Source organism: Thalassobacterium sedimentorum (genome assembly GCF_031127905.1).
Lineage (GTDB): Bacteria > Verrucomicrobiota > Verrucomicrobiia > Opitutales > Coraliomargaritaceae > Thalassobacterium > Thalassobacterium sedimentorum.
On record NZ_JARXIC010000014.1, the window covers coordinates 1 to 57,671 of the forward strand.

44 protein-coding genes and 1 pseudogene (1 of these 45 running past the window's edge) are annotated in these 57,671 nt (G+C 49.1%); 28 read left to right on the forward strand and 17 right to left on the reverse strand.

Annotation, left to right across the window (positions count from 1 at the left end):
- The 8 genes and pseudogenes from QEH59_RS09870 to QEH59_RS09900 all read right to left on the reverse strand — a co-directional run.
- On the reverse strand, positions 1-1,106 hold a 1,106-nt coding region (locus tag QEH59_RS09870), incomplete at its 3' end, for a hypothetical protein (RefSeq protein WP_308985203.1).
- A gap of 22 nt (positions 1,107-1,128) precedes the next feature.
- Positions 1,129-2,319, reverse strand: coding sequence for a hypothetical protein (locus tag QEH59_RS09875; RefSeq protein ID WP_308985204.1), 1,191 nt, complete (start codon positions 2,317-2,319; stop codon positions 1,129-1,131).
- 1 nt (position 2,320) lies between these two features.
- Complete coding sequence (locus QEH59_RS09880) at positions 2,321-2,713, reverse strand: hypothetical protein (protein ID WP_308985205.1); 393 nt, start codon at positions 2,711-2,713, stop codon at positions 2,321-2,323.
- Complete coding sequence (locus tag QEH59_RS18985) at positions 2,604-3,164, reverse strand: vWA domain-containing protein (protein WP_425609240.1); 561 nt, start codon at positions 3,162-3,164, stop codon at positions 2,604-2,606. The genes QEH59_RS09880 and QEH59_RS18985 overlap by 110 nt, the downstream gene beginning before the upstream one ends.
- Complete coding sequence (locus QEH59_RS09885) at positions 3,106-3,573, reverse strand: BatA domain-containing protein (protein ID WP_308985206.1); 468 nt, start codon at positions 3,571-3,573, stop codon at positions 3,106-3,108. The genes QEH59_RS18985 and QEH59_RS09885 overlap by 59 nt, the downstream gene beginning before the upstream one ends.
- On the reverse strand, positions 3,527-3,940 hold the full coding sequence (locus tag QEH59_RS09890) for a hypothetical protein (RefSeq protein WP_308985207.1): 414 nt from the start codon (positions 3,938-3,940) through the stop codon (positions 3,527-3,529). Before QEH59_RS09890 ends, QEH59_RS09885 begins: the two co-directional genes overlap by 47 nt.
- Positions 3,941-3,950: 10 nt before the next feature.
- Positions 3,951-4,559, reverse strand: coding sequence for a DUF58 domain-containing protein (locus QEH59_RS09895; RefSeq protein WP_308985208.1), 609 nt, complete (start codon positions 4,557-4,559; stop codon positions 3,951-3,953).
- A gap of 20 nt (positions 4,560-4,579) precedes the next feature.
- Positions 4,580-4,849: pseudogene (locus tag QEH59_RS09900) on the reverse strand (AAA family ATPase); the annotation flags it as partial.
- A gap of 199 nt (positions 4,850-5,048) precedes the next feature.
- On the opposite strand from QEH59_RS09900, the gene QEH59_RS09905 reads away from it, so the two are divergent.
- A complete protein-coding gene (locus QEH59_RS09905; RefSeq protein ID WP_308985210.1) occupies positions 5,049-5,948 on the forward strand; it encodes a helix-turn-helix transcriptional regulator in 900 nt (299 codons plus the stop codon).
- Positions 5,949-6,040: 92 nt separating this feature from the next.
- On the opposite strand, the gene QEH59_RS09910 is transcribed toward QEH59_RS09905, so the two are convergent.
- A complete protein-coding gene (locus QEH59_RS09910; protein ID WP_308985211.1) occupies positions 6,041-8,860 on the reverse strand; it encodes a GNAT family N-acetyltransferase in 2,820 nt (939 codons plus the stop codon).
- A 199-nt stretch (positions 8,861-9,059) separates the two neighbouring features.
- On the opposite strand from QEH59_RS09910, the gene QEH59_RS09915 reads away from it, so the two are divergent.
- Both QEH59_RS09915 and QEH59_RS09920 read left to right on the forward strand, forming a co-directional pair.
- Entirely contained in the window at positions 9,060-9,389 is a 330-nt protein-coding gene (locus tag QEH59_RS09915; RefSeq protein WP_308985212.1) for a hypothetical protein, read from the forward strand.
- Positions 9,390-9,490: 101 nt separating this feature from the next.
- Entirely contained in the window at positions 9,491-10,873 is a 1,383-nt protein-coding gene (locus tag QEH59_RS09920) for an IS1380 family transposase (RefSeq protein ID WP_425609241.1), read from the forward strand.
- Between the two features lie 270 nt (positions 10,874-11,143).
- Here QEH59_RS09920 and QEH59_RS09925 read toward each other — a convergent pair whose 3' ends face one another.
- Positions 11,144-12,127, reverse strand: a complete 984-nt coding sequence (locus QEH59_RS09925) for a sialidase family protein (protein WP_308985213.1) — start codon at positions 12,125-12,127, stop codon at positions 11,144-11,146.
- A gap of 188 nt (positions 12,128-12,315) precedes the next feature.
- Positions 12,316-13,044: a helix-turn-helix domain-containing protein gene (locus tag QEH59_RS09930; protein ID WP_308985214.1), complete on the reverse strand. Its 729-nt coding sequence runs from the start codon at positions 13,042-13,044 to the stop codon at positions 12,316-12,318.
- 183 nt (positions 13,045-13,227) lie between these two features.
- Here QEH59_RS09930 and QEH59_RS09935 point away from each other — a divergent pair, with 183 nt between their 5' ends.
- The 12 genes from QEH59_RS09935 (at position 13,228) to QEH59_RS09990 (ending at position 30,084) form a co-directional block, all read left to right on the forward strand.
- On the forward strand, positions 13,228-14,031 hold the full coding sequence (locus QEH59_RS09935; protein WP_308985215.1) for a hypothetical protein: 804 nt from the start codon (positions 13,228-13,230) through the stop codon (positions 14,029-14,031).
- A gap of 78 nt (positions 14,032-14,109) precedes the next feature.
- On the forward strand, positions 14,110-14,829 hold the full coding sequence (locus QEH59_RS09940; protein ID WP_308985216.1) for a prepilin-type N-terminal cleavage/methylation domain-containing protein: 720 nt from the start codon (positions 14,110-14,112) through the stop codon (positions 14,827-14,829).
- A 57-nt stretch (positions 14,830-14,886) separates the two neighbouring features.
- Positions 14,887-16,095, forward strand: a complete 1,209-nt coding sequence (locus QEH59_RS09945) for an alpha/beta hydrolase family protein (protein WP_308985217.1) — start codon at positions 14,887-14,889, stop codon at positions 16,093-16,095.
- A 6-nt stretch (positions 16,096-16,101) separates the two neighbouring features.
- Positions 16,102-18,981, forward strand: coding sequence for a hypothetical protein (locus QEH59_RS09950; RefSeq protein WP_308985218.1), 2,880 nt, complete (start codon positions 16,102-16,104; stop codon positions 18,979-18,981).
- Between the two features lie 42 nt (positions 18,982-19,023).
- Complete coding sequence (locus QEH59_RS09955) at positions 19,024-21,729, forward strand: family 78 glycoside hydrolase catalytic domain (protein WP_308985219.1); 2,706 nt, start codon at positions 19,024-19,026, stop codon at positions 21,727-21,729.
- Positions 21,730-21,733: 4 nt separating this feature from the next.
- Positions 21,734-22,729 (forward strand): sugar phosphate isomerase/epimerase family protein, encoded by a 996-nt coding sequence (locus tag QEH59_RS09960; protein WP_308985220.1) that lies wholly within the window; start codon positions 21,734-21,736, stop codon positions 22,727-22,729.
- 7 nt (positions 22,730-22,736) lie between these two features.
- On the forward strand, positions 22,737-23,450 hold the full coding sequence (locus tag QEH59_RS09965) for an SGNH/GDSL hydrolase family protein (RefSeq protein ID WP_308985221.1): 714 nt from the start codon (positions 22,737-22,739) through the stop codon (positions 23,448-23,450).
- A 95-nt stretch (positions 23,451-23,545) separates the two neighbouring features.
- Positions 23,546-25,549: a sodium:solute symporter family protein gene (locus QEH59_RS09970; RefSeq protein ID WP_308985222.1), complete on the forward strand. Its 2,004-nt coding sequence runs from the start codon at positions 23,546-23,548 to the stop codon at positions 25,547-25,549.
- Positions 25,550-26,007: 458 nt separating this feature from the next.
- Entirely contained in the window at positions 26,008-26,961 is a 954-nt protein-coding gene (locus QEH59_RS09975) for a hypothetical protein (RefSeq protein ID WP_308985223.1), read from the forward strand.
- Positions 26,958-28,742, forward strand: coding sequence for a hypothetical protein (locus QEH59_RS09980; RefSeq protein WP_308985224.1), 1,785 nt, complete (start codon positions 26,958-26,960; stop codon positions 28,740-28,742). Before QEH59_RS09975 ends, QEH59_RS09980 begins: the two co-directional genes overlap by 4 nt.
- The gene (locus QEH59_RS09985) at positions 28,721-29,227 is read left to right on the forward strand and encodes a hypothetical protein (RefSeq protein WP_308985225.1); all 507 of its coding nucleotides are present in this window, start codon (positions 28,721-28,723) and stop codon (positions 29,225-29,227) included. Before QEH59_RS09980 ends, QEH59_RS09985 begins: the two co-directional genes overlap by 22 nt.
- A gap of 83 nt (positions 29,228-29,310) precedes the next feature.
- Entirely contained in the window at positions 29,311-30,084 is a 774-nt protein-coding gene (locus QEH59_RS09990; RefSeq protein WP_308985226.1) for a hypothetical protein, read from the forward strand.
- Between the two features lie 167 nt (positions 30,085-30,251).
- Here the strand turns inward: QEH59_RS09990 and QEH59_RS09995 are convergent, their stop codons facing one another.
- Entirely contained in the window at positions 30,252-31,094 is an 843-nt protein-coding gene (locus tag QEH59_RS09995) for a helix-turn-helix transcriptional regulator (RefSeq protein WP_308985227.1), read from the reverse strand.
- Between the two features lie 134 nt (positions 31,095-31,228).
- On the opposite strand from QEH59_RS09995, the gene QEH59_RS10000 reads away from it, so the two are divergent.
- Positions 31,229-34,186 (forward strand): alpha-mannosidase, encoded by a 2,958-nt coding sequence (locus QEH59_RS10000; protein ID WP_308985228.1) that lies wholly within the window; start codon positions 31,229-31,231, stop codon positions 34,184-34,186.
- Positions 34,187-34,354: 168 nt separating this feature from the next.
- On the opposite strand, the gene QEH59_RS10005 is transcribed toward QEH59_RS10000, so the two are convergent.
- From QEH59_RS10005 to QEH59_RS10015, 3 genes are read right to left on the reverse strand one after another with little or no spacing between them, the layout of a single operon-like run.
- Positions 34,355-36,703, reverse strand: a complete 2,349-nt coding sequence (locus QEH59_RS10005) for a glycoside hydrolase family 31 protein (RefSeq protein ID WP_308985229.1) — start codon at positions 36,701-36,703, stop codon at positions 34,355-34,357.
- Between the two features lie 53 nt (positions 36,704-36,756).
- A complete protein-coding gene (locus QEH59_RS10010; RefSeq protein ID WP_308985230.1) occupies positions 36,757-38,403 on the reverse strand; it encodes an amylo-alpha-1,6-glucosidase in 1,647 nt (548 codons plus the stop codon).
- Complete coding sequence (locus tag QEH59_RS10015; protein ID WP_308985231.1) at positions 38,400-39,887, reverse strand: glycoside hydrolase family 5 protein; 1,488 nt, start codon at positions 39,885-39,887, stop codon at positions 38,400-38,402. The genes QEH59_RS10010 and QEH59_RS10015 overlap by 4 nt, the downstream gene beginning before the upstream one ends.
- 181 nt (positions 39,888-40,068) lie before the next feature.
- Here QEH59_RS10015 and QEH59_RS10020 point away from each other — a divergent pair, with 181 nt between their 5' ends.
- From QEH59_RS10020 to QEH59_RS10040, 5 genes are all read left to right on the forward strand, one after another.
- Complete coding sequence (locus QEH59_RS10020) at positions 40,069-41,079, forward strand: LacI family DNA-binding transcriptional regulator (protein ID WP_308985232.1); 1,011 nt, start codon at positions 40,069-40,071, stop codon at positions 41,077-41,079.
- 48 nt (positions 41,080-41,127) lie between these two features.
- Positions 41,128-41,886, forward strand: a complete 759-nt coding sequence (locus QEH59_RS10025) for a discoidin domain-containing protein (RefSeq protein ID WP_308985233.1) — start codon at positions 41,128-41,130, stop codon at positions 41,884-41,886.
- A gap of 103 nt (positions 41,887-41,989) precedes the next feature.
- The gene (locus QEH59_RS10030) at positions 41,990-42,706 is read left to right on the forward strand and encodes a prepilin-type N-terminal cleavage/methylation domain-containing protein (RefSeq protein ID WP_308985234.1); all 717 of its coding nucleotides are present in this window, start codon (positions 41,990-41,992) and stop codon (positions 42,704-42,706) included.
- Between the two features lie 77 nt (positions 42,707-42,783).
- Positions 42,784-45,318, forward strand: a complete 2,535-nt coding sequence (locus QEH59_RS10035) for a cellulase family glycosylhydrolase (RefSeq protein WP_308985235.1) — start codon at positions 42,784-42,786, stop codon at positions 45,316-45,318.
- 126 nt (positions 45,319-45,444) lie between these two features.
- Complete coding sequence (locus tag QEH59_RS10040) at positions 45,445-49,077, forward strand: discoidin domain-containing protein (protein ID WP_308985236.1); 3,633 nt, start codon at positions 45,445-45,447, stop codon at positions 49,075-49,077.
- Positions 49,078-49,157: 80 nt separating this feature from the next.
- Here QEH59_RS10040 and QEH59_RS10045 read toward each other — a convergent pair whose 3' ends face one another.
- Positions 49,158-50,033 (reverse strand): AraC family transcriptional regulator, encoded by an 876-nt coding sequence (locus QEH59_RS10045; RefSeq protein ID WP_308985237.1) that lies wholly within the window; start codon positions 50,031-50,033, stop codon positions 49,158-49,160.
- 164 nt (positions 50,034-50,197) lie between these two features.
- Here QEH59_RS10045 and QEH59_RS10050 point away from each other — a divergent pair, with 164 nt between their 5' ends.
- The 3 genes from QEH59_RS10050 (at position 50,198) to QEH59_RS10060 (ending at position 52,698) form a co-directional block, all read left to right on the forward strand.
- Positions 50,198-50,980, forward strand: coding sequence for a PIG-L deacetylase family protein (locus QEH59_RS10050; protein WP_308985238.1), 783 nt, complete (start codon positions 50,198-50,200; stop codon positions 50,978-50,980).
- A 20-nt stretch (positions 50,981-51,000) separates the two neighbouring features.
- Positions 51,001-51,936 (forward strand): sugar phosphate isomerase family, encoded by a 936-nt coding sequence (locus tag QEH59_RS10055; protein WP_308985239.1) that lies wholly within the window; start codon positions 51,001-51,003, stop codon positions 51,934-51,936.
- A gap of 96 nt (positions 51,937-52,032) precedes the next feature.
- A complete protein-coding gene (locus QEH59_RS10060; protein ID WP_308985240.1) occupies positions 52,033-52,698 on the forward strand; it encodes an SGNH/GDSL hydrolase family protein in 666 nt (221 codons plus the stop codon).
- On the opposite strand, the gene QEH59_RS10065 is transcribed toward QEH59_RS10060, so the two are convergent.
- Positions 52,646-53,614 carry a LacI family DNA-binding transcriptional regulator gene (locus QEH59_RS10065; RefSeq protein ID WP_308985241.1) on the reverse strand — a complete coding sequence of 323 codons (969 nt, stop codon included), beginning with the start codon at positions 53,612-53,614 and terminating at the stop codon, positions 52,646-52,648. The genes QEH59_RS10060 and QEH59_RS10065 overlap by 53 nt on opposite strands.
- 62 nt (positions 53,615-53,676) lie before the next feature.
- Between QEH59_RS10065 and QEH59_RS10070 the strand changes: the two genes are divergently transcribed.
- From QEH59_RS10070 to QEH59_RS10085, 4 genes are all read left to right on the forward strand, one after another.
- Positions 53,677-55,068 (forward strand): hypothetical protein, encoded by a 1,392-nt coding sequence (locus QEH59_RS10070; RefSeq protein WP_308985242.1) that lies wholly within the window; start codon positions 53,677-53,679, stop codon positions 55,066-55,068.
- 96 nt (positions 55,069-55,164) lie between these two features.
- Positions 55,165-56,034: a hypothetical protein gene (locus QEH59_RS10075; protein WP_308985243.1), complete on the forward strand. Its 870-nt coding sequence runs from the start codon at positions 55,165-55,167 to the stop codon at positions 56,032-56,034.
- A 52-nt stretch (positions 56,035-56,086) separates the two neighbouring features.
- Positions 56,087-57,523, forward strand: a complete 1,437-nt coding sequence (locus QEH59_RS10080; RefSeq protein WP_308985244.1) for a right-handed parallel beta-helix repeat-containing protein — start codon at positions 56,087-56,089, stop codon at positions 57,521-57,523.
- A 31-nt stretch (positions 57,524-57,554) separates the two neighbouring features.
- On the forward strand, positions 57,555-57,671 hold the 5' portion of the coding sequence (locus QEH59_RS10085) for a prepilin-type N-terminal cleavage/methylation domain-containing protein (protein ID WP_308985245.1). Its footprint extends 600 nt past the window's final position; 117 of the gene's 717 nt are visible here — the first part of the coding sequence; it begins with the start codon at positions 57,555-57,557; its stop codon lies off the right edge, out of view.

The following is a 57,671-nucleotide window of genomic DNA, read 5'->3' on the forward strand; positions in this document are numbered from 1 at the left end:
TCGCCAATGTTAATTGCGAATGTTTGGGGGGCTGCAACTGCGGTAATGGCGATCGAATAGGTTCCGGTTTGATCACTGCTGGAATCGCCCACTTGCAGTGTATAGGTCCCTGTTTCGGGGAGCTCAATCATCGCTAGGTCACTCGTATGGAAGGGCTTGGTTCCAAGTGTATCACCCGAGGGGGCGATGAGTGTATAATCAATATTAGCGATTCCAGAGTAGCTGATTTTATCGATAAAAATCTTTTGTCCCGCGATGCCAGCAAATGTATACATGTCGTAGGCTCCAGGCGTTTCTATCGTGCCGGCTCCTGTCGCTTCAACAGGCGTAATGGTATCGCCAATTGTAATTTCGAATGTCTGGGGGGCAGGGATGATGCTCAGGTTAATGGCGTAGTTTCCACTGCCGTCCGCTCCAATGTCGCCCACTAATAGCAAATATTCTCCCTCATGGGCTAAGCTGACGGGGCCCATCTCTGAATGTCCGAATCGACTTGACTTTAAGCTTTGCCCGTAGGGATTTATTAGTTGGTAACGGTGTGAGCTTAGTTCGTTATCATATGAGACGACATCGACGAAGACTCCAGTGTCTGCGGTGGCATTGAAGGTATAAATATCGGCGTGATGCGAAGATTCAATGTTACCGGCGCCGGCAGCGGGCACATCGTTTGCGATGGAGGTATCCAGTGGTGGTAGTGCAAAGACGTCGACACGGCTCGCGTCGCTCAGATCGAGCGGATGCAGGAAATTCAGGGCCTTGAGTTCGATTCGATCCTGTATGCCATCGCGATCAGCATCCCCTGTATAAGTGGCTAAATCTGATTCACTGACGCGAAAAAATCCCTTCGGTTGCCCGGAGGGGGCGTATTCTTTGAGTCGTTGAGGCACACCTGCTTGCGCAATCGCCAATGCGACTGTGTGGCTCGTTACCTCTGGCAAGGCATCGTTATCGAAGCGATGCAGTGTCAATATTGCGTCGTCATCGCTGTGAGCGAGCACTTCAAAACGCGCGTCGCTGAAATACGTCTCTGAGATTTGGAGCGATTGCGCGGATGCGGTGGCAACGATGCCGAGCAATAAAGAGAGTGAAGGGAAGTAACCATTCATCTTTGAACGGTAAGCATATCGACTAATGATGTAAATAAGCAAAGCAGATGCCAAGCAAGTGTATAAAGGCCTGCCATTGTTCGTCAGGGGCTTGGCTGAGTTTGAAAATACGGTATGCTTCTTTGATTTGACGGTAGCGGGCGTCGTTTGCGCGACGATGGCGTTCACGCACGATGGGAAATAAAATAATGAAGCCGCAGGGCCCCAGTAGTAGCAGTGGCCAAAATCCGTGTGTTAACAGACCATAGAATATATTCAATAATTCATGCATGAGTTTGGGATGTGAATTATGCCTGACGCCCTCGGGGTTTTTCGTGAGTGGTACGCCAGCATTCTCGTAATCATTGAGTGCAGGAAAGGCTTTGACGGTAGTACTGAGTACGCGTATCTGGGTACGAAAGAGAGTGCTGTCTGGTTGCCAGATTGCGTGCGGTGGATCATTGACTAGAAAGCGTTCGCGTAAGTTGGGCTGGAGCTGGAGAGCTGGTAAGCTGAGTAGGCTGTGTGGAACCAGGCTTTCGACCTTGATTTCCAGTGTCATTAGGTCGCCGATTTTGACTTCGGTGGGGTGAAGTGAGACAGACAGTTCGAGCGGTGCAAAGAGCCCACTAAAAATGCTATCCTGAGGAGTGGGCGGCAGGGCCTTGACTTCGATTTCGAGTGGACTGGACTTTGTGTGGAGAATTTGGATGGCTTGTTCGGGATCGATCGGCTCAAACAAGCGATTATTAAAGTAAGCTGCATAACGGGCCAATTCATTTTGGCTTTTTCTGGCAAACGCAGTTTTTAATTCAACCGCTGCTAGTTTCGTGATGCCTACGTGATTGAAACGTAGATAGAGGGGTAACTGAATCGTGCCTAGTGCAGCCTTGTCAGAGGCATCCAGATGGCGAGTGGCGATCGCGCGGCGTCCTCCGATTGGTAAGCCGATCTGTTGTGCTTCAGGCGCAGTGCTACGTGGGATAACTGCTTCGATCTTTGGATCAAAGAAAAACGCAGGGTTTATTTGCAATGCGCTCAGGCGGTTGGCGGGTAAGTCTGCCCACCAGTTGAGTTCTACCCGTAGAGGTTCACCAACATATACATGATTCTTGTCAGGAACTATACTGAGCGGTAGTCTAGGGGACGTTTGCAGCTCCTGCTGTGAATTGCTTTCCTGTGCCGATAGTAAACTTAAAGGAAGGGAGAGTCCGATTATTATCCAAGCGCGCATCTTAATAATCTTTCTCTATTTTTGCCGCGCCGGCGGAGGCGCGTTGCTGTTGGCGGAACTGTAGGTTAGTTTGTTCTTCAAGTAGAATGTCTTCAGTCGAGTAATTCGGGACTGGGAGTTCTTGCATGGTCGATCCGGCGGCGAAATCGCCTTCCATCGCAGTTGAAGTATTTACGCTTTCTTGCTCATTCTCTGTCTCTTCGTAATATTCCTCTTCGTTCGATTCCCATTGTTCTGATGCTTCTCCGGAAGAATCAGCCTGCTCGGTTAATAGATCGAGTCTCTCAGTGAGTTTGTTTTCTGCGATACGGCCGTTGGATCGTGCCTCTTGCCAAGTATTTAAATTCATGAAGAATTCTTGAGCTTGTTGTTGGGCTGTCTCGACTACTTGCATGAGTGAGAGTGCTTCTCTTGCCGTGAGACTCGAGATAGCTGGTGACGCCTACATCATTCTTAATAGGAATGGGAGACGTTTCTTGAGGATCTCCTAAGCCGATGAGTAGTGCGTCCACTGTGTGGCTTTCGATTAATTCTAGCACGCGAGGGATTTGCGATCCGTGATCGCCGCCGTCGGTGAGGACGATTAAATCTTGTACTGTTTTGCGATCTGTGACGAAGACTTGGTCGATCGCTTTTTCTATGGCTGCTTGTAGGGTGGTACCGCCAAAATCGACGCTACGAGGGTGCGCTTGCTCTAACATGAAACGAACAAAGCCATAATCATTGGTGAGTGGACAAAGAATGGATGCACTACCTGCATAGAGGACTAGTCCGACTCTTTGATGACTAAATGTGTCTAAAGCATTGCGAATGCCTTGTTTGGCGACTTCTAAACGTGATGGTATGCTGTCTTCGGCGCAGCATACTGCGCGATACGTCCAGAGCTAAGACCACATCGCGTCCATTGTGTGTGGTGATGTCGCTACGTGGTGAATGGCCCGGGCGAGCGAGTGCCAGCACTATTAGACAAAACGCACTCAGGCGCAAATAGTCGCGTAGTTGACGATGAGTGGGGAGGCTACCTCCCATTGCTGCGATGACTTTGACTCGTTGTTTGCGTGCACGAGAGAGTAGCCAGGCCAAGGGAAATACCAAGGTTAGGTACCATAAATAATGCGGTGACTGGAAAATAAATGAACTCATGGCACAATGCGCACCAGAATTATTTTCACCATCGGTAAGTAGAATGATGACCTTGCTTTGGATGTCATTCTCGGCGGAGGCATGCGATTGGTAGCGGGGCGTAGCTTTCATCGTCCTGAGGGTAGGGGACGACCTCGAGTGTCAAGTCGGATAGTTTATCGACCGAGCTTCCATTGCTTCGTTGAATGTGTGCTTGAATGCCTTGGATGTGAATCTTGCCTGAGCGGACCGCTTGTAGCTGCCAAATGGATTCTTGTATATACTGTCCGTCAGTTAAGGTGACGTTGCCGCGCTCTTTGGCGACGAGTAACAGATCTTCATGTTGTGGGATTTGCAGTTCAAACTTAGCATAATCGGCGACAATCATCGTGGTGCGCAGCTCGATTAGATCGCCTGGATGGCAGCGTTCGACACTGAGTGTCATTTCGATACCTGCTCGCGCCAACTGTGCGAATAACAGGAATATAATCGTAAACATGCGAAGCATATTAACCGCCTGTGTTGTGATTGACGCGGCTTTGACGCATACTAAAATAGCGAGTCAAGGAGACGACGCAATCGTCTCCGGGTTGTATTTCGAGTCGGGGAATGCCTGAGTCTTCCATATTCTTTTGCACTTGTTGACGGTGCGAGTCGGCCGATGAGTTGTTATCTGCTAGCTCGATCACACGTTGACGTCCCGATTCCGCGTCTTCCACTCGGACCAAACCACGTAGGCCCGAAATCACTTTGGGGCTGTCTAGTACGTGGATCGCGTTGACGTCGTGGCGACTGGCCAGCGAGCGCAGTTCGTCCTGGTAATCAGTTCCTAAGAAATCTGACAACAAAAAGACAACTGAATGCCTACGGGCCATATGGGCAAAGCGATTCAAAACAGGAGTGAATTGAGTTTGTTTGCCTGTTGGCTCGAAGTGGAGCAAGTGATGCAGGAGCTGTAGCACGTGCTGACGACTTTTGCCCGGTGGGATGACGTGCTCGATGTGATCAGTAAACAGAAGTAAACCGACGCGATCTTGGTTTTTTGTTGCCGCCAAAGTCAATAACGCGGCCAGTTCCGTGACCAGATCACGTTTTTTGCCTGCGTGGCTGTGACGCATCGATGCGGAGAGATCGATTAATAGACAAGTGTTCCAGTGAGATCGCCAGGCAATAAGTCGGGGGTGAATTGTATTCGGCTAAACTTTGCATGTATTGAGTTTGCTAAGCTGTTTACTGTAAGTGTCTTGGCTACGCCTGGGGGGCCTTCTAGTAACACGTGTCCGTTGCAGAGGAGTGCTAACAATAGTCGATCGATGAGATGTTCTTGTCCGACTACGATTTGTCCAATTTGCTGACGTACCGTCGTGAGCGCCTGAGATGTATTTTCAATTTTTCGGTGTTGTGCCATAGGAGTTTTTGTGGAGAGAATCAGTGTCAAATAAAGAACGAATGCGATGGCTAAGCAATATGGGAGTTCAGTTTAGGGGATTCGAGGAAATATAGTAATGAAAGGTTTATAGGATATATTTAAAATGCGAGAATTCGGTTGTTTTTTAGTCTATCTATTTTAAACTGTAAATACTCGCAAAAATTGATATTTTGCGTACGTGGCAGATTACACTTATACGCAGGGACAACGCTGGGGGCATCTGGAAGTCTCGCCAGATGTTCGTTTCTTTATGAATCATGAGCAGGCGCAGGCAGAGCATGCTGCGCACTCGCACAATTATCTGGAGCTCGCCTTTATATTGGGTGGTCGTGCACGACATCACACAGTTCGGGGAGAGAGCATCTGTCGCAGTGGAGACTTGATTGTTATTCCGAAAGGAGCCTGGCATGGCTATTCGGATTGTCACGAGTTGGAGTTAGTGAACTGTTTGTTTTCGCCGCATCTCTTGTGTCAGGAATTGGCCTGGCTGGACGATGATCCAGACCTGGCTGTCCTACTTAATATCGGTGCCTGTCGTTGGCAATCTGAAGTGTTTAAAATTGAGGTGCAGGCTTCAGAACAAGCGGCCCTTCGCAAGCAACTGTCTGCATTGGAATCGATTTATCAAACGAGCAAACCTCGGACGCGCTTAATCGCTGCTATACTGGAAGTCCTGGAGCAATTACGGACATCCTGTCGTTGCGCATTGCTGCCTACGAGTCTGGAGTCGAACTTGCATCCTTCAGTCGTTCGAGCGCTTTATTTATTTCAGGAGCAGATGGATGTCGACTGGCGATTAGAAGCTTTGGCAAAGCATTTACGACTCGATCCCAGCTATTTAGTGCGTCTATTCCGTGCGCAAATGGGGCAACCTCCGATGAAATATTTGGCTCGTATGCGTGCTGAGCGGGCTGCGAATTACCTCTTGAGCACAGATTGGCGCATTGGCGAAATTGGTCTAAAAGTCGGCTGGCCTGACCCCAAAGTCTTCGCAAGAAACTTTCGCCGCCACTTCGGCATGCGTGCCAGCGAGTATCGGAAACGAATGCTAGGTGAGTTTGTGGCAGCAGATGAATAGTGCCAGTCAGTTCGGTATAATCTAAATTCAGTCCCCAGGGTGCACTCGCGACAGCGATTGTAACATTTTTTGTAAGTAAACGGTGATGACTCTTAGTAGGCGTTCTTTATGGCAGTTTCTCGCATCGCCTGCACATGCGCGAGGGCGGCGGAGACTAGACCGGCGGGATTGTAACCGCCTTCCAATACGGAAACGATGCGTCCCTCAGCATGTTTCTCTGCTAGTGCCATGACTCGTCGGGTGAGTTCTACATAGGTTTCGTCCTCCCAATTCAAGCCACCCAATGGGTCGCCTTTGCGAGCATCGAAACCTGCAGAGATGAAAACAAATTCGGGTTTAAAAGCCTCTAGTGCGAGGCCGCCTGTAGTATCCCAAGCAGCCAAGGCTTCGCCAGAACCAGATCCTTTGGGCAAAGCTAAGTTCAGGGTGGCTTGCGACGGTGGGCGCTCTTTGTGACTATCTGAGTTGCCGGAATAGTTTCCACTCTCGTGGAGAGAGAGGTAAAAGGTGTTGGGATCTTCGGCAAAAATCGCTTCAGTCCCATTGCCGAAATGAACGTCCCAATCCACGATCGCGATGCGTTTGAGCGGGTAGTGTTTCCTCAAGTAATTTGCTGCGATAGCCACGTGATTGAAAATGCAAAAGCCCATCCCGCGGTCGGCGGTGGCATGATGCCCCGGTGGGCGCACTGCGCAAAACACTCGTTTCACGGTTTGTTGCATGACTGCATCGGCCGCCGCCAATACCGATCCGGTGGCTTCCAAGGCGACGTCATAGCTGTCGATGGAAATCGCGGTGTCACCCGTGCGGAGGACATCCGCGAAGCTCTCGACGTCACGATACACCAGGTCCTGATAATAAGCCTCATGCGCCAATAGCACTTCCGAAGTGCTGGCCCGTCGACCGGGCAGGCGTAAGATTTCTGCGGGCAGTGCTTCCAGTGCCTCGCGCAGCTTGCGATAGCGCAGCGCCGATTCCGGATGGTCCGATCCAGTGTCGTGGTGCTCATAAAACACATTGTAGTGCAGCCCCAGGGCAGGAATGTCGGCTTGCGATGGTTGTGCCGATTGTATCCGCTCCTGAATTTCACGATGACGACTGATCACGCCCGAAACGGGAATGTCGAAATGCCGTTCCGCAGCAGAGATCGGATCTTCGCTGCGGCCTCCTGCTTGTTCAAACAATGCAGCCATCGCGTGATTTTTCTGAAGCACCGTCGCCCAAAAATTTTGAATGCCACGTTCGGCTGCCACGGCAGCCAATTCGCCAATAAGAACGTTGGCCATGCCTGCCCGGCGAGTGGCTTCATGCACGACAAAAGCAACCTCCGCTGTGTCTCCGCTCGCATCGAGGTAATAACGGCCGATGGCTCGCAGCGCTCCCTTGCGGTCGAATACTCCCAGAGCGACATCTTTTTCCTGATCTACGGCTGCTAATTTATAGGCCGACTCTCCGCTCATCTGTTCACGATGATGGCCGTAACGCAGACGCACCGTTTCCTCATCATGCGAATAGAAGAAATGCTGCAGCACCGACATATCGCTAGGGTGGAGCGGGCGCAATTGGAAGCGACCGATCTTGAAATCGATCATTTTGGATTCCAGCTCGTCACGCGCACCGCCCGGCATAGTGAAGAACTTTGGCACCCAGCCTCGGTTCCATGCGCCCTTTAAGAGCTCTTCCCGATCATCGGGGTGGGCAATCTCAACAAGTCGCGCGACGCGCTCGCGGATACTGCGTCCGAAGATACTGGCGACTCCATATTCTGTAACCACATGATGAATGTCGCTACGACTGGTGCAGACACCACTCCCCGGCGCAAGGTCCGCGACGATACGAGCCGAATTATCATCATCCGAGCGTGAGGTCAAAACCATGATGGGCTTGCCGTCCTTGCTGGCACCCGCTCCGCGGGAAAAATCCTGCAGCGAGCCGACCCCGCCGTAAAAGTGGTGCCCGCTCGAATCACGCACCACCTGTCCGGTCAAGTCGACCATGCGCGCGCCATTGATGGCCACCATGCGCTCATTGCGGGCGATGCGATCCGAGGCATTCACCCAGTCACTGGGGTGCAGCTCCAAGTCTGGATTCTCGTGCACAAATTGATAGAGCTCCCGGCTGCCGAGCACATGGCTGGCAATGGATTTCCACTGCTTAAACGATTTGCGGGAATTATCCACCGCGCCCTTACGGATGAGGTCCATAAACGCATTGGTAAACATGCCGGTGTGAATGCCGAGGTGGCGATGTTGATGCAGGGCGCGCAGCACCGCCTCCGGGCTATTACCCAAGCCCACTTGCAGGGTGGAACCATCTTCGATCAATTGAGCCGCATAGTCACCGAGCAATTCGTGCCGCTTATCGATGGAGGGCGAGAGCGTCTCGGGCAAGGGCATGTCCTGTTCGATGAAGTAATGAATCTTCGAGGCTGGAATCAAACTATTGCCTCCCGTGCGTGGCATTTGTGGGTTCACTTGGGCAATGACACAGCGGGCAGTCGTTACCGCGGCCTGCACCACATCCACACTGACCCCTAAGGAGCAATTGCCGTCCAGACCAGGGGGGCTGATTTCCACTAGAGCCACATCGACCTGCAACGGACCTTCACGAAACAAACGAGGCACCATGGACATCGGGCAGGGTGTATAGTCCGCCTGCCCACGGCTGACAGCTTCACTGACATCAGGCGTCAAAAAGAAAGAATTTGTCCGCAGCATCGACTCATATTCCGCCGCGATCCAAGGGGATGCATGCAAACTGTGTATATGCACCAGTTCGATATCTTTGAGCTGATGGGCACGAGCCAGCATCGAACGGACCAAAGCTAAAGGCATCGCCGCGCCACCTCCGATAAACACCCGACTGCCCGGCCGCAGCAATTTCGGCCAATCTTCTGGGTTTAAAGGCTTCATTGCAGGAATATTCTCTTTTTTGAGAGGACGGGGAGAGCTAATATTTGCGGGCTAGAGGTCATGTTGATAGCATGTAAGAGCTGGCCTAGAAAGTAAAGATGACATGTCCTAAGTCATTGGGAGTTGCGCAAATCTTTTACAGGGAAAACATCCAAACGCTATGGTGTTCAGAGTTCTACTTTTAGACGACAGTATGTGCATGAGCTTCACCTTGGGAGACAAGTGGATCGCCAGCGGCTTGTTTGCGTGGAGCATGCTGTGGTTCTCAGTCTTTGTGATCGGCAGCTTGTGGAATCTGGTGGCCCCCTGGCCGGTGGAGGTGTGGAAGGGCTTCTGGCATGTGACTGGTGTGGGTATTCCCGTCTTCATGGCGCTGGTGACCGCGGTCTGGTTCACTAGGGGTGACTACGTGTTATTTTTGCCCTGTTCCGACGCCTCAAGGAAGAAAAGGTTAACGACCTCGACGACGGCACCGTGGTGGGGAATCAAAACCTCGATGAAGCGGTGGTCTTGCGTGAGGGGAACATAGTCAAAGAATGAGGGCGTCTAGCCCGAAAAACTCACAGAAAAAAGTTGCCCGAGATTGATTAATTGTTAAGTGATTGGTTGCCAACTAAATACACGACAACCATTCAAAAACGGGCAAGGACAGTGTGTAACCAGGAAGTCTTCGAGTTTCAAGACCACAATGGGCGTAAAGTCGTCGCAAGTTTCGACGGCGGATATTTGAGCAGCGAGGGGAGCGGGGCACTGCTGTTTCGCGAGCTGGAGTTGCGAACGGGAACAATCCATCGTCTGGCGGGCTGTTTGCGCGATGGGCGTAATCCCGAGTTGATCGAGCACAGTGTGGAAGCGTTGCTGCGCCAGCGTATCGGTGCCTTGTCGATGGGTTACGAAGATCTGAACGATCATGACAGTCTGCGCTACGATCCGGCGCACGGGCTGATGGCAGGGAAGGCGGACATCGAGGGCAAGCATCGCAGCGAAAAGAACCGGGGCAAGGCGCTGGCCGGGCACAGCACGCTGAAGCGGTTGGAGCAAAGCGCCCTCGGCGGTGACGGCCGCTACAAGAAGATCATTCCCGATACGGAAAAGATCGAACAGTTGCTAATCGAAGAAGGTGTTAAAGCCATCCCGCGCAAGAGTGGACGCATCATACTGGACTTCGACGCGACCGACGATCCCTTACACGGAGCTCAGGAAGGTCGTTTCTTTCATGGCTATTACGGGCACTACTGCTACCTGCCCCTGTATTGCTTTTGCGGGAACATCCCCTTGCTGGCTCTGTTGCAGGATGCCAAGACCGATGCCAGTGCAGGAACGGTGGCTGCGCTGGAAAAGATCGTTTTGCGCGGGGACAGCGGTTTCGCCCGCGATGCGATCATGGATTGGTGTGAGCGCAACGGACTCTTTTACTGTCTGGGCTTGAAGCGCAATACACGCTTGCAGGCGGAGCTTGCACCGAGCTTCGAGGTACTGCAATCAGACTTGGACGCAGGCCTGTTGCAACTGCCGGTGCGGCGCTTTGTCGAGTTCGAGTATCGCACCCTGAACAGCTGGAGCCGCAGGCGACCGGTCGTGGGCAAGGCCGAGGTTCTGGCCAAAGGCGAGAACCCCCGCTTCGTCGTGACCAATTTTGAGGCGGAGCACTTTGACGCCCGTGCGCTTTACGAAGACTTTTACTGCGCCCGCGGCGATATGGAGAACCGAATCAAGGAACAGCAGCAGGACCTTTTCGCTGACCGCACCAGCACCCATGCGATGGCCTCGAACCAGTTGCGGCTTTGGTTCTCGGCCTTCGCACACCTGATGCTCTCGCAGTTGCAGGCCATCGCGCTGGTCGGCACGCGCCTGGAAAAAGCGACGATCGGCACCCTCCGCCTGCGGCTGTTCAAGATTGCAGCCAGGGTTAAAGTCAGCGTCCGGCGCATCCGCTTTGAACTCGCCGTAGGCTGCCCCGATCAGGATGTCTTCGCCCAGGTCTTCAAAAACCTGCAGGCCTGGCCTTCGTAGAAGAGCATCACGCCTCGTAGCTCACTGAAAAAGTCCGACGGGCCGCGCCCGATGGCTTCAGCGTGCACCCAGCCTAGAGATTATCCGGAAAACTAGATGCTCAGAGCGGTTCCCACCGGGTTTTGAATCAACTGCGAGGAAAAATCGGTGTCGCAGGCTTTTCATGTTCACCAAATCCACGGATAATAACTCACTCTTAAAAGTTGGTGAACAATGCGGGCTAGGATGCCTCAAATTAGTGATAGCACTTCGTAGTTCAGTGATATCGCATTACATTATTTGACTTAGGTCGATTACCATATGACGTATCTTCTCACGCTTCCAAGTATAAGTGGCATGCAGGAGGCCGTCGGCGCTTTGAATGATTGCCGGATAGCTAAGTTCGCCTTCGGTTGTATCCAGTGTAAGCACGGATTCCCAGTTTAGACCATCTGTTGAGATGGCTAGGTTCATTGGAGTGCGACCACTTGTACAATGGTTGTAAATGAGTGCATGGCGACCATCGAACAGCGTGACTGCGTCTGTGCCTGAATCTGGATTGGGCAACTCTAGGAAGTCCATTTCGCTCCAAGTCTTCCCATCATCCTCAGACCAAGTGCTAAAAATGCGCTTTGCCAACTGGGTGCGTCCGAGCGCTTGAAGGCGGCCGTCTTTATGGATCAGCAAGCTAGGCTGAATGGCCCCGAATTCTTCGCCGTCGTTAACTGGGGCGGTGCGCGACCAAGTCAGGCCTTGATCTTCTGTGCGTTCAAAATGTACGCGCCAGCCCGTCGCCATCGTGACTTCGGTACTGGAGGGGCACAATAGCGTGCCGTTCGGCAATTGAAGGGGTTTGTTTTTGATCGGCCCGTAGATGCCTTCCGGGAGGCGAGTTGGGGGGCTCCAAGTTTGACCATCGTCTTCTGAACTCATGAGCATTCCCCACCAAGTGTTAGGAGAGACGCCCACTTTATAAAAGAGTAGTAGGCGGCCATTCGGCACTTGATGAAGTACCGGGTTCCAACAGGCATACCGAACGGGGCTTCCGTTGGAATCGGTATATTGAATTCCATTGGCCACTTCCATCGGTTTACTCCAGCTCCCGTTTTCGTGGCGAGAGATCCATACACCTACTGTTGGATGAAATTCTCGTGGTCCGCCAAACCAAGCAGCGACGAGTCCGCTGGATGTCTCTGCGATGGTAGATGCGTGACATGCTTTGAACGGGGATTGGTCAAATATAAACTCTGAAACTTTTATTGGAGTGTTGCTCATTGCTTTTACTGGTGGTGATTTTACTATTATAGAATAGGGTGAGGATAGGGTGAGCTAACTTTTTGATTCAAATTAATTTTCTAAACATATGTGGTAGGAAATCGACACTATGGTGTGATGCTTATTATGACCGGATGTTTAGAGTTGTCGCGATATTGCGCGTTTTACTTTTGTGAGGTAATCGAGTTTTAAAGTGACCTTAAGTGTGTTGGGGGCTGCTTGTAGTATTGTCGAATGAGTTTATTAAAGTGTTGCGTGTCTGGGATGCCTACGTGGTAGGCGATCTGTTTTATCGGCATAGTGGTGTGTGTCAGTAGGTGGCAGGCAGTTTCCATTCGGCGGGTGCGAATGTATTTTCCAGTGGTTACACCTGTTGCCGCTTTGAAGAGACGATTGAGGTGTGTTTGTGAGATTTCAAGTTCATCCGCCAGAGCTTCAACACTGATGCTCTCAGAGATATGCATGTCAATTTCATCCATTGCGCGTGCCACAATCGGGTGTCGATGGGGCTGGTTGGTATTAACTTGGGTATCGCTTGGGACTAATTGCCAAAGAATATCCCACAGCTTGGCTACGGCTCGAACCGGATGCATGCGATAGAGGGAGGAGAGCGTTTGGAGCTCAGCTTTTAGGCCTTCAAATCTAGGACCTAGGTCTTGCATGATTGGGATGTGAGCATCGCTTCCTCCCTCACTTTTGTTGGGAATGAAATGCGCCCAGGTTTTTATTGTTTTGCCATTAAATTTATATGCCAGATCCACTCCAGGCCAAGTGATGCCGGCATATCCTTCTTTGAAAGGATAAATTTTCCCCTCCATGTGGAGCTCACCCTCACCTTGGAATAGATTAAGGCACCAGAACCGATCTAGTTTGTAGCGTTCCATTTTACGTAGTCCATGTGTTCTGTGTCCGGACATTCGTAGTATCTGTGGGGGGGTAGATAGGGGAATTGTATGGGTGTGTGCATTGTGTGGGATATTCATGTTATGTTTATTATATACCACACATGGTGATTTATTCCAGTTGATATTTAGTTATATTCGCGCGAATTTTTTAGGCCTTGAACCTGTTCTGTTAATTCAACCCTAGATTTAAGAAGTATGAAAAACTACACACGTACCTTACTTGTTGCCTCAGCTGTTTTCTTGAGCTCTTTGATAGCTCATGCCGATGTTTGGGAGGACTTTGATTCACTGAATAATTGGAATGCTTATAGTGCTGAAGAGGGCGCTTTGACGCCTACGGTTGTGAGCGACGCTGGTGAGAAATATTTGAAGATGGAGACTGAATACACTGCCACAACAGGGCTGGACCGTATCGGCCGTATTGTTACAAAGGTTACTTATGATGATTTGAATTTTGCGACGAGTGCTGAGCCTGTATCGCTTGCTTTTGAAGATGTATCATTGGTTAACACTGGTCGACCAGGTTATCTGTTTATAGGTTTAACTACGGATGGTGGTAGTGCTAACTTATATAATCGGACCAATTCGATTTACTTCCAACAAGTTGGTGATGATGAGGCTTACCTAGTGCTTCGCGACGGTGGCACTGGTGGTTCCGGTACCCAGGCATTGTGGAGCACTAATGATAGTTCGAAGCTTAGTTACGATTATAGCACAATATCCTTGGTGTTGACTGATACTACTTGGGCACTTGGTCTGTATGATGCTAGTGGAAGTGAATTGTTGAATGAATCGGGTTCAATGACGGTTAGCTCGAGTAATTGGGCGGATGGTGTTTATATGTCGATGACTTGGCAACAGTCTTCGAATGGCTCTGCGACATCCATGTTTACAATGGATAGTATCAGCCTGATTCCTGAGCCTTCTGGCGCTTCTCTTTGGATGGGGGTTGGGTGCATGTTTGTTATAGGCATGAGCGGTATACGTCGTCGCGCTTAAGCCGAGTCTAATTCGATAGCATCTGTTGCTTCTTTATATTTGGACGGGGCATTGCCTGTTCAAAGGATTTCTGTTGCCATGAAAAAGACGACTTTAGTGTGCCGAGGGAGCTGCCGTGCCTTTACTTTGGTAGAGTTATTGGCAGTTCTCGCGATTGTTGCGATACTTTCGGCCATTTTAATTCCCACTCTTGGACGGGTCCGATCTCAGGCAACGGCGGCCCAGTGTGCCAATGGAATGCGTCAAATCGGTGTCTCAATGCACCTTTATGTGAATGACAATGGTGGGCGTTTGCCAGGTCCCCTTTGGTCGGAACAGGGAGTGGTTTATCGTTCCAGTGGTGGAGTGATTGTGCAAGAAGGCCATTTAATTGCATTTTTGGCTCCATATTTTGACGAACCGCACCAGGAAGATGGCTGGGGGAATGCACGTAATATTGACGCATTTTTGTGTCCTGCCTGGTTGGAGAGTAAAGGGTTCAGTGAAGGCGAGAGGGTCGACAAGGGCATCCCTTATCAGGCAGAAACTCTCTATTTTGGGCATAAGCGCTCTGATGTAGACCTTCAAACCGAACCGAAGTTAATGGTGATGGTTCCAGAGCCCGCGCGGATTGCAGCTTTCTTCGAAACCGATGCTGAAGATGGCACCTATTATGGTAATACGGGGAACAGCCGTCTTGCTGAAACGCCCGTTCATGGTTCGTTTCGTCATTATCTGTTTTTTGATGGTTCTGTCAGGGCGGTCAGCTTGGAGGATCAAGCCGAACAACAGGAATACCAATCTTCCTGGGTCAACTAATGCGCTCTAGTTGATATAACATACGATTTATTAATTAGATTAATTTATATAATGTCAATGGATTCACAGCATACCGATTTGCTTACCTTTCCTCTTCCCAATAAGGGGAGGGCTCTTCCTTGTTGGGATTTGAGCGTTCTGATGCAGGTGCCAGACTGTTACGATGTCCAATCTTCTGAGCTGAAGTCACCTTGTGGCATTCGTCCGCTCTATTTTGAAGGTTTAAACTATCAAGGCAAACCGACCAGGGTGTTTGCATGGCTGGGTGTTCCTTCGGATGCGAGTGATTCAGTTCCAGGAATCGTTTTGGTCCATGGTGGAGGCGGAACGGCCTTTCATGATTGGGTCAAGCTTTGGGTCGATCGTGGCTACGCAGCCATTGCAATCGATACAACGGGGTCGACACCTGAATTTGTTCACGGGATGGAGATTTCGCATCCTCGACATGCGTATGCGGGGCCCGCGTTTGACGATGGAGCCTTTGCTGCTGCGATGGACTGCGTGACCGACCAATGGATGTGCCATGCGGTGGCGGATACAATCTTGGCACATAGTTTGTTGGCGTCACAGCCAAAGATCGACAGTCAACGCATTGGTATCAGTGGAGTATCTTGGGGCGGGGTTATCTCAGAGATTGCGGTTAGCTTGGATGACCGGTTTTGCTTTGCCGCTCCTGTCTATGGTTGTGGCCATTTGGGGGAGAATTCCTATTGGCTTGAAACGGACTTCCAGAAACTGGATCCCGAAATAGCTCGACGCTGGATCGAGTTATGGGATCCTGGAATGTATCTTGGAAATGCCAGGCTCCCCATGTTGTTCTGTAATGGAACGAATGATAAGCATTTTCGACCCGACTCGTGGCAGAAAACGTATCGAGACGTTCGGGGACCGGTGACTTTGTCGATGAAGATTCGCATGCCTCACGATCATCCACCAGCAGGGGATCCCGCAGAGATTCTCGTATTTGCGGATTCGATTGTCCGACAAGGAAGCGCTTTGCCGATGATTCAGGAACAGGGCTATTCGGAGAGAGCCGCATGGCTGCGTTGGGAGTCGGATGTGCCGATTGACTCGGTAGAATTTGTATACACCGCAGATGAAGGAAACTGGGTACAACGGGAATGGCACAGTCTTCAAGCTACGATAAAGGGTTCAGAGCAAACTGCTGAAGTGTCCATTCCCACGGAATGCTCAGCGTGTTATTTCAACTTAATAGATACTCGGGGCTGCATTGTGAGTAGTGAACATTTCGAGACTAAAATATAAAATACTATGATACGATTTAATAAATTACTTCAATTTATCGGTATGACCGTCTTGGCGCTGAGCACGCTTAGTGTTCAGGGGGCATCTAAAGGTCTATTGGAATTTGATGTGCTTCACATTAGTAATTGGAAGATGTCTTCTTCATTCAAGGGAACAGACCGAATTTTGCGTGGTGAAGTGGAACTGCTGGCACCCGTGACTTCAGGTGATGTTGAGATTCGACTTAATTTAAATGGTGCTCGGGTAGCGACGGCATCTGCCTTTTATGGCGCTCGACCTCCCATATGGGCGAGCCGCTACGAGCGATGGGTTTCTTTTGAAATGCTGTTGCCTGGGGATTTACCTGATGGCATTTACGAGCTTGAGATTAAGGATGCTTCCGGACTTAAAACGACGGGAGAGACGCGTCATTTGATGCCTTGTGGCGAAGTGAAAGCGATACCACCTGCCAGTCTCTTGACGGTGAAGGGAGAGTCGAAGCATTGGACCGTAACATTGGATCGTGCACTTTCCACAGATGCCATTTTGGAAGTCTGGCTGTTCAACCGTGAGGATGATCGTATCTTGCAGGCGGTGTCTCGCTATCTAGTCAAATCGGGAACCACATCGATGGACATCGAGCTTCCGAACGAGGGGCGCTGGGAGGGTGTGCGCCAAGGTATACTGGATTTTCATATTGGAGGATACAATTATGGCATCGTTCGTCTCCCGGTGATCTTCGACCTAAGCAATGAGAAGGAAGCGTCGTGGAACTATAAGCCAATGGCGCATGGTATTTATTCCGAGCGCTCACACGTCCGTCATTATTGGTTAGCAGATGATGAGTTCATGCTTTGGTGGAACGGAAAGCCATGGCTGCCGCAGGGCGGTATGTACTTTCTAGATCGTGCTGCGTCCAGTTTGGAAGCTCGGAAAGGGCAGTGGAGTGAGGTCATTCGTAGCCTGGACCTGCTTCAATCCGAGGGCTTTAATGACCTCTATGTTAATGCGGAGGTAGGCTTGAGTCAAAGCAAGTGGAATGTGCAGAAGGTGGTGAATGAGTTCAATGAGCGAGGCCTGCATTATGGGTGGCAGCTGACTACCGGAGTGATGCCTTTTCGGGCGTATAGTATTCGCTCTTCGGCTTCCCAAGGCTTGATTAAAGCAAAGTGCGTATCGGACGGGATACTACCAGTTTCGTTACCTTTGGTGCCTATTCAAAGTTTATTAATTGTGCCTTTAGATGGAGGGCAAGCTCGCCAGGTTGCGTATTCCATGGATGGTGTTGAATCTGAGATCGGAATGGAAATTGCGCAAATTTTGGAATCCGAGGAAGAAGCCGATTCGAAACTTGTTGAATTGAAAATTCCCGACCTTCTACCGGGGCAGTATTACGTAATTGTCGAAGCTTTGGAAGAGGGGAAACGTCTGTCTAATGTTTGGGAATTTTTGGATGAAACCCGTCGAGGCTTGTCCTGGATCTCTGATATTGATTGGGGGGTGGGATTACGTTTCTTTGTTGATCCTATTTGTAATGAAGGAGGAGTGAATAATAACTATGAAGTCGTTCGGGTGGCATCGGATGCGTTTAATCAGGATTTTGCCGAGTTGTTGCGTGAAAAATATAAGAATTCTTTGTCTCAGTTACTGAAAAGTTGGCATTTGTCGGCTGGCAGCTTGAGTGATTTTAATCAAGCATCCCGCTTAATTCCTTTAAGAGATAAAGATGCATCTGAGTTTAAGAATGCACTTCTCTTGATTGATCCGAAGACTGGTAAAGTTTTCAAAACGCAAGGAGGGATGGGTGCTTCCTGGATGGACTATCTAGAGTTGGTCAGAGTTTCATATGGAAATAAGCGTGACCAGATCGCACAATTTATTAAAGAAAAGGTTGAAGTACCTATCGTATATAAGCGTGTTGCACCATGGACTGCACTCGAAGGGGTCAGTCGTTCTAATGGCGGCTTCGATGGTGTTGGTTTAGAACTTTATCCTAGTGGGGGGAGCGTGATGCCTTACGGGGCAGCAGCCGGGCGAATGGAGGCTGAATTGTCGTCGCATACTGTATGGCTGTTGGCTACTGAATTGGGGTATAGTGCAAAGCCCGAAAATCTGGGTGTTAGAAGTTGGCCGGACGAGCAAACTTTCTCGAAGGCTGTGCACGATACTTTAGGGGTTGGTGCGAAAGGTGTCTTTCTTTTTGGTTGGCGTCTACCAAATCAGTATTGGAGTAATCATGCACTCCTGAACCAGCCGGATCGATTGGAATGGGTAAGAAATGCGTTTGCTGATATGCGTCGTCAGCCGAATCAGAGCTGGCCTTCTTTTGGTTTGGCTTTCCCAGAGGGGCAATCTTGGTGGTGGCGAGCTGGGAAGGAATTATGGACACGTTATAATAGTGTTTATGACGGTCCGCCGTCTGAGTTTTACCAATCACTATTTTTGACGGATGGAGAGCGGGCAGGTGAGGAATTCTGGGCGATCTCTACAAATGTGCCTATCTCTGGCTTCGAACCAGTTGTTGTGAATTTGACGGATGCATTCTATGCAGACCATTACGCGGAGGATCTGAAGATGTTGCGCGATGAAGGCAGTCGTATGATTTATTTGGGTGTTTGGCCTGAGGATGCGGAGGATCCGTCTTTCCTGAGTCGTCATTTCAAGCCGGGTGAACGGCTCTTAGCTTCTCAGATAGGGCGCTACCAGCCCTTACATGTATTTCCTGATGACGTCGTATTGGCTCAGGATGAGTCCGGCAATGTGTGGGCGAAGCTGACTGAAAGTGGAGAACTACTGATTGTTTCGGCTGAACGAATTGCACCTGCAGTGAAAAACCAGGCGACTCCGTCACCGGCGTTGAATGCGGAGTGGATCGATCAGCTGATGGGCAAGAAGCCAGTTAAATAATTAAAAATAGTTACTCATTTTGTAGCTGGACGTGTGAAATCGATGAAGATTAATTTTGTTTTGATGCAGTGCGAGGGGCAGAAAATGCCTTTAGGGCTGGATGTTCGTCAGCCACGTTTGAGTTGGAGGGTTGAAACGCACGGGCGCGCGTATGCCCAGGAGGCTTACCGGATCTACGTGGCAACGCGTCCGGAATTACTTGAAGACGATCAAGGGGATTTGTGGGACTCTGATGTCGTATGCAGCTCGCATTCGGTTGACATTGTTTATGCCGGTAAAGCTATGTGCTCCCGGCAACGCTGTTATTGGAAAGTTCGAGTCTGGGGAGTCGATGGCACTCAACAAGATAGTCCGATTACTCAATGGGAACTTGGATTATTGGAATCTGAAGATTGGGAGGCGGAATGGATCGGATATCCCGCGGGGGTTGATGGTGGCGCATTGTATTTCAGGCGTGAGTTTGACTTGTTTGCTCGGGTGAAATCCGCCCGCGTGTATGTGTGCGGTTTAGGCTACCATGAGTTAAGCATTAATGGATCGAAAATTGGAGATCATGTGTTGGATCCTGCCTGGACGGCTTATGATAAACGGGTGTTATACTGTGTGCACGACCTTGGGTTTCACCTGCGAAGCGGGCGTAATGTAATTGGAGTCATGGTTGGCAATGGTTGGTATGGAATGCCTAAATTGCGATTGCAACTGGAGCTTGAATATGAGGATGGCCGTCGAGAGAAAGTATCGAGTAGAGGAGGACATACAGATGCTCCAAATGCATGGTTTGTCGGCTCTGGTCCATTGAGGGGGAATAATATTTACGGCGGGGAGTTTTATGATGCGACTCTGGAACAAGAGCATTGGAACTTAGCTGAAACTGATGAGTCGTCTGTTGGTCAGGAAAAGGAAAGCTTGGATTTCGCGGTTGCGGTTCGAGTCGATGCCCCGTCGGGACGTATGCAATTTCAGGCATTGGAGCCCATTCGTGTGATGGAGCGCTTTGCGCCGCTGTATATTGAAGAAGTCGAGTCTGGATGCTATGTTTTTGATGCCGGGCGGAATTTGGCTGGATGGGGGGCGTTACTTGTTCGCGGACGACGAGGGCAGCGTATTACCCTGCGTTATGCAGAGAACCTTGGTTCAGATGGAAAGATTGATCGTGGCACACTTCGAAAAGCGCTTGCTGAAGATACTTACATTCTAAAGGGAGAGGGCGTTGAGACTTGGGAGCCACGTTTTACTTATCATGGATTTCGGTATATTCAAGTTGAGGGCTTGCCGGAAGCACCAACTCCAGAGACTTTAACGATTTGTGTTGTGCGCTCTGATGTGGCGAAGCGAGGGGACTTTCAATGTGAGAATGCATTGATCAACCAGATCGAAGAGGCCGTCATTCGAACCGAAGAAAGTAATTTGCATGGCGTGCCAACGGATTGTCCGCAGCGGGATGAGCGCCTCGGTTGGCTGAATGATATGACAGTCCGAGCCGAAGAAGCGGTGTATCATTTTGGGATGGAGCGTTTCTTTGACAAATGGTATATGGACGTGGTCGATACACAGTGTCCGCTCACTGGTAGTATCACAGATACGGCGCCATTTACATGGGGAAAGCGACCTGCTGATCCGGTATCCGCGAGCTTCCTACTTATACCATGGCTGAGTTATCTTCATTACGGTAGTGATCGTTTGATCCGAGACTACTATCCCTGCATGGTTCGTTGGGTCGAGTTCCTGATTTCCCAGTGCCACGATGGTATTCTCTTATACAGTAATTGGGGGGATTGGGCTCCTCCTGAAGCATTTGCGGATAAGGAAAGCGTCGGTGGTGGTGCCGTCGCAAAATATACGCCCGGCGCATTGGTATCGACTGCCTTTTTGGCGTATCAAACACAATTATTGAGTCGCATGGCCAATGTGCTCGGTGATCAGGACGGTGCACATCGTTGGGATCAGTATTCGGAGGAAATTCGTAGCTCTTTTCATGACAGGTTCTGGGATGAATCGCTTTCTTGCTATGGATCCGGCAATCAGGCCTGTAATACTTTGGCACTTTCCATGAAACTTGTTCCTGACGATTTACATGACAAGGTGCTTGAGCATTTGTTAGCGAATATCGCTAAGCATCAAAATCATTTGACCGTAGGGAATCTGTGCACGAAGTATCTGTTTGAAGTTTTAAGTGAGGCTGGACATGTAGACTTAGCATTCCAAATCGCGACACAGACGACTTATCCCAGTTGGGGATATATGCTGGCACATGGGGCGACGACTTTATGGGAGCGATGGGAGTATCAGGTCGATGGTGAAATGAATTCACATAATCATCCTATGTTAGGTTCAATTTCTGCTTGGTTTTTTAAGTATCTGGCAGGTATCCGTTCAGATGAAATGAGTCCGGGGTTCAAACATTTCATCATTAAACCTTATCCGCCTGCAGCCTTAGGTGGTCTACATGCTACTTATGAATGTCCCTATGGGGAAATCAGCGTGGAGTGGAAGCAGAGTGGGGGATGTTTTGATTTGGAGCTCGTTGTTCCCGATAACACACAGGCTACGATTTATATTCCTGCCATGAGTCAGGATGCGCCTTGCGAAGCCACTCAGAGGCATGAATACGGCACAAAGCCTGATTTTATCGAATTCAGAGATGGACGCATGACCTATCGAGCTGGGCCGGGCAAATACCGATTCCATTCCAGATTGTTCATCGATGACGCTCATTCCGATCCGAGCCTCGCTGACTGTCCCGCATAAATTTATGAAAAAAGAAAACAAATATTCTGTTATTTTAGGTAATCTTGGTAATACCTGTGACCGCTTTCTTTCGAGTGGTTATAAGGATATTGCACCGAAAAAAGAGTTGATCACGCAAGCAGCAGCGATTCCCGGTGTTCAGGGAATTGAACTGGTCGGCACCTGGGATATTACTGAGGAAAACGCGGACGAAGTGAAAAATATGCTTAATGGGCATGGACTTTCCTGCGTCTCAATTATTCCGGATCTCTTCGGACAGCAGCGGTGGGGCAAAGGCAGCCTGAGTGCGAAAGATCGCGAGACTCGAATGCTTGCTTTGGAAGAGACGCGTCGTGCCGCACGCATTGCGCAACAAGTGTCTTGTCCGCTGGTTAACCTTTGGTTGGGGCAAGATGGCTATGACTATCCGTTAACGGCAGACCTGCGGGGACAACGTGCCTACCTGATGGAGAATATACGATCCGTAGCAGCAGAATTTCCAGATTTACGTTTCGCTTTAGAATACAAGCCCAAGGAGCCACGTATCTTTTCTTTTCATGCTAGAGCTGCGGATACGCTACTGATGGCAACGGAAACTGGATTGGATAATGTTGGGGTTTGTATTGATGTGGGGCACTCTTTGATGGCGGGAGAGAATGTGGCCGAGTCTGTAGTGATTCTTCAGCACTATGGAGAGAAGCTTTTTCATATGCATTTTAATGATAACTACCGATCCTGGGACGATGATATGATTGTTGGCTCTGTGCATATGACGGAATATTTCGAGCTGCTTTATTGGTTGAATGAGATGGGATACGATGGTTGGTATTCGATGGATCAATATCCTTATCGTGAGGATGCTGCGGCCGCAGTTGGTGAGAGTGTTGCTTTCTTGAGGTCGGTTGAGTCTTTGTTGACGGATAAGCGAATGCAGTCGATGCGCGAGTTGATTGCATTAGGTGATGCGACTCGTTCGACACGATGGATGCGTGAACTTTTATTACCACCTGTTGTGGACTAGCCGTAATATGATGAAACGATTTTTTCAGCGCATTAAACAAAAAGAGGAAGATCCTGCGCAGCCACCTGTTTTGACGGTTGCATTTGGTGATAGTGTGACTCAGGGAGTCATGGAATACGGTAGGCTGTTTCCAGAGGGAGTCTATCATCGATTGTTTCAGACAGCCTTAGAGAAGCGCTTCGGCGAGGCGACTTTTTCCACATTGAATGCGGGGGTGAGTGGTAGTGCCGCGACGCAAGCGCTCTCACGCCTGGAGAGAGATGTCATTCGTCATCATCCTGACTTGGTTTTGTTAGCCTTTGGTTTAAATGATTGTTTGGAGGGGCCGGGGAATTTGTCACAGTTTTCGGAGAGTCTACGTACGATCTGTGCGGCAGTACGTTCAAAAACCAGTTCAGATTTAATTATTTTAACGCCTCCATTTATGGCACATCGATTGGATGAGTCCAAAATACATCCGAAGCATCGGGGTGTCGTGGCGAGTTCTATCGTTCGTGCACAATGTGAAGGTTTCTTAGATGTGTATGCGGATGAACTGCGTTCAATCGCTTGCTCAGAGGAGGCCATTTTGGCGGATGTCCATGCCTTATGGGGATCGCTAAAGGCAGAGGGGATCGATACGGATACATATCTATGTAATGGGCTCAATCATCCGAATGAGAAAGGACAGAAAATGATTTGTAACGTCTTGTTAGAGTCGATTCCTCAGCTGAATGATTAATTCGGAGGGGCGCACTTTATGCGTATGAACCATCATGGATGATCGCCTAATCGCGCCCCTGTGCGATTAGGTAAAGAATATTTATTATATAAATAATGCACACAATAGACTGGATTTTTGTCGTCGCGCCTTTGCTGTTTGTTTTCGGCATTGGTATTTTTACTCATAAGTATATGAAAAGCGTTGCGGACTTTATGTCCGGCGGACGTGTCGCGGGGCGCTACTTGTTGGCTGTCGCCAAGGGGGAGATGGCGGCCGGCGCCGTGGTCTTTGCCGCTTTGTTTGAGATCATTTCGAAGGCGGGCTTCACTTGGACATGGTGGACCTGGATTAATATTCCAGTGGGGCTGATGGTGGCGATCACCGGCTTTGTGGTGTATCGCTATCGTGAGACGCGTGCGATGACGCTGGCCCAGTTCTTTGAACTGCGCTACACTAAGCGCTTCCGCGTGTTTACCGGTTTTCTCGGTTTCTTTGCGGGGCTGCTTAACTTTGGGATCATTCCAGTGATCGGAGCGCGCTTCATTACGACCTTCATTGGCTTGCCGCTAGTGGTGGAAATCTTTGGCTTCGAGGTCGCTACCCATTTATTTGTGATGGCGCTGCTTTTGTCGGTGACGCTGTTTCTAACCCTGTCGGGTGGTCAGATTACGGTGATGGTGACGGATTGCCTGGAGGGCATTCTTTCGCAAATTCTGTATTTGATCATTATAGTGAGCCTGCTGGTCATGTTCGACTGGTCGCAGATTATGGATGTTTTAGGCGATCGCCCCGTGGGCCAATCATTGATTAATCCCTTTGATTCGATGGGGCTGGAAGACTTCAACCTCTTTTATGTGTTGATGGCGGCCTTCGTCGCGGTCTACGGGACGATGGCCTGGCAAAACCAGAGTGCCTATAATGCGGCCGGCTTGACCGCACACGAGAACAGGATGGGGCACATCCTCGGGCGCTGGCGCGAGTTCGGCAAGCAGGCACTGGTCTACCTACTCGCGATTTGCGCGATGACTTACCTGATGCATCCGGACTTCTTCGAGCAAGCCGCTGTCGTTAATCATGATCTGGCGCTGATTCCCGGTGAACGGGCCCAGGAGCAGATGCGGATCCCGATGGCGGTCTCGCACCTCCTTCCCATTGGAGTGAAGGGTGCGTTCTGTGCGGTGCTGATCATGGGTATCTTCGGCGGCGACTCCACTCACCTGCATTCCTGGGGCAGTCTGTTCGTGCAGGACGTGCTGGTGCCTTTGCGCAAGAAGCCCTTCGGCACGAAGCAACACATCAAGGTGCTTCGCCGCTCGATCACGGGCGTGGCGGTCTTTGTCTTTATTTTTGGAGCGATGTTTCCTCAGACTGAGTTCATCGCGATGTGGTGGGCGGTGACCATGGCGATCTATGTGGGGGGCGCCGGTGCGGTGATCGTTGGCGGTCTCTACTGGAAGAAGGGAACGACAGAAGGTGCTTGGGCGGCTTTATTTACAGGCTCTGGACTGGCTGTCACGGGGATTGTCGCACGGCTGATTTGGCCTGAGTTTCCATTGAATGGGATGCAGGTGTCTTTTATCGCCAGCCTACTGGCTGTTAGCTTGTATGTCGTGGTTTCACTGCTCACATGTAAGGAAGACTTTAACATGGATCGCATGTTACACCGCGGAGAATACACGAAAATCATCGAAGCTGTGGGGGACCGCGTTATGCCAGCAGAAGAGTTAAAAAAGAAAGGCATCCTCGCACGTATTCTAAACTTTAATGAACACTTCACCTTGGGAGACAAGTGGATCGCCAGCGGCTTGTTTGCCTGGAGTATGTTGTGGTTTACAGTTTTTGTAATCGGCAGCCTTTGGAATCTTGTGGCCCCTTGGCCGATAGAAGTGTGGAAGGGCTTCTGGCATGTGACTGGGATCGGTATTCCCGTCTTCATGGCGCTGGTAACTGCGGTGTGGTTTACCTGGGGCGGACTGCGGGATATTTTTGCACTGTTCCGCCGCCTCAAGGAAGAAAAGGTGAACGACCTCGATGATGGCACCGTGGTGGGCCACCAGAATTTAGATGAAGCCGTCGTCACGCGCGAGGGAGCCAGCGAGCATGGTGAAAGAAGTTAAATGAATGAGCCCATCGCCACGACTATTGTTCTGGAACCGGATGGACCAGCGCTCGAGCTCCGTGAGCAAACTTCCTTTAGGGTTTCAAGATAACTGCGATGTCGGTCTTATGATGTTTTTGTCGGAAATAGTATATCGTTCGCCATTGAGAGATCGTTGCGAAGTTAGACTATAACAGAGTCTCTTTTTACCCTCGTTTTGTGATATGTACTCCCTAAATAATGTAGTCTCCCGCAGCTCTTTGCTGCTTCTCTCTCTCGCGCGACATCAGTTTCTGCGATTACGATTCGTTCAGATGTGTCAGACTCCGCTTATACGGAAGATGCTGCTTGTTTTTAGTCTTCTATTAATTTTTTCCCGAAGGAAAAAATAATAAGATATATTCTTTTAGTTTAAGTAGACGGCTCTTTTAGTTAGTTTCCATACTAGATTAGTGAGTCATTGCCCTTATGAACGTTATGCAAAATACCAAGCTCAGTCAGTCTCAGTTGAATCAGTCGTCCCGCGGATTTGCATTGGTGATTGCACTCAGTTTGATGGCCTTTGTTTTACTGTTGGCGATCTCGCTTACACAGTTGATCTCTGTCGAAACGCAGAGTGCAACAATCAGTAAGCAAACAAAGATCGCGCGGGCCAACGCTTTATTGGGCTTGCAAGTAGCTCTCGGTGAGCTCCAACGGAGTACGGGCGCAGATACACGTGTGACTGCAGAAGCCAGAATTCTAGACAGTGATCCGGACACAGAGATTGCGGACGATATACTTCATCCTCATTGGAATGGTGTTTGGAATGTCAACGAGATGACTGGGCAGCGCGAGTTGTTCACTTGGCTAGTGAGTGGAAATGAGAGCCTTTCAACTCAGGATACTGATTTTCTGTCTGCGGAGACGGCAGTCTTGTCAGAAGATGATTCAGTGGAATTGCTCGGCAGTGAGAGTGCCGGTAGTAGCGCTGAAACGGTTCGGGCGCAGAAGGTATCAGTTGATGCGGGGCATTATGCATACTGGGTATCTGGAGAACAGACAAAGGCTCTGTTGAATATTGGGAAAGAGGAACTGAGATCCTTGCCGGCGTTTCCCGAGACGATTACTCGCCAATTTCAGTTCGATCATTTGAATTTGACCAGCGATCCGTCTGACTCCACGACGATTCGCAAGTCGCAGAGCTTAGAGCAGGCTGCTTTGGCTCTGGGGCTCGACGATGATGTCTTGAAAGAATATTACTTTGATGTGACGACCCTTTCTCGAGGCTTGTTAACTGACGCACAGCAAGGGGGGCTTACGTTGGATTTGACAGCTCTCCTTTCAATGGATGATTTACCGTCGGGCTATGAAGTGAGCCGATTTATACCGGCTATAATACAATCGAAGCCGATAATTGGGCGACACAATCGCCGACATGGAACTATTTGAAGGCGTATTATGATTTACGTCTGGACGTCTTGGACGATGGCAAGATCACGCCGCAGACTGGCACGGCCCAGCGCCCAGGAATTGCGCCGGTGATTGCCATGTTTAAAATGGGCTTCGGAGGGGGCTTGAGCGAAGACAATTATCTATTGGTGAATTTGTATCCGCAACTTATTTTGTATAATCCGTATAGTGTGACCTTAGAAGGGCGCGACTATACGCTCGTTCTTTTTGGTAATCAAATGACGCGCTCTGAAGATTTAGAATCGGGCAGCAGTCCCGCGCGTGAATACCGCAGTATGCCGATTGCAGTCGGACACGAGGCGAGCCATAACCAAGTGCAAGATAACCCTCGCTATGAAATCGGGAAAGCCTTCGTCATTTCAGATGGCACGACAACGACCTCAGATGTGTCTATTCCGACGGATGCAGATCCTGCTTATGTCAGCAAACCAGCGAGTGATCCTCCCGGCGCACCACGCTTTTTGGTTGAGTGTCCTGATATACCGCCGGGAGCTGCCGTGATTCTTTCGCTGTCGGCTCAAACTGACTTCGACCGTTACTCGATGGCAAATGTCTCGCTCAAACCAGGTTTTCGAGCTTATCCATTTACATGGAAGACGCTGATCCCTCTGCACGAAAATACAGCAGATCCGAGCAATTTAGAGTATTTCTATTGGACATTATTTGATCCCGTGGATTATCCCGTCTACAGTGATGCTGCCTTGGTGGACGACGCCTCGGCTGCAGATGTGCTGCTTTCTCTCGCAGGCTCTTCAACTACCCGTGGGATCCAACGTGTGCTTTATCGCCGCGATGATCCTGATTTTGAGTCGCATGTTTTCCAGATGACTGGTCGCATTCCTTTTCGTAAGGACGAATATTCATATCCCACCTTCGATACCTATTACTATTACGGGAACCCTGTCAGCGACCCTGGGATTGAATTCGGTTGGGCGGCTTACGCTTTTGCGCCCACGAGTGATTCCAATCGTATTCATGCCAGACCCTTTGTGCATTTCAACCCGCGTGCGAAGGACTTGGACCCCATCAATGTATCGAATAGTGACGGAGACAATCAGCACTATTTCTACAACATGTATGGAGGCGTGGGTTTTCCGACGCTCGATACTTATAGTAATGACGAGATGGTTTATGTCGGAGGGGGCTACACGCCATCCGAAGGTGGGGTGAAGTCGTTTGTCTTATATGATCTACCACGTGACTCGATGGGGCTTTATTCTTTAGGGCAGCTTCAGCACATGCAGGTCAGTGAGCATTTTGATGAGCCGGGGTATGCGATTGGGAATTCGTGGGCGTCGCCTCACATTCCGCGCGATCAATATTACGTTGCGGGTGATGGTGTGACCACACAGGAGAGTCTTTCCGCGGGGGACTATATTGGAGATCTTGATTACAGCTGTGTCGATCTCTCCTATTTGTTAAATAAAGCGCTTTGGGATCGCAGCTTCTTTTCGACGATTCAGAATGTAGGTCTGAGTGGTAATAACGATTTTCATCAACCGGCAAACCCTCGCTATGCGTTTAATACAGAATTTACCGATGAAACTTTTTCGGATCCGGAAGCGAATGCTGCATCGCTCTATGTCGAAGGTGCTTTCAATGTGAATTCGGTTTCCGTAAATGCTTGGCTTGCCTTGTTGTCGGGACTTCACGGTAGCAATCCCGATTCGGTGTCCGGCACACCGCTGAATTATCCGTTTTTCCGGCTGATTGAGGCACAAAGTGACGCCTCTGATGTGTGGGCAGGCTTCGAGAACTGACGGTCGATCAAATCCAGGAACTCGCTGAAAATATCGTCGCCGAAATCAAAGCGAGAGGGCCGTTTCTTTCGCTTGCGGACTTTGTGAATCGTAGCCTTATCAGCGAGGATGAGGATGCGGATGCGGATGGTCACGGTCTGATGGGGGCGCTGCAAGCTGCGATTGAGCAGAGTGACATCAATAACGCTGTCGATGGCGAAGCAGTGACGACGGCGAATTCTGTGCCCTTTGACGTGCCGGAGCACGCTACAGGGAAAACGTCCGATGGGATCGCGGGTTATCTGACACAAGCAGACATTTTGACTGCGATCGGTCCTCGCATGACGGTTCGTGATGATACCTTTACGATTCGATCCTACGGCGATTCGCTCCACCCGGTTACTGGAGAAGGCGTGGGGCAAGCTTGGTGTGAAGCAGTGGTTCAGCGCTTACCTGAGTATGTTGAGGCTAATGAAAATGATCCGGAAGATTCCCCGGCACTTTAAGCTCCGGCTCCGTCAATCAGCTCATGGGGCGACGCTACGAAATTGTGTCTCTGCGCTGGCTGGACCCCAATGAAATTTAAATCATGATCTATCTACGCTCTTTATGTCTCTTTTTGTTTTCACTGCTGCTCGTGGAGCAAGCGCATGCGCAAAGCACTCCCGAATTGAGCAACATAAAGTTTCGTATACTCGCGTGGAATACGACGGTCGGTGAAGTGTATATTCATTCAGCTGGTTCCTATGAATTACTGCAGGCGATGCCGAATCAGGTGTCCCATGAGTTTAGCTATACGGGCCCGGCTCCCTTGCAACTGTATCGAAAAGCAATCGGGCCTGAGGGTGTTATGAATTACCAGCCCTACGCCACGTTGAAAATACATCCGAACCATAGTCGCTATCTGTTGGTGCTCTATGCAGATGCTAAAGAGACAGATTTGCGTAAGGGCTTCCTCTATCCCTATGATTATACGCGCTCGAATACGAGTCCGTTGGTTCTGTATAATATGACAGATTTTGCGGTGAAAGCCCAGCTCGGTGAGGAGATTATCGAGCTCGCTTCGACTCGAAATGTCGCGGTGGATCCGGATGATTTGGATGAATCTTCAAATAATTATGCTTTGCGTTGTAAGCTGGCAAGTAACGAGGGCGGTCAGTGGAGGTTAATCTATAATGATTACATTCATATCCCGAATCGGGCTCGTGTGTTCTTTTTCTTTAAACAAAAGCAGCAGGGGAATTCAAAACGCATACAGATTGAAACTAAAAAAATCGTGGACTACCGTTTAAGCGAAGCGACGCGTAAAGCGAGTAGTGAGAATTTCGATGTAAAAGAGAAGGTTGAGATTAAGCCCTATTAATTGAATTTTGAGGCAGTATTCCGTGATGACTTCGTAGGATTTTGGGGGTCCATTGATATTGCCTCCACTCATTTCGGCTTCGCCTCCACGGTTGATGGTATGGTGATCGTTAGTTTGAGTTTTTGCCTAGCTATATATGAAGGTGAGGTCGTGGTTACTGATGCTTGCTAGGGAAACTGTGTAATTCCTCGTTTGATCCGGTATTGGCGCGGGGTGGTTTTGTAGTGTGTTTTGAAGAGTTTGTAGAAGTGGCCGAGGTTTTCGAAGCCGCATTCGTGGGCGATTTCCAGGATTTCCTTTTGCGAGGTTTCCAGCTGCATGGAGGCCCAGTTTAGACGGGCGTGATTAACGATCTCGCGTGGGGTGGTATTCAGTAAACGTCTACAGTCACGACTGACGTGTTCGTGGCTGCGCCCGGCAATACGGACAAACTCGGGCACGCCACCCACGAAATTGGGCCAGGTTTCGATGCGGCGTAGCGCGTGGGTGAGCCACTCTGGAGTGGTTGCGGAGGCGGACGTCTCTCGGTCGCGATTGTCGAGTAGGGCCAAGACGCCCAGCAAGAATGCGGCGGCATTGGTGCTGTTCCAACGGCCAGCAGCGAGATCGTTGCCCATTTGCCGCAAGCGCTCGCGGTCGTCGCTGCTGAGCTGGTATTCTCGCTTTTCGATGTCGAGGTGGTCAAAGAAGCAGACTTGGTCTATAAAGAATTCGCGGCGGATTTTTTCCCATAGCGAAGACGGGAAGGCGAAGTTAATCAAGCCGACTTGGTCGCTGGGGTTCCATGCTGAAAAACCATGTGAATCGTCGGCACGGATTAACGCAAAATAGCCGCTTTCCATCAGTCGCCGTTCGCCGTTTAGTAGGTGGCATCCACGTCCTCTCTCAATCCAGAAGAATTCATGGTAGTCCTGACTATGCACGAGGGGCGAGGGGACATAGCTATAGTTATAAGCTTCATAGGTGCATGCGTAAGCTTTGGGCCAGTCCGTGGTTGAAATATTAAACATCAAGTAAGCGTAATAAATTGTTTTTAGAGCGCAAGACCTGAGCTCTGCTCATATGCTATACTGCTTAAAATAATATTATGCTTCCAAATCATCATCTTCCCCAACTCTCTGCTAGTCGTATTGAATCAGTAGTTATGCGTCTTAACGCTGCTGTCTGGATAAACCGTCAACTCGTCGAGGTCGAAGCCTCGCGTCCTCAGGCTCAGCAGCTTTCGTTGGCTGAGGGGCAGCAATTGAAGCGCAGTAAGGTGAAGGCCTGCTCTTTCTGGGGGAAGCTCTTTGATCAACGTTGGTGCCGGGTGACTCTTCCGGAGGCAGTGGACGAAAATACTTGGTTAGAGTGGCTGGATCAAGGCGAAGCTACGCTTTATATCGATGATAAGGCGTATTTTGGTTTTAATGTGGCGCATCGACGTTGCCGTCTGCCGGAAGGTACGAAAGTCGTGTGGCTACAGTCGAGTTGCATCCAAAGTGCGATCTGGCATCCGGAAGCCAATGGTATGGATGCGGCAGGTAGTTATTTTGAGGGTGCCTTTGTCGTTAGGCGTGACGACGTCGCTTGGAATGCTTATCATGACCTGAAGTGTCTCTTTGATCTGGCGATGGATCAGCGTCATCGCGAAAATCCGCAGGTGCCTACAACCTTGAATTGTGCAGGCTTACAGGCTCCGGTTGATAAATATACGCCAGTTTATCGTCGGATGTTGCGTGGGATGGAGGATGCGGCCAATGCGCTCGATCAAAAGGGAATCCAAGCGATGCGTCGCAGCTTGGCTAAGCTCTATCAGGAGTTGAAGATGGACAAGACTTTCTCTAAGTGCATTTTGACCGGGCATGCCCACCTGGATCTCGTGTGGATTTGGCCGGAGCGGATGGGCGAACTCAAGGCGGTCAATATTTTCGCGACGGTGGATCGCTTGATGGAGGAGTATCCCGAGTATCGTTTTGCCTACAGTCAGCCAGCCAGTTATGAGGCGGTGGCAAAGCGTGAGCCGGAGTTGTTTGATCGTGTGAAGGGACGCATTGAATCTGGCAAATGGCAAGCCACGGGCGCCATGTATGTAGAATCGGATACGATGATCGCCTGTGGTGAGGCTTTGGCCCGCAGTTTTACACTTGGTCAAAAAGGCTTTGAGGCGATCAACGGAGCCTTGTCGAAGCTCACCTGGCTGCCGGATGTCTTTGGTTACTCGGCTTGTCTACCGCAGATCATGAAGCAAACCGGTGTGGAGTATTTCTTCACCACCAAGATGACCTGGAATGCGATCAACCGTTTTCCCTATAGCAGCTTCATCTGGCGTGGGAATGACGGCTCTGAGATTCTGGCGCATGTGACGCAGGATTCCGGCTACGTGACTCACATGGAGATTGATAACATCAAAGCTCCGATGCATGCCAATCAGCAGGCTGATGTACATGAGGAGTATCTACTGCCCACCGGCTACGGTGATGGTGGAGGTGGCCCGACAGATGGCATGCTAGAGCGTGCACGTCGACTGGGTTCCTTGCCTGGTATGCCGGAGATTGAATGGGATCAACCGGAGTCTTTCTTCGAGCGCTTGAACACAGTACGTAATGCGTTACCAGTGCACCAGGGCGAATGCTACCTAGAGTTTCACCGTGGCACATTCACGACTCATGGTAATTTAAAGGCTAGTTTCCGTGGTTTGGAGCGTGCGATGCAGGTGGCTGAGGCGGTGGCTGCGGCCACGAGTAAAACCTGGAACATGGAAGATTCCTGGAAGCGTCTGGTGTTTGCTCAGTTCCATGATTACATTCCTGGCAGTTCCGTCTGGGATGTGTATATGGAAGACTTGCCAGTGCTGGACCGTCATGCGGCCACTCAGTTGGACGAAGCGAAGAAAGCTTTAGCCGGCAAGGGAGAGGACTGTTTGTTCAATCCACACGCCGTGGAAGTCTCGAAGTGGATCGATGGTCTGGACGCGTCGGCCTATGTCAGCTTGCCACCTTTAAGTGGTTCGTCCATCGAGTCCGTCATTCAAGATGTGCCGGAGTCAGTCGAAGTGAAGGGGCGCAAGGTATCGAATGGTCTGGCCGAGTTTCGGGTCAATGCCTCTGGTTGGATCGATCAATTGAGCTGGGAAGGCGTCGAGGTGCCGCTTTCCGGTCCTGCGGGGCAACTGATGTTGTATCCCGATCATGCGGCGAATTTTGAAGCTTGGGATATCGACCGTCATGTCTTGAGTATTGGTGAGGTCTGTAAGGCGAAAGCGACGCTCACTTGCGTGGAAGAGGGCGCACATCGGGCTGGTATCGCTGTGACACGTAAGATTGGTGAGTTCAGTGAGGCGACAGTTACTTTTATGCTAGAAGCTGGAAGTCCCTTGGTGCAGGTCACCGTCGATCTCGACTGGCAGGAGCCTGAGTCTTTACTTAAGCTGATTTTTCCAACAAAATACGCTGCGACCAATGCGCGCTTTGGCATTCCTTATGGCAGTGTCTTGCGCAAGCAGGTGCCGGACGGCTTGCAGGCCGAAGCGCAATGGGAAGTGCCTTTTAGTCGCTATCTCGCAGTGTTTGACGAAGGTGAGCGTGAGGGGCTTTTCCTTGCAACCGAAGATAAGTACGGCGCCACTGTGCGTGAAGGTTCGGTTGGTTTAAGCTTAGTGCGCAGTCCACGTGTGACTGGCTATGACGCGCATAATTTCGCATGGCCACCGCATTTGACCCGTTTGAAGATTGATTCGCCTTACAGTGATATCGGTCAGCATCAGATCAAGTTAGCTATTGGCCGCTATGACGCCGAACTACCACGCGAGCGTCAGCCTGCATCAGTTGCGGAAACGCTATTTACCGATCCAATTGCTTACACTGGCAAAGCCATCGCGCCTGTCATTGAATCGATCTCAGGCTGCGAAACACTGGTGCCGCATTGGGTTAAGCCAACAGATTCAGGCTATGTGCTCCGCTTGCACGAAGTTGCTGGACGTCGCGGTTTAGTGGAGCTAAAGCTGCAACAGGGCTGGAGCGCGGCACGCACCGATATCGGCGAATCTATGTCAACTCCTCTATCAGGTAAGCTAGCCTTTTCCCCTTATGAAGTCGTCAGTGTCTTGATTCAAAAAATATAGACAACCGCGATCTGATTCGGCGGGGAATTTAGTGAATGGTATCATTTATGTGATACCATTCACTGATAGAGGTGTCAGTTCGATTTCATAAATTCGACGATGAATCTTATTTGAGCTATTGAAGGAGAGATTGTGGGAGATAGATAATTCTATGCTCGAAGTAGGAGTCTAGATTACGATGCGTTTTACAGGAATTGTTGCTCCTGCTAGTCTGAGCGTGTCATCTTTGGGATGGACTATTCGGCCGTTTATTGTGACGGAACTGAAGGCGTCGAGTAAGAGGAAGTGTGGTTGGATCAAGCCGTAGTGTTCGATGGTACATTTGGATTCGATAAGGAGGGTATCGCCATCGTGGAGAATCGTGACACTCAATCTAGAAAACACACCGCTATTCACTTTAAGCGTTTCGCCGTCATCTGCTTGATAATGTGAGGTGTAGCTACCCGTAGTCGATTTGTTGGCGACGACGAGCATATCAAGCTCTTTGAGATCGATGCGGTTGTCGCTCGGATCTGTGCGGCGTAACGGTAGTATTGATGCTTCCTTTAAAAAAAATGGGCTGTGTGTTTCGCTTCGGGCGACTTCAACCGTTTGGTTACCTGCAATCCATTTTCCTGTTTCGAGTTCGAACCATGCTTGTTGCCCTGGCAGTGGCACGTTTCGCTTCAGGCTGTCGGCGTCGAGGAATGGCGCTTGTAGAATGGACGGCCCAACGAGGAAGGCATCGTCGATGTAATCGAGCTCCAGTGCTTCAGAGTTTTCAAAATCGTAAAAAAGAGGACGCATGATGGCAGAGCCTTGTTCTGCTTGAGCCACAAACAAATTGTAAAGGTAGGGCATCAATCGGTAGCGCAGCTTTATAAAATTGCGGCAGACGGCTAGTGTTGATTCATCAAATGCCCAAGGCTCCTGCTGGACACTATTCAGCATCGAATGATTTCGGCAGAAGGGGGATAAACAGGCACTTTTCATCCAATCGCGGAGCAGACGTGCGTTGGTATTTTCGGCAAATCCGCCGATGTCTCCGCCGTTGAATGGAATCCCGCTGAGTGCTAAGTTGAGCTGCGTCGCAATGGAGCTGCGTAAGTAATGATAGTTGGATACATTGTCGCCGGTCCAAACGGCAGCGTATTTTCCGCCTCCGATAAAGCTGGATCTAGAAATGAGGAAAATGCGGCGATTGGGGTGGGCAGCTTCGAAGCCTGCCCGAGTTGCGCGAGCCATTCCCATTCCGTATTGATTGTGGAAAGTTTCGTGGCCATTTATCCCCTCTGGGCCAAAGCGCATGTCGTAAGGGGTTGAGTTGCCGACGGAGGGGTCGTTCATATCTAACCAAGCGCCTACGATTCCCTGTTTGGCGAAGGCTTCCACTTGCTCTGCCCACCATTGGCGAGCGCGTTCTTGAGAAAAATCGGGAAACGCGGTGAGACCAGGCCAAACAAGTCCGATGAATTCAGAGCCTTCGGGGTTTTTACAAAAAATATCCGCGGCCTGTCCGGACTGATAGATCGTATAATCAGGATCTACTTTGACCCCAGGGTCGATGATGGGAACGACGGGGTGCCCCTTCTTTAACATGGATTGAAATGTTTCGCTGGGGGTTGGGATTTTATCCGGATCCGTTGTGAACACTCGAAATTCATCCATGTAGCCGATGTCAAACCAAAGCCCATCGACGGGGAAATCATGTTGTGCAAATTTTTCGTCTAAATCGAGTAGATGTTCGGTTGTCTCATAGCCCCATCGGCACTGCTGGTAGCCTAGCGCCCATAGCGGTGGGAGTGGGGTGGTGCCGACTAGTTGTTGGAAGTTCTGTGTGAGCTCGGCGAGGGTGTCGGCGGCCAGTAGAAAGAGGTCGGGTTGGCCACTTTCGGATCCGATGATAATGGCTTCTTCGTCGTCGGTTCTTATGCTGCTAAATCCTTCGATATCTACTGTTGCTGCGATTGAAGCATAGGCTGCTTCCGCATTATTTAAGAGTAGTCCAATCCAAGTCGTTTCGGTCTTAACTATGATGTAGGGGATGGAAACGTAGTAAGGGTCAGGTGTGCCTTTGTGAATGTGTGTTATTGGGAAATCGGCGAAGGCATCGGTATTCCAGAATTTGGTGCGAACACCTGTGTATTCTAGCCCGATCATTTTTGAACCAGCCCCGTAGTAGCGGTTCTTTGAATGATGGCGAAAGCGCAACATGGAAGCTTTTCCGTTTTTGCCGAAGGAACGCCTTGGGAATGAATCGAACAATATCGTTCCTTGCTTTGATCGCAGTTGTAGACTGGCGTCTTCATTGATCTGAAGTTGATAGTTGTTGTCGCTAGTATTTTCTTTTAGATTGAATTCAGCCTGAGAGGAATTATTATTCCAATCACCACCATTCAGAGTGAGCCGAAAGATATTATTTCCGTATTCTTTGATGATGAGTGGTCGGTTCTCTTTCGCGAACGACACGCCTAGTTCTGCTGAATAGGTGGAAGCGAAACTGAAGTTCTGGCTGAATGGATATTTATTGAAATACATAAGGCGCTAAAGACCCGTTCAGTCAGTTGTTGAAGCGGGACGTGCTGGAATGTCTACTCTTCGTTGAGTAGCCAATCGATATAGAGTGTTGCGGTCCATCCATAGTCGTGGACGACTTGATGACTTCTGTCTCTGGGAATGTTTTTTCCTTTTCTTAGGAGGGCAGGTGGTTCAACTTCGAGTTTATCATCGAAGTATTCGAAGAATGTACCCCATTTTTTACACGTGCGTTCTATTTCCGCTAAGGTCTTTGTGCGGATCATTTCAGCTTCGGTGTTGTAGCCATAGCGACGAAGACCGCGGGCGATCATCCAGTTGATATTGATCCACGTGGGGCCGCGCCACATGTCCTTCGAGTAGAATGATTCCGTATCTGAACTGACGACGGAGGGGACGGGGAAGGCTGTTCCGAAGGTGTTGGGATTTGTTAGATGCTCGGCCAAACGCGACGCGCGGCGTGCGTCGGGTGCGCCACAGTAGAGAGGGAGGAAGCTTGAACTTGAAAAGACTTTGCTCAGTTTTCCATTGCTCTGATCGAGATCAAGATAGAGTCCATCTGTTTCTGACCATAGCTTCTCGTTAATTTTGCTACATAAGTCTTTGTGGTGTGTTTCCCATTTTAGGGCTTCGTCCTGCATGCCAAGTTGTGAGGCAAATTGAGCCAATATTTCGTATTCGCCTGCCTGATACGCGTTGAAGTCGGTTGCGTCTAATGCGATGGTTTTATCAAATCGAGGTGAGTTGTCCATTCCGCTTTCGCCACTTCTACAGTCAGGATTGTCTTCGATGTACCATTCTAGTAAACCTGCCCCGTCTTTATCTCTGTGGGCTGCGTTCCAATCGACGTAAGCGCAGAGTTGTGGGTAAATCGTCTCGAGCCAGCTAGTGTCTTGGCTTTTTTCGAAAACGAGCTGAGCCGCCAGTGCTAGAACGGGCGGTTGCGTGATTTCGGAGCATTCATCGGGGCTGGCCATATGTGGTATGAAGCCGTCCGCATTTTGAACGGATAGCATGGCGCTTAACATTTCTTGAGCAAGTTGAGGGGCAATATGACGCCAACCGATCGCATGAAATGCAGAATCCCACAGCCACATGTTTCGATGCGGCCAACGATCTGGCGTTGTCCATGCGGATTGTATCTTCCCTTCGGGAGAGCAGACTTGTCCTTTCATTTGGGAGAGCGCTCGAATGAAAGAATACTGAGCCTTCTCAGTTACATTGCGACCGTGGATTTTGTTTTCTTGTAACCAGTGCAGACGTTCCGCTGCGGTTGAATCGAAACTGAGATTGATGAGTTTAGGGGAAAAATGGGTTGTGTTGCCGATCAATGTTTTATCGCCATTCTTAAATGTCAGTAGTTCCGGTGCGTTTTCTTTGAATTCAATTGGCCCTTCTAGCAATAAGTGATGGGCGTCGATTAATACTCCGCGAATGGATTCTCCGTTTTCATTGTATACTTCAAACCAGTCGTTGGTGATACGGCTTTCGATGATTGGGCCTGTGAGCGTGAAGCTTAATTGTAATTCAGCTGGGTGGCAGATGGATAGGCCATCTTTAGTCGTTCGTATGATAATTCCCTGCCTGTAATCGGTTAGACCATCGAGATGTGAGAATGCGATGATGTTTCCGCTATGCCATGTTGATGCAGGTGGTACTAGAGATCGACGGGATATTAAGCAGGCATTGGAGATATTTTTCATATTGAATGATGCGACTCGAGGATCGTGAGTTGGCGAGCGGGTAGGTTGCCTTCGCGGCAGAGAGGGTTGATGATGTTTTTTTCGAGCGGAAGCGCTGGATCGTCCCATGATGGTAAGAGCGACCATTCTGTGTTGTTTAGGGTAGAATTGCCGAGTTCAGGAGATTCGAGAGTGAATTCGAAACTTTCGTCGGAATTGTTGATTATAATGACTCGTGCTTGTTGAGTGATGGGGTCTTGCACGCAAGTTGCCCAGACGCGTTGATGAGGTGAGTCATCTAGGGTGCCTCCTTTGATTGAAATCGGTATGATGTGGGCTTGTTTGGGCACACTACTCATGGCGCGTCCGAGTATGTCGAAGGCGGGGCGGTGGGGGCTGGCTTCCTTTTTCCAGTTCTTGTGCTCGATGTCCCATGTGTCAATGAGTTGCCACTGTCCATCAATGTCCCCTCTGTTGGTGAAGCTCCATCTGCTGAATCCGTCGATACCAGCTCGGAGGGATCGAATCAGGAGCTCTGTGTCCTTGATCGCTGATAGCTCGTTTCCAGGGGCTGAATTGTCGGCACCAAATCCGTAAGTCATACTGCCGACTTCCGTTAAATAAAAACCCTTATCGGCTGAGTGGGCTTCCTTGCAGTAGCGGGCAACGAGCTTGTCAATGCGCTCGTGAATGGGATACTCGTATGGTGTGCTGGGGGCGCAGTGGTCAAAGATGGAGTTGTAGCTGTGGAAGTCAATGTCATCTACATTTTGAAACCAAGCTTCATTGGCTAGGCGTTCATATACGGGCATGTCAGTTTCGTCTGGTCCCATTAGACGCACTGAAGGGTGTTCGATTTGCAGACGTTTTCTTACTAGAGCGCAGGCCTTGTTGAGATAGTCGTATTGGAGGTCTTTGGAGCGCTCTCGGTCTCCTTCTTCACGCAAAATACGATACGATTCAGGGGTGTGCCACCACCAGTATCCAGGCTCATTGATTATGTTGACCCACTTGATACAGGTGTAGCCACGTCGAGTGTAGAGTTCATCGAGTAAATGCATCCAGCCTGTTGTGAAGGCGTCGAGGTCTGCGGGTGCAGAATATGTTTCCATTGCAGGGTCGCCGCGGAATGCTTCGAAGCTGTTCCAGTTGATGCCACCCCACTGTTGTTGGAGTAGCACGTCGGCTCCGTTGCGCTGAGCCCAAGCGCAGATGCGATCTAGGATCTGCATTTCAGGCGAATCCCAATTGTATGCGCCTTTTTCGGGCTCGAATTGTTGCCACTCAAATTCGAGCCGAATGAGACTTAGTTTGAGCTGGCTGGCATAGGATTCGATCGATTTCCACAGTGGTTCATGAGCTGGTAGAAGTGGTGGCTGCCCCCCGAATGCGCTCCCTCCGTGGCCTGTCGGTGCATTTAAGATCGAGTGCCATGAGGCGCCGACACCGCTGCGCATTTGGTGAGTCGGGGCTGAGCCGAGTTTAAAAAGGACATGCTGATTCATAGGCTTCTTTTCTTGATTCTTGTTCTTGTGGAATGGGAATTCATCGCATTGTTGTGTAATTATCAATATTTTTATTGTAATTTCCGCAAATTCATAATTAAGTTTCGAAACTTACAAAACGCGTGGAATTGTTTTTGGATGAAAAGCTGGGTGTTTTGGGGTGTTTTGGGGTGTTTTTGATATGAATATAAAGTCGATAGCTAAGATTTCAGGAGTCTCCGTTGCTACGGTCTCGCGTGTGCTTAATAACGAAAGTGGAGTTAGTGAGAAACTGCGGCTTCGGACGCTATCTGCGATCGAAGGACGGGGGTATCAGCCTCGGGAAAGTTCGACTCGTCGCGCTCGGATTGCGATGGTGGTAGAGCCTGGGACGCCGACCTTTGACAATTTCTTTGCTCAAATTTTTACTGGTATTTCGAGTTATGCTTTTGCGAATAATGTAGAGACGACTTTATTGTATCACGCTCAAGGGGATGTCGGGGAGCTCGATGTGGTGGAGTTGCTTCGTAAGAAGCGCTGTAACGGGGTTATATTTCTCTCTCCATTAAGTCGTGAGCGTGCGGAGTCTCTTGTTGAGGCTCGTATTCCAGCGGTCGTTGTGGCCAGTCGCTGTGAGGTTCCTGGTGTCGGCTTTATTGATTGCGATTCTCGTCGAAGCGCGTATGAGCAAACTGAATATTTAATTCGCCTTGGTCATCGCCGTATCGGATTTCTTTGTGGTTCGCTCGACGGGATTATTGACCATCAGGAGCGACTGGATGCATATAAACAGGCACTTGCGGATTCGGATATTGAGCTTGAGCTGGGGTGGGTGATTCCGCATGTTCCAACGGATGTCACTGAACGGGCAGGCTATGATCAAGCCAATCAATTGCTCGACTGTCACTCCGATGTGACTGCTATTTTTGCCACGAATGATGCGATGGCCTATGGAGCGATTAGTGCCTGTGTCGAGCGCGGCTTGCGAGTCCCTGAAGATGTTTCGGTTATCGGTCACGATGATAATCCAACAAGCAAATATTACAATCCATCTTTGACGACGACTCGGCAGCCACTGCGCGACATGGGTACCGAGGCAGCCCAGTGGGTCGATCTTAAGCTGAAGGGAAAGCTCGATACGATGCCTAGTAAAGTGATTCATGGCGATCTGATCGTTCGCCGGTCCTGTGCCCCTGTCAAAATTTCTAGCTGAATGAGTTCAGTATATTATCCAATAAAAACCAAACCAAACCCAAACCCCATGAAATACAATAAATTCGCATTATCCTCAATTATACCTACATTTGCTGCGCTCTTTGTTGGCGCTGTGACTGTAAATGCCGATAGCTTTTTGCTTTCTGATAACACTTTGCTTGGTGGTGTTAATGCTACGCATTACCCCGATGGTATTACCGCGGCAAATGCTATAGCGACTGGTGCTACCTACACATACTTGACTGATGCTGAAACATCCGGGATTGGAGATACCGATTCAGGCATATTAACAAATGACGCTAGTTTTGGAAAGCTGACAGAAGGTCAGAATTTGCGAGTTGGTGGCACAGGTGGTCCGATCGGATCGTGGCAGCCGCAGAGTGGGGCGACTGTATTGTTCGACCTGAAAGATACTTATTATATTGATGCAGTTAATTTCTCGGTGAGCACTAATGGGAATGCTGGAATTGCTACCTATGAGGCCTATGTGAGTACCGACAACGTTACTTATACAGCACTCGGCACATGGTCTGGAGAAAAGACGGTCTTAGATAGCGGTGAAACTAATCCTGGACTAAACACACAGGTCAGTATTACTGCTGCAGCCTTAGAAACTGAAGCTCGCTACGTGAAGGTGTATTTGAGCCATTGGAATTCGGATCATACTGTTCGCGAGTATAATCAGCTCGCATTAGGAGAGGGAGCTGTTTGGGGCACATCGATTATTCCTGAGCCTTCTTCCTTTGCGCTTGTTTTAGGCGCGATGGCTCTGTTTGTGCGACTGTCTGTAGTGCGTCGTCGCTAAAGGAATCGCCTTCAATACAGACCGTTTTGATTTGTGGCTCATCTCCCTTTTATTCCTTCTTCGGAGGAGTTGTGCTAATTCGGTTTGATTAACATCTTAGATTATGAAACGTAAAGACTGTCTGCATGTTAATCGATGCACCGCGTTCACTCTAATCGAATTGCTTGTCGTTGTTGCTATTATAGCTATATTGGCGGCGATACTTTTGCCGGTGATTGGATCAGTTCGTGGTAGTGCTAATCAAGTGGCTTGTGCGAGTAACCTGCGAGAAATCGGGGTTGCGTTTAATTTATACCTTGCTGAACACAATGGTCGTTATCCAGCATTTACAGGGGCTATGTATAACTGGGGCGGTAAACGCGGTAGCTGGGGAGGGCCAGAGGCTGAAGACCGTGCGTTATATCCTTACATTTCAGATATAAACGTCTTTCACTGTCCTGCAGATATGGGTGATCGGCCTTCATCCACTTCTTCATTGTTTGATCGTTCAGGAAATAGTTACTCCGTATCTAACTCTGCCGAGCGTGGTGTTTTGGCAACCGAAACCAGCGGATCCAGACTCGGAGTTTCTGGAATTTACAACTTACTTGAGAATCCGTCACGCACAATTCTCGCATTTGACCACACCGTACGAAACGGTGAAGGAGGTTATATGGGAAACTCAGTTTTTTGGCATCCGAATGATACGAGTAATGTATTACTTGCCGATGGTCATATTACAGTGTTCAGCCGAGAGACTGTGGAGACCTATGTCAATCCAGTGAATCCACCTGGATATACGTGGGGGTGGTCCGCTTGGAGCTCTGGATCTCAGTGGTGATCATGGGCCTCATTTTTTTAATCTACGAATGCTATTAATAGAGAATCTAGAGATTCTATAGCCAGCTTTTTACAATTATGAAACATTTTTCTATATTTGCCCTATCCTGTTTTCTTGCGTCAGCAGCTGTCGCTACGCCTGTGCCTGGGAATTACGACTATCCTGAGCAACCGGGAAGAGATGCTCTGCTTAATACGGACCCGAGTCGAGGCTTGCTCAATGATGGAAGGGCAGGCGTTGATGGACCGAGCGCTGTCTGGGGGGAGTGGGGCGTTCGCGAGTTCCTCGTGGACTGGAATTTCGGGCAGCCGATGCAGGTCGACTCGATTGTGCTGACTATCACACGCGCCAACGAAAGCTCGCAGGATGTTCATCCTCAATTGTTGAAACTATATCCAGCGTTGACGTCGGGGGGCGGTTATTCGGCACAGCCGCTCTATACTATTGAAATCCCTTTTCAGGCAGGGCGATTACAAAATGTTCGACTTGATCTGCCTGGAACGGGGCTTGCCGTTGCGCGTCTGCGTATGGCATTTGAAACGGATAAAAAGCAGATTGTTTTGAGTGAGGTCTCTTTTAATGGTCGTGCAGCATCAAGGAATGATATTGCTGCGACTCAGCAGGCGATGAACAGATCCGTGAAGGCTATCGCCGAAGTGTCGAGTTCAATTCCATCATATCATTTTCCAGATCAAAATGGACTAGATCATCTAGTTAACACAGATCCAACTTATTCTGTGTTAACCGACGGTCATCAAGGCACCGCTGGAAATCAAGCCGTTTGGAGTAAGTGGGGGACAAAAGAGATGGTCGTCGATTGGGATTTTGGACGTTCTGTGCGTATCAAGTCCATGAAAGTCGCGATCGTGCACTCGAATCCCAATTCCGAAAATTCGCATGCGAGCGCAGTGAGTTTATATGGCCGCGATACAGGCTCTGAGTATCTGCTGGAACCAGACTTTCAAAGTGAAATTACTTTTGAGGCAGTTCCATTGCAAGAGGTGCGTCTAGTCTTTTCTGATGGAGGCATTGTGACTGATGCGTTTCGTACGGTGTTTCAAGCCGGACGTTTCCAAGTTGTTCTAAGTGAAGTGACCTTTGAGCTTGAAGAAGCCACGAAGGCTGAGGCTGAGCAAGCGCAGCGTGCTCGTGAAAATGCTCAACCAGAGGTGTATGAGCCAGTCGTCTGGTTTCCGAGTTCTCTCTCTCCTGAGGCTCGAGTGTTCGGAGATTCTATTTTCGGAGTGTGTGGTCACTTTTTGCACACGAATGCATTCATGAGTCATGATAGTGAGCGTTTTAATAATCACTGGCGTCCGAGTCGCACGCTTCCGTGGTTAGTGGATGGTAATTTTAATTGGGTGCGTGAGACGCTCTATATGACACCATTCAATGCGCAGGCAAATACGGAGGAGAAGTTGACTCAAAATCGTCAACGAGTTGAAGATTATATTCAGCGTTATCAAGATCGAGGGGTTAAAGTGCTACTCGCACCGATGTTTGGTGGCGCTGCGGTGAATGAAGATATCAGTGAGTATGCCCAGTGGGTTGGATCGCTGGCTCGCCGATTCTCGGCTGTGCAAGCAGTTGAATTACACAATGAGCCTAATTTAAAAGGTTTCTGGTTGGGAACGCCTCAACAGTTTGTCGATGCTGCACGTGAATTTGCAGGTGTTGTGAAACAGCAGGCACCCGAAGTCACGATTATTGCAGGTTCTTTTGCTGGATGGGGTGGGGCATGGAATCACCCTGACCTACGAGCGCTCGTTGCTGGAGATTCTGAGCTTGCGACTAAGTATGCCGAAGAGGTTTTTAAGTTAGGCTTGCTTGAATTTGTAGATGCGGTGAGTGCGCATCCGTACCGCGGAGTTTCCGCTCCAGAAGGTGGAGACGTCATTGAGTCTCGCACCGATCCAGAGGGCTTTGAGAAAGAGGTGAGTCGTTATCTCGATATGGCTCAAAAATATACGCCTGGAAACAAACGATTACCTCTTTATTTGACCGAGATCGGATATTCTGTCTCTGATCAGGGGTATACGAATGTGCCGGACGAAGCGCGTCAGGCGGATTATTATGCACGCACGATGTTGTTGATGCTTGGGATGCGTCTGGATGGAGTGCCGCTGGATGGGGTGTTTTGGTACGATCTCAAACAGGATGAGGCTGCTGGTGATCATTATGAAAGTAATTTCGGTATTGTTAGCCCGAATGCTTCGCGTCCGCGTCCCGCATGGCTGACGGCAAGACGGGTAAATGAGTTCTATGCGAACAATGCTGATTTTGTCACTTATGACAGCTCGAATTATTTGTCTTACGAGAACGGTGAGGAAGTCATCAAAAGTTACTTGTGGAGCCGTAAAAGTGACGAGGCATTGATAGTTCCTTTTTGGAGGATGAATCAACTTCAGAAAAAAGACGTTGATTTTGACACGGTACTGACACTGCGTTTGCCGAATGGGGTAGATGGCGATAATGTAACGGTGCGTCTTCACGATTTACACGAAGATCGATCACGAGAGGTTGGGGTTAAAAAAGCGGATTACGATAATGTCTTGATCATCCCGCTGCACGTGACGGCTCGTCCTGCCTGGCTGGAAATTATCGAGAATTAATTGCCTGGTCTAGTGGTCCGAAGCCGGCTTTGTTTCGAGTCCAGCGGGACGCGCAATTATTTTGTTCTAGTTCAATTCGCCACAATAAGAATGAGGTATAAAACATCAGATCTATTCAGAAGTATTATGGCGTTTGCCGTCTTCTTCTTAATCAATCATTTGTATGGAGTCAGTCTTCTCAGTAGTAATGCACTGTCTGGTGAGTTTCCACAGGATGCAGTAGCTACAATTTCGGGGGCCACATATCGATGGATTAACACAGGAGATGGCAATGGTCGTGGCAATACTGATGCTGCTCTGCTTATTCAAGATGGTGGTAGCACCGCGACTAATCAACGATTGCGTGATGGGCGTAGTCTTGAGATCGGGGGGAGTGCTGGGCTTTATCAAACTTGGGACGGAGCCAAAGGAGGAACCGCACAGTTTGATTTAGGCAGGCAATGTTCACTTGAATTTGTTCAGGTTTCCGCACGCTTTAGATTTGATATCAATGCGATCGGTGTCAGCTTGATCGAGGTTTGGACCAGCGTAGATGGTACTCAATTTGAGCGCTTTGAAGTCTGGACTGGTCCTGCTCCGTTGGCGGACACGAACGAGGGAATTCTGACAGTGCGTTCGGGAGCTCCGGTTGTGGCACGCTATGTGCAGATTTTCATTCATCGCGATGAAAGTGCAATAAACGGTAGCTTTTCTCCGGGTAATACTTGGTATCATCAACTTGCGATCGGAGAAATTGCGTTGTATGGCACGCCGCTTCAGATTGTTACAAGTAATGTATCCACTGGCGATTTTCCCGGGGCCTCTGAAACTATGATTGCCGGCGCAAGCTATCGCTGGATAAATGAGAGTGGTCATGGTTATGGTGCTACCGATACTAATATTATTACTCAGGATGGAGGAGTTTCTGCACCAAATCAGCGGATGCGTGACGGACGAAGCTTGCTTTCTGGCGGAAGTTATGGGGTTTACCCAGTTTGGCAGGGAGCGCAGGGGGCCACTCTTGAGTTTGACCTTGGTCAGGTCTATTTAATAAATCTCGTTCGTATTTCAGCATATTTCGATGCCTATCGTGGTATCAGTTATGCCGAAGTTTATACTAGCCTTGATGGCATCAACTTTAACCTATGGAATTCGTGGTCTGGCCCAGCTCCAGTGGTGGACAGTAAGAACTATGTGTTATCGCTTAATCCAGGATGGCAAGCTCCTGCACGCTATGTGCGTGTCTTCACGCATCGCAGCGAGACTGCAATCAAAGGGAGTCTGACTGCTGGAAATGCTAACTATAGTCAAGCGCCTCTTGGTGAAATTACTATACATGGCACAGCCGCTCCTCCAGCCACCGTATTGACATTCGGTGCATCCAGTCATATGATTCACACACCTTTCTTCATTCCAAATTTGAATGACAGTTGGAATGTTGACAATACGGTACCGTATCTGGCATATGGCAATTTCGGAGGCGTTCGTGAGCCGCTTTATCAAAATTTGTTTGATGGTATCGATGAGGGATTTGCATCAAATAATCAGACGTTTGCCATGAACCGCGCCGAGGTGGCTCGTTGCCTTGCTGCCTATCAGCAAGCCGGGATCTCTGTTATACTGACACCGATGTTTAGCGCGACCGATGATGATGGTCGTCGCACTCGTTTCGGAGCGTGGATTGCTAGTCTTGTTGATTCGTATTCTTGTATTCAGGCAGTGGAGTTGGGTAATGAACCCAATCTATCCACTTTTTGGAGTGGCACGGTGGAGGATTATGTGATGATTGCAGCTGAGTTTGCAGGCCTCGTTCGCGCTAGCAGTCGACAAGTTCCTGTTTTAGTGGGAGCATTTTCTGGTTGGGGGGGGGCGTGGAGTTTTCCTTCCATGATCGCTGAAGCCAATTATGACAACCGAGTTATTTCGACCGCCTGGCTTTTGAAGGCAATTGATGCAGGCCTTCTTTCCTTTGCCGATGGTGTCAGTTTTCATCCTTACCGTAGCTCATCCGCGCCCGAAGGGGGAAATGAAATTGAAGCACGTCTCGACCCTGAAGGATTTGCTAAGGAAATCGTCTATCTTGATCGTATCATTACTGAATCTGTCGGACACCAATTGCCTATTTACTTTACCGAAATTGGCTATTCCACCGAGGCGGGAGGGAATGGCTCTACTTACGTCGATAGTGAAAGTCGTAAAGCTGACTATCTATCTCGCACGATGCTTTTAGTCTTGGATAGTAAACTGCGTGGAATTCCGCTAATGGGAGTTTACTGGTATGATCTTAAGAAGGATGAGTATAGCGATGATTATGAAACGAACTTTGGTCTGCTCGACATCGATTTTGGTGCAAAATCGGCACGACTTTTCAACCTTTTGAGAGATCCTGACTATCGTATCATATCTCATACCGCGTATTCGTGGCTCGTTAATAGCTCACTGGGCAATGCTTTAGGTCATACGGATCCTCAGGTAATCAGCCAAGATGCGGGGCTTGCCAAGATGACTGATGGGTATGGATTGTTCCACGGAGCCGCAACAGGAGTCTGGGGAACTTGGTTTAATGATCCTTCTGCTGGAGTCGGTGCCACTGCACAGATTGATCTGCAAGAAGTCACAGTCGTCGATAGGGTTGCCATTTCTGCGGAATTTACCAGCTCCGTTGGTGTGGCTCAGTGCACTGTGTATGCAAGTAGTGATGGAAGCAATTACACCCTTTTCGGCGCTTGGGATAATTCGATCCCCTTGGTGGTTAATCGTAATGGAATCATCACGATTAAAGGAGATACTCCTGTGGCAGCCCGCTTTCTTCGCATATTCATGAGTCCGTGTTCTCCGACTCGCTCATATCATCAAATGCAGATCGGGGAAATTGCAGTCATTGCTCCAGTCGCGCCCGTTCCTGCCAGTAGTGTGACTCCGGCCTTTGAGAGCTATCGTCAGATCATGGAGACTTTCGGCTCACCTCATATTATTACAGCTTACCCATTGCCATCTCGTCTTACAACAGGAGGAGGCCTGTTAAAATATTTTTTATGGAGAAGGCAGAGCGATGGACAGATACTGGTGCCATTTTGGCGACTCAATCAGCTGCAGAGCTCCGAAGATCAAGACACTGATATTTCAACAACACTTAGCATTGATCTGCCACCTGGTGCCACTGTTACGTCGGTGGTGCTTCATGATCTCAATAATCAGAGTGTGGCTGCGACAGCTTACAGTATCAATCATGATACAGTCTCGATTCCGATCATTGCCTCCGCGCGAGTGGCTTGGCTGGAGATTACTTTGACTGGCGGATTGTTTGCTAGCATCAATTCAGCTGTCACTGATCATTTCGCGACGCTTGATGCCGACGCGGACGGCTTGCCCGACGCATGGGAAATTTCTTATGGTTTCGATCCAGACTCAGTTGCCACTGAATACGGGCGCATGGGTGATATCGATGGTGACGGCATCCCCAATCTATTAGAATATGCATTTGGCCTAGATCCGCTCACGCCTGATTTTTCGACAGTCAAGATGGAGCATGTGCATGACGAAGTCACAGGTAAGGATTACTTTGAACTTACCTTCCACCGTCTCATTGATCTTGGCGCGATCACCTACCAGATTTTTATCTCGTACGATCTCGCTAATTGGACCACATCGAAAATCAAGCCCGAGCTGATTTCCGCTACGCCCGATGCCAATGGCACCACTGAGACCGTCGTCCTACGCATCCATTCTCCGCTAGATCTAGGCAAACTGTTTATCCGTATCAAAGTCGATACGAACTGATTACATGCCAGACAACTGTTGTAGGACGAAATGTCTGGGGAGGTCAATTGATGGGGAGCCGACAGATACGTGAACCCACTTTAATCGGGTATGAGGCCACCTTTTGTTCTGCGATAGCTGCGTGGTGTGTGGTTTGTGAATTCTCGAAAGCGTCGGTTGAAGTTGGAGAGGTTATTAAAGCCGGATTCGTATGCCACTTCGGTAATTGATTTTTCAGTGCTGAGTAAGTTCGCACAGGCTCGCGATATACGAAGTTGGTTGAGGTGGTGTTGAAATTTTCTCCCAGTCAGCCGTTTGAAATAGCGACAAAAAGCCGGAGGTGTCATGTTCAGCCATTGGGCTGCTTCTGCTTGCGTGAGCCCTGGTTCGTGAGAGGTTTGTTCTAATTTGCTGAGTACGAATTGTAGGCGAGTGTCTTGTATTTCGATATTGCCGCCACTTATTGACTGTGGGTTTAGCTGATGGCCACTGTTATCTCTAGCTAATAGATCGAGTAGGTTTAGTAATCGGGCTAGAGGCATATCGCCGGGTGTCGGATTTTGGATATGTGCTAAGTATTTAGCTGCTTCTGTGGCAACTTGATTTGAGTAGAGATAGCCACGGCCTGCGCGCTCTAGTAAGGCAAGTATACGACTGTTCTCTGGAAGCTTCCAGAACTCGGCTCCCCACAATGAGGGGCGAAAGTGCAATACGGTCCATCTCGCCCCAGTGCGTTGAGTGGGGGCAGACCCGTAAGCGTGAGGCAGGTTGCTTCCTATTAATACTAATTGTCCCGCTTCATAGGGGATGAGCGTCTGGCCTGCATGTAGTAATCCTTCACCTGATTCAATCCAGACTAGCTCGACTTCAGGGTGAAAATGCCAATGGAAATCCACACATTTTTTCTCAAATGCGGTGGCTTTGACTCCGTGCTGACTCGCTGATAGGAGTTCGATTTGCGCTTGATGTGGGGCCATTGTATCAGCTGCTCTGTTTTTTTGTGGGATGACTCATGCTAGTATGAACCGTTATGGTTGGTTTCAAATTGCGCGTTTGGATTGAAGTAGGGTTAATTTTGTATTGTTATTATGCAAGCTCAAGGCAGTTTTTTTCTGCCGTTTGCTGTATGATATAACGTCATATGATTGCTTTAGCTATAGTTGCGCATCCCGATGATATCGAATTTATGCTGGCTGGGACCCTGCTCCAATTGAAATCACGTGGAGTTGAAATTCACATGATGAATTTGGCAGACGGTTCCTTGGGAAGTTCTACTTTAAGCCCTGAAGAGAGTGTACGTGTTCGTTGGGAAGAATCTCAGGCTTCGGCTCGAGTGATTGGAGCGACGATGCATCCACCTTTGTTTCCTGATTTGGAGGTGTTTTATAATCAAGAGTCATTGCTTAAAGTGATCGCCGCAGTCAGACAAGTGAAGCCAGACATCGTGCTGACTCAGGCGCTTGCAGACTACATGGAAGACCATCAGAATAGTGCACGTTTAGCTGTAACCGCAGCGATATCGCGTGGAATGAAGAATGCGAAGTGTGAGCCATTTGTCGAGCCATACGACAAGCCCATTGCTGTATATCACGCGATGCCGCATGGCCTACAAGATCCCTTTGGGCGAACGGTGGTTCCAGAGCGATTTATTGATATAAGCGAGGTGATTGCCACGAAAACAGCTATGTTGAACTGCCATAAGAGTCAAGCGCAGTGGCTTGAGGATACACAGGGAATGTCTGCGCTCGAAGCTGAGATGACTGATATGGCCACGGCCATGGGAGTGCGTTCGGAGGCGTTCTCTCTGGCGGAAGGTTTGATCCGTCACAACCCATTGGGGTTTGGCCCCGCAGATTTTGATCCGATTGCTGAATTGCTCGGGCCTGCCTGTCTCAAAAATTCAAAATTTCACAAAAACGACTAACTAAACCAATAGATTATATTATGCCTAGACCAATTAGTAAATTAGCCGAAGGGTGGTGGGATTACACGACCTTGGAATCTGACCTCCTGCAAGACGCCGCTCGCTTGACTGCAAAGGATCTCGAGCAATTGTCGCGACCTGGCTTCACGGTCCGAATCTATGATACGCCGCAAGAATTATACACGGCTCAAGCGTTGGAGTATTTGAATGCGTGGAAGCAATCGACACCAGATAATCCTGTTGGTATCTGCGGTCCAGTCGGGCCAACGGAGCAATTACCACTCGTCGCCCAGATGGTGAATGCTTTGGATATGAATTTAGGAAAGTTAGACGCTCATTTTTGGGGCATGGATGAATGGCTGGAGAATGGGGTTCCGGTTGAAGAGTCGCATCCCTTGTCGTTCGCACGCTGTGATAACACGCAGTGTTTTGATCGTATTCGAGAAGAGCTCGCGATGCCGACTGCGAACAAGCATTTCCCTAGTGGTGACTTGCAGGCTTATAGCGATAGTTACGATCAAGTGCGTTGTGCGCTGATGCAAGGTGGCCAAGGTGAGATTAAGCACTGGGCCTTCAATGACCCCTTGCCGCGTGAAGGGCAATATGCCGATGCGCCGCCAAGCCCCGAAGAATATCGGAAGCTGGCGACACGTATTGTCAAACTACACCCAGTTACTTTGATACAAAATGCGCGTACTAGCGGCGGTGGCAATGTGAGTATGATCCCCACCCATGCCGCCACGGTGGGACCGCAAGAAACTTGGAAAGCCGATGCTGTTTCGATTTGGCACCCAGGTCATCATGATAATCCGTTCGGAATGCGTTTGAGTGCGTTGATGATTGCAAAGAAGATTGCGGATAGCGCGGTTCCCATGTCCTTGTTGGCGGATCACCCAGAAGTGCGCTTCAGCTTCCTGCGTTCCGGAATCGGCGAGGTCGAGGTGGACATGCACTAGCGCGTGAAATGAATCCTTGTGCTATCTCTGAGAACAAATATTCGGCTATTTTCAATTAATTGTTGCTGTGTAGCTTTGCAGCTGTGGAATCGTTGAATGAATTTGCCACAGCTTTATGTTCTCGGGGATAGTATTTCGCTACAATACGGTCCTTTTTTAGAAAGATTTGTTCAAGGCTATTATCGCTATGACCGAAAGGGGGGCGAGTCTGAGGCGTTTAAGGACTTAGACATTCCAGTGGGCGCGAATTGTGGTGATTCGTCGCGTGTTCTAGAGATTGCGCAAGCATTGCTGGCGAATGATGAGTTTCGACCTCAGGTGATTCTAATGAATGCTGGCCTGCATGATATTAAGCGAGACGTGCAGTCTGGCGAGATCCAAGTTCCCTTAGAGGCATATCGAGCTAATTTGAAAGCTGCAATTGAACTTTGCCAAGATAAGGGCATTGCGGTTGTTTGGGCTCGAACCACTCCTGTCAGTGATGTTGTTCACAATTATCCAGGCGTGAACTTTTTTCGGCATAGTGCTGATTTAGTTGAATATAACGCAGTTGCGGATGAAGTAATGCTAGAATGTGCTGTGCCCTCGATTGATCTTGAAGCTTTTACGGCAATTCTGAATGAGAAGGATCAAGCGTACTGCGATCATGTGCATTTCATTGAATCTGTTCGCGAAAAACAGGGAATCTTCATCGCGGGATATTTGATCGCTAGATTGGCAATTCTGGCTCGTGCAAGTGGGGATGTAGCTTCACTGATTTGACTTCGGTCGGGATCCCGAATTGGTGATTTAGGCATAAGTGATGAATGATGCGTACGCCTTCAACGCCGATTGCTTGAGGGGCGTAGCTGATGCAGGGGATTGTTGCTGGACATTCAAATTGACTGAGGAAGACTGTGCTCAGGTTGAATGAAGAGGTAGCATCAAAAGCTGCACGGTGTATTGTTAGTAATCCATCTAGGCGTTCTGACTGTAACCATCTTTTTACAGCTTTCGTATCATTGATCTTGTCAGAGTAAATTGCAGGTTTTTGTCCATCCAAGGAACTGAGGTAGGCACCAAGCCAACGGTGGGCAGTGCGCTCTTCATGGTGGGCATTAACTGCAAATCCAATCCGTTGGATGCCTTGCTTACGTAAATACTTGATCGCTAGTGTGGCTCCAGTGAAGTAATCGCTAGAGACTGCATGTAGGCTAGGTTTGTGTAGTAAGTTACTTAGGGACACAGCTGCAAAAGGTGTCCAGTCCCAATTGGGGTGCAATTTTGAAGTGTGTGAGGGACCGATTAGGATTCCGCGAATCCCTTGGTGGTAGAATGTGCGTTGCAGGATGTCTTGGTGCTTTCGAGTCGTTGGGAGCTCGTGAAGAGCGAGTGAGTAACCCAAGCGCTCAGTTTCCGATTTTACTCCGCCAAAAACGGTTTGATTGTAGTTATTGGTCTCACACTCCAAATACACTAGCTGGCTGTTGTTTCCTTGGTTGGAGTTGGACCTATAGGCTGCAAGTGCGGAGAGCGCAGGATCGGGCTTGTAATTGAGTTGTTTGATGGCTGCTTGCACTTTGGCGATCGTCGCGGCTGCGACCGTGTTATTTTCACGCACGACTCTGGATACTGTCACGTGACTGACGCCAGCCAATTTGGCAACGTCACGAAGGCTTGCTCGGCGAGATGTATGCATGATGTAACAGTGAACATTTTGCCCGTCTTGATCAAGTCATATGTTTCGTCTTGATTGGAAGCATGGAAGAAAAAACTAAACCTCCTTTCTCTGTTTCTGGTGTTATTCCTTCACTTGCACAGGTTGCTGACTTTGGTCCACCTCGTAGTGAAATCGGTATTGGGTGCCTGATGCCATGGATGGGGAAACTCTACGTGCTAAATTACTCGTCACATTGTAGTCGCAGTGGAACTGGGACGGGCCTGCGGGTTATTGAAAACGATTTTAGTATGGAAATACACCCATGCGCTGTGGATGGAACTTATGCAAATCGATTTGTTCACGCAGAGTCTAGTCAGTTAATCATTGGGCCTCATCTAATCGATACGGATCATAATGTCCGCACTGTTGATGAGCTAGTCGAAACACGTCTGTGCGGTACGGCGAAGCATTTATCGGACCCTGTCAATTTTGTCTATATGCTTGGCATGGAGGGCGAAATGTTTGAGTTGAACGTGAAGACGCTAGAGACCAAACTGTTGTTTGATTTAACGAAGGAACTCGGGACCCCCGGGGAGGGATCTTGTCATTTTAAAGATTGTTACTGCGCCCATGGACGTTTGGTTGTGGTTAATAATGATTACAGTGAAGCTGAATTTCTCGGTGAAAAGCGTGAAGGCAATCTCTCAGAGTATGATGGCGAGAAGTGGGTGACTATTGAGCATAAGCCATTTGTCGGTGTGAACGGCCTAGGTGTTTTTGGGAATACGATTTTTGCGAATGGTTGGGATCGTGCGTCTGCAATTTTGAAAGTCTTTACGGATGCAGATAAAACATGGCGCACTTACCGCCTGCCGAAGGCGTCTCACTGCTGGGAGCACAAATGGCAGACGGAATGGCCGCGTATTCGTTCGACGGAGCACGAGCGCCTATTGATGGATCATCACGGAATGTTTTATGAGCTTTCGCCGTGGGCTTTTGGGAATCAAGTTTGGGGCATTCGGCCGATCTCCACGCACTTGTGGGTTCATGGGGATTTCTGCACGTGGAATGGAATGCTAGTTGTTGGTTCCGATAACGCTAGCTATGAACTGAATGGTAATCTTCAGTGTGGCCAGCCTCAGTCTGGCTTGTGGTTTGGACGGACGGATGATCTCTGGAATCTTGGTAAGCCTAAGGGCTGGGGAGGGCCATGGTGGGAGGACGCTGTCATTGCTGATGAGCCCTCAGATCCTTATTTGATGACTGGATTTGATAAGAAGAGTCTACACCTGAGCCAAGATAGTGAGAAAGCGGTTAGCTTTAAGGTCGAGGTTGATTTTCTTGGCTGCGCTGCTTGGAAAACCTATAAGATCATTGAAGTTCCTGCTGGTGGCTATGTGCCTCATGTTTTTGCAGATGGCTTTAATGCGCATTGGATTCGTATTACTGCGCTGTCGGATTGTACCGCCACGGCGCAACTTCATTACACCTAAGAGCTTCAGGCCCTATGGCAAAGTGTCTATTTATGAAAAAACTCTGACAATCTGCTTAGCTAGGAGAGTTAAGTTATCACCCCCAAAAATAAAGATATGAAAAATAAAACAAAACTCATTACTTCACTGGTATTCGCCGCATCATTTATGGGCGCTCGCCTTTTAGGGGCTTTGGTAGTTCCCGACGATAATGTCTACTATACTTCATTTGAGACACCCGATTACGCTTTGGGAAATGTTGTGGGGCAGGACGGGTGGACTCTCAGCGGTACGACTGCAACTACTGCTGCAGAAATTGTTGTGAATGGTGAGGTTGATTATCTTGGTGGCGACCAAATGTTAAGACTTAAGAATGCAACCTGGCCTAGTGGCACTCCTCGTGGCACGCCCATTGTTAACAATGAATTCACCGATACAGCAATGACTGACAAGTTATACTTTTCGGGGGTGACTGCTTTCTCTGGAACGATTACAGAGAATGAGACGGGGATCATTTCCCGATTTTACTTGAATAATGCTAGTAATAGTTTTTACGGGGCTGCCTTTGGGATTCATCAGGATATCACTAATGATAATGAGCTTCACTTCTTTTACATGAATACCAGCGGTTCTGCTGTTTCATTTGGTACGGCACAAGCCGCGGCAGACACGTTTTATCGATTTGAAATTGATATGGATATCGCGGCAAAATCATATGAGATTAAAGTTTTTGATTATGAGAGTGATAGCCTGATTGCAACTAGTGATTCTGGAGTATTTCGTGGGGATACTGCAATGAGTATCAACTACCTGAGAGTGTCGAACTCTAGTAGTATAACTACTGATAATTATGAGACTTATTATGATGAAATCGTAATCAGTAGCACGCCGATCCCTGAATCACGATCTCTACCTGTTTATCTCGGCTTAGCGTCATTTCTATTTGTTTTGAACAGAAGACGTCCGAGTCGTTCCTTTTCTGCGTAATGAGTCGTCGCCAATTATAATTTTTGATCAGTCCCAATCCTATATATCTTTTATGTATCCTTTTAAAATACTATTCATATCTATTCTGAGCGTGCTTTGTCTTTCTTTTGTGGAAGCTCAGTCAACTCCGGCGGATTTACTTGAGAGCGCTTCTTCAGGTTCCGATGTCAGTACAGTTAATGTGGGAGATAATCCCGACGTCTTCACTCATCCTACGAAAGTTCTAACGGATGCATTTAATAGTGATGTTAAGAAGGTGATTGTTCCAAATTTAGGAAAGCCATACATCGTGGACCCTATTTTAGTTAAGCATGGTGAAAAAGAGATCGTGTTTGAGCCTGGTGTTGTCATTCTGGCGAAGAAGGGGAGTTTTAAATCCAAGATGGATTCTTTGGTTCGTCTTGAAAATGTCAAAAATGTGACCCTTCGAGGCAATGGAGCGACGTTCCGTATGAATCGGGAAGATTACCTTCAAGACGACTACGAACCATCGGAACACCGCCATGCTTTAAGTATTGCGGCTTGCGATGGCATTTTGATTGAAGACCTCAATGTAGAAGAATCGGGTGGTGACGGGGTTTACATTGGTGGTGCGTATTATCACCGGCTTCCTGTTCCCGAAGATAGTGTGAAAATTACGTGGACGGCCAAGGATGGCCGGCAGGTGACGCGCTGGGAATTGCCTGTTTCTAAAAATATTACAATTAGAAGAGTGGTTGCGGATCGGAACCATCGTCAGGGGCTCTCCTTAATCACTGGTGTAAACATTCTGATTGAAGATTGTGTTTTCAAAAATACGAGTGGTACGCCGCCGATGCACGGTCTGTGCATCGAACCCGCCACGCTTCGCAATCAGTTGAAGAATGTGGTCGTCCGAAATTGTATTTCCGAAAATAATGACAGCGCAGGTTTTTCAATTTATTTACGTAAGTTGAAGCAGTCCTCAGAACCAGTCGATATCTTGATTGAAGATTGTCAAGTCCGTGGAAGCAAAGGCTCTGGACTGATTGTTGGTGCCATTGGTAACCGGGAAGACGAAGGTGTTTCGACTCATATCACTTTCAAAGATTGTCTCGTTATGGACACTGAAAAGTCCGGCATTTATGTTTATGACAAGAGTTATAACACGGGGGAAGTGGTCTTTCAAAATTGTATATTGTGGGATGTCGCAAAGAGCAATATTGGAGGTTTGATCTCTCCGGAAGCTGCTGAAGTTGAGAACTCAAGGCGGCTACCTCCAGTGGCTCCGATTGCCTTTTACTTGCGCCGTCAATCAGACCTAACCAATCATTTTGGGGGTATATTTTTCGATAATTGTCTGGTTAAAGATCAAGGAGGTCGCCCAGTCATCGGGCAAGCGGCTTATTTGGGGATCAAGGATCTGAAGATTTCTAATATACGTGGAACGATTCTGACGACAGAGGAAAATCCAACCGTAGATTTGGGGCCATATACCTCAGATATGTCTTTAGAGGTGATTTCGCAGTAGAACCTTTCCTCCAATCACTTTAAGCAGCGGTATGCGCGAACAGAGACAGAATAGGACTGAGGGTGATGCCTTTACTCTAATCGAGCTTCTAGCAGTGATCGCTGTGATTGCGGTTTTGATGGCGATATTGATTCCAGTCGTTGGATCA

Bases quoted from the DNA above. Each gene is read 5' to 3' on its own strand.
- QEH59_RS09945 (WP_308985217.1), top strand. From the start codon at position 14,887: ATGGATTCACAGCATACCGATTTGCTTACCTTTCCTCTTCCCAATAAG.
- QEH59_RS09930 (WP_308985214.1), bottom strand. From the start codon at position 13,044: ATGTCCGGACACAGAACACATGGACTACGTAAAATGGAACGCTACAAA.
- QEH59_RS09880 (WP_308985205.1), bottom strand. From the start codon at position 2,713: ATGCAAGTAGTCGAGACAGCCCAACAACAAGCTCAAGAATTCTTCATG.
- QEH59_RS10075 (WP_308985243.1), top strand. From the start codon at position 55,165: ATGAAAAATAAAACAAAACTCATTACTTCACTGGTATTCGCCGCATCA.
- QEH59_RS10060 (WP_308985240.1), top strand. From the start codon at position 52,033: ATGAATTTGCCACAGCTTTATGTTCTCGGGGATAGTATTTCGCTACAA.
- QEH59_RS09950 (WP_308985218.1), top strand. From the start codon at position 16,102: ATGATACGATTTAATAAATTACTTCAATTTATCGGTATGACCGTCTTG.
- QEH59_RS09890 (WP_308985207.1), bottom strand. From the start codon at position 3,940: ATGTTTACGATTATATTCCTGTTATTCGCACAGTTGGCGCGAGCAGGT.
- QEH59_RS09995 (WP_308985227.1), bottom strand. From the start codon at position 31,094: ATGTTTAATATTTCAACCACGGACTGGCCCAAAGCTTACGCATGCACC.
- QEH59_RS09955 (WP_308985219.1), top strand. From the start codon at position 19,024: ATGAAGATTAATTTTGTTTTGATGCAGTGCGAGGGGCAGAAAATGCCT.
- QEH59_RS09975 (WP_308985223.1), top strand. From the start codon at position 26,008: ATGCAAAATACCAAGCTCAGTCAGTCTCAGTTGAATCAGTCGTCCCGC.
- QEH59_RS10020 (WP_308985232.1), top strand. From the start codon at position 40,069: ATGAATATAAAGTCGATAGCTAAGATTTCAGGAGTCTCCGTTGCTACG.
- QEH59_RS10010 (WP_308985230.1), bottom strand. From the start codon at position 38,403: ATGAAAAATATCTCCAATGCCTGCTTAATATCCCGTCGATCTCTAGTA.
- QEH59_RS09990 (WP_308985226.1), top strand. From the start codon at position 29,311: ATGATCTATCTACGCTCTTTATGTCTCTTTTTGTTTTCACTGCTGCTC.
- QEH59_RS09885 (WP_308985206.1), bottom strand. From the start codon at position 3,573: ATGAAAGCTACGCCCCGCTACCAATCGCATGCCTCCGCCGAGAATGAC.
- QEH59_RS09915 (WP_308985212.1), top strand. From the start codon at position 9,060: ATGAGCTTCACCTTGGGAGACAAGTGGATCGCCAGCGGCTTGTTTGCG.
- QEH59_RS09875 (WP_308985204.1), bottom strand. From the start codon at position 2,319: ATGCGCGCTTGGATAATAATCGGACTCTCCCTTCCTTTAAGTTTACTA.
- QEH59_RS10065 (WP_308985241.1), bottom strand. From the start codon at position 53,614: ATGCATACATCTCGCCGAGCAAGCCTTCGTGACGTTGCCAAATTGGCT.
- QEH59_RS09935 (WP_308985215.1), top strand. From the start codon at position 13,228: ATGAAAAACTACACACGTACCTTACTTGTTGCCTCAGCTGTTTTCTTG.
- QEH59_RS09970 (WP_308985222.1), top strand. From the start codon at position 23,546: ATGCACACAATAGACTGGATTTTTGTCGTCGCGCCTTTGCTGTTTGTT.
- QEH59_RS09965 (WP_308985221.1), top strand. From the start codon at position 22,737: ATGATGAAACGATTTTTTCAGCGCATTAAACAAAAAGAGGAAGATCCT.
- QEH59_RS10015 (WP_308985231.1), bottom strand. From the start codon at position 39,887: ATGAATCAGCATGTCCTTTTTAAACTCGGCTCAGCCCCGACTCACCAA.
- QEH59_RS09895 (WP_308985208.1), bottom strand. From the start codon at position 4,559: ATGCGTCACAGCCACGCAGGCAAAAAACGTGATCTGGTCACGGAACTG.
- QEH59_RS10080 (WP_308985244.1), top strand. From the start codon at position 56,087: ATGTATCCTTTTAAAATACTATTCATATCTATTCTGAGCGTGCTTTGT.
- QEH59_RS10005 (WP_308985229.1), bottom strand. From the start codon at position 36,703: ATGTATTTCAATAAATATCCATTCAGCCAGAACTTCAGTTTCGCTTCC.
- QEH59_RS10040 (WP_308985236.1), top strand. From the start codon at position 45,445: ATGGCGTTTGCCGTCTTCTTCTTAATCAATCATTTGTATGGAGTCAGT.
- QEH59_RS10035 (WP_308985235.1), top strand. From the start codon at position 42,784: ATGAAACATTTTTCTATATTTGCCCTATCCTGTTTTCTTGCGTCAGCA.
- QEH59_RS10050 (WP_308985238.1), top strand. From the start codon at position 50,198: ATGATTGCTTTAGCTATAGTTGCGCATCCCGATGATATCGAATTTATG.
- QEH59_RS10070 (WP_308985242.1), top strand. From the start codon at position 53,677: ATGGAAGAAAAAACTAAACCTCCTTTCTCTGTTTCTGGTGTTATTCCT.
- QEH59_RS09910 (WP_308985211.1), bottom strand. From the start codon at position 8,860: ATGAAGCCTTTAAACCCAGAAGATTGGCCGAAATTGCTGCGGCCGGGC.
- QEH59_RS10025 (WP_308985233.1), top strand. From the start codon at position 41,128: ATGAAATACAATAAATTCGCATTATCCTCAATTATACCTACATTTGCT.
- QEH59_RS09940 (WP_308985216.1), top strand. From the start codon at position 14,110: ATGAAAAAGACGACTTTAGTGTGCCGAGGGAGCTGCCGTGCCTTTACT.
- QEH59_RS09925 (WP_308985213.1), bottom strand. From the start codon at position 12,127: ATGAGCAACACTCCAATAAAAGTTTCAGAGTTTATATTTGACCAATCC.
- QEH59_RS09960 (WP_308985220.1), top strand. From the start codon at position 21,734: ATGAAAAAAGAAAACAAATATTCTGTTATTTTAGGTAATCTTGGTAAT.
- QEH59_RS10055 (WP_308985239.1), top strand. From the start codon at position 51,001: ATGCCTAGACCAATTAGTAAATTAGCCGAAGGGTGGTGGGATTACACG.
- QEH59_RS10030 (WP_308985234.1), top strand. From the start codon at position 41,990: ATGAAACGTAAAGACTGTCTGCATGTTAATCGATGCACCGCGTTCACT.
- QEH59_RS10045 (WP_308985237.1), bottom strand. From the start codon at position 50,033: ATGGCCCCACATCAAGCGCAAATCGAACTCCTATCAGCGAGTCAGCAC.
- QEH59_RS10000 (WP_308985228.1), top strand. From the start codon at position 31,229: ATGCGTCTTAACGCTGCTGTCTGGATAAACCGTCAACTCGTCGAGGTC.